The organism is Paenibacillus sp. sgz302191 (assembly GCF_057749925.1).
The window spans coordinates 1-57671 of the sequence record NZ_JBYLHY010000026.1 but is presented as its reverse complement, the minus strand read 5'-3'; the positions used below and the strand labels follow the sequence as shown (position 1 = coordinate 57671).

The following is a 57671-nucleotide window of genomic DNA, read 5'->3' as shown; positions in this document are numbered from 1 at the left end:
GTGCGGCCGGAGGCGGCACATCGTTCGGATATCCCACGGCAGCACGTGAAGCTTCGCTCTCCCCGCCGGCTTTTACACCTGTAATCACATAATAGTAATTCGTTTCGTTCTCAAGCCCCGTATCCGTATAAGCCGGAGAAGCGGTATTGGCGATAAAGCTGTAAGGACCTCCGGAAACCGTGCTCCGGTATACATTGTAAGAATCGACACCGGTAGCCGGATTCCATGTCAAAATCACTTTGTGGCTGGCTCCGCTCGCCGCAACGTTTTGCGGAATCGTCACGCTTTGCCGGTACACCTTAACATTGTCGATATACAAGCTTCCCTTGGAGGTGCCGGGCGTACGCGCCTGAATTTTGGCGATATCGGTCACAGGACTGGCAAAGGTCATATTGCCTTGAAAAACGTCATTGATGTACAATTCCGCCGAGTTGGTGCCTGCGTCGGCAACGAATTTCAATTTCATCCATGTACCTTTGACATACATCGAGGAGTAATCGCCCAATTTCAGCGTCAATGCCGTTTTGCCCGAGCTGTCGACCAGTTCCAATGGATAGGAATCCCCCATGAACACCGGTTCCATAAAATCGAGCTGAGCCGTAATCCCCTCTTTGACCGGAGCAAAAATTTTCACAAATCCGCCCCTGCTTGTGCTGTTGTCGTTAACCCACAGGACACGGGTGGAGTTCCCCGTTATGGTGCCTGAAACATTGCCGAACTTATTCGTCAACTGATCGTTGCTGATTACCGTGATGTTGTTGCCGGCAGACTCTGCGGTAAAGTTCGAATATCCGTCAGGCTTCTCTTGCAAAGGACTGCTTTCAAAATTGTCATCGATCAAGTAGGCGATCGGTTTCGCTGCCGCTTCTGCAGAGATAGCGCTTTCGCCAGCCTGATTGAGCGCCGTTACCACGTAATAATAACGGGTATCATTGGCCAATCCGGTGTCGGCAAACGTGGTGCCGGTCACATTGGCGACAGTGCTGTAAGGGCCACCTTTGGTCCCGCTCCGCTTCACATTGTAGGAAACAGCCCCGCCGGCCGCATTCCAGGCAAGATCAACCCTGGCATCGCCCGCGGCTGCCGTCAATCCCGCCGGTGCTGCGGGTACCTGTACCGAGGATTGAAGAGCGGCCTGCACCTCGTTCGAGCTTCCGCTCTCTCCGTAATCGCCCGCGGCGGTCACAACGTAATAGTAGGAAGTGTTGCTGACGACGCCGGTATCGTTATAACCGGTTCCATACACGGATGCAATTACGGAGTAAGACGAGCCTGAAACAATGCTTCGTTTTACGTTATAATAGGCAGCCCCGGTAACCGTGTTCCAGGCCAAATCCACCTTTGCGCTGCCGGCGGAAGCGGTCAGACTCGGCGCATCCAGAGCAGGCATCGGCAGAACCGCGGTCAATGAAGCGACCGCAGTAGAAGGGGCGAATATTGACGCCCCTGCCGTCGTATTCGGAGTAATGTAATCAAATGCCGCCGTCGCCGCTTTTCCGACGCCCAAGCCTATGTATGCATCGGTCATACCGGTTATCGTCTGCCCTTTGGTTTGGGTCCAATAAATCGTTTGACCGTCTTGCGACAATGATCCGTAGTCTACATAAATCGCAGAATTGCCGCCTGATACGGAACGGCGCATTTTAATAAATTGCGGAGCGGAAATGCCTGTGGCGCTGTCAATCGCATCCAGTCCATTGGCCGTTCTCGTCGTATTGATTGCTCCCGCATAGTTGGAAAGAATGCCTGACCCGTTGCTGGTGCCTGCATCGTCCGCCGATCTGTAATATGCGTAAAAATCGTAATACGGCGCTGTTTTGCTGGAATACAGCAGTGCCCCCATATAGCCCGGCTTTGTTGTCGCTTCTGTCGCCTTGCGGATGACGATGCCCGCGGAAGCGGATGTGCTGCTCGCGCTGAAAGCTTTTACCCTTGCCACTATGCTGAATTCACCGCTTACGGGCGTTTGCATATAGGCATACTGAAATTGCTCCCCATTGGAAGATGAGCCGACAATTCCATTGTTGGATGCCGGACTCGTTAGCGTAAATACGCCCAATCCGTTGCTTGCGCCGTACGTGCTTGTTCCGGCCTCAGACGGCCAGGATGCAGATGCAGCATTGATATCTTTATTCCCCCAACCGGTAGGGAATGTGGCTGCAGCCTTGACATTTTCGCTGCCCCCGAACGGTACAACCGACGCGATAAACATCATTATCGCCAAAAATCTGGCCAAACCGGTGGCTCGCATGCGTTTCTTGTTCATGTAAATTGTTTAACCTCCTTGTCTGTTTTGCTACAAAATGACTTCTCGCGCGTCGAAAAAGCGCTTTCATTTTCGAGTTCCATAATCCTCCTTTCAAGCTTGCCTGTAACCCCTAGTATAAAAACGGCGGGGCGTTACGTACATAATCCCTGGCTCTCCCGCCCCCGGTGAATTAGACATTTGGCGGAAAAGTGTTCCAATGATTATCATGATAATCCGCTGCTGCTACCGGGGGCCGGTGGGAAAACCTGCGAAAGTACAGGCTTTTCCCGCGGTCATGGTTCATTTTGGCGAAAAGCCTGCGAAAGTGCAGGAATTTTCGTTAAAAATGAACCCGAGCCCCTGTACGCGGCGAAAAGCCTGCACAATTGCAGGAATTCTCGCGTCCAGCGTATCAAGGGCGCAAATTCATGTATTTTTGCAGGTTTTTTTCGCATGTGGTCGACCGACCGCCGTCATGCAGCGAAACACCGTGCACTGGGAGCTGCGCGCGGTGGTGCAACTGGCCGCCGTCATGCAGCGAAACTCCGTGCGCTGGGAGCTGCGCACGGTGCGACCGCCAGGCAGATTGCGGCTATAGGCTCTGACGTGGGGGTTTTTCAATTGCTCGCGACCCGACCCGACCGAACCGGCCCGGCCTAGCTTGGCCTGCCAAGTGGCTTCACAGCCGCTCCCCCGTGCGGTTCTACAATCGCCCCTCCGGGAGAGGGGCAAGTCGTCGATCGCGCACAACACCGGCGGCCGATCAGACGTTTGTGCCGCCTACCCGCGAACAAAAAATCCCCCCGAACCGGCTATTGCACAGTTCGAAGGGATTGTCGTTGCGGGTATACCTTTTATGGCAGCGGTTCTACAGCAACATTCGCAATTGTTACAGCTTCCGTATACTTAGCTGTACTGTTCAGACGCAGGCGCATGTTGGCCGCACCCGTCACGCTCGGATTGATTTGCACGTTGACGATTTTTTCCGCATGCCCGTTGGCGTCGGCAGTCAACGAGAAAGCAGCGCTATAACCGTAAGAGGAAGGCCATGTGCCGCTGTCATTTTGCACTTTAGCCACTTGGGTGCCGGAGCTCGTATAAACACCGAGCGAGTAGCCGCTTGTCGTGGAGTTGGCTGTCAACCCGTTAACGACGATTTTGACAGGGAAAGATGCGCTGTTCGGCAGCGTTGCCTGGTGAACGAACGCGTACGGATCGTTGGACGAAGTCGTCGATACTCCGTAAGAGCCTGCTTTAAAAGTCGTCGGATCATACCATTTGTATCCGGCTGCAGGCGCTGCCCACGGTTCGGCTTGCGGTTCCGTCGTGTTGGCCGGCTGCTCCCAGGAATAAAGCGCCGTTGCCGTATCCAGCGTAAGACCGGGCACTTGCGTGAGGCTTGTGTAGCTTTCTTTTGTCGCCAGCCAGTTTACCATATTTACCAGCAGCGTGGAATCGTTTTGCTCCGAGAAGCCTGCATAAGTCGTTTTCGTACCGCCGGTTTCTTCTTTCAAGTATTTCGGCGTGGCGTCTTCCACAGGGGAGGAATCCCCGATGAAGCCGGCTTTGCCTGCGCTTACTTTGGAAACCGCGACATAAGGGCCTTCGGCCACCCCGCCGTTGTTATAAACGCCTTGATCCACTGCGTTTGCCCATTTGGTAGTCGTCGCAGGCAAGTAGACGATGCCTTTTGCTTTTGTCGGATCTGTAATTGCCAACGTAGATCCCGCGTGCATAGCGACCGTGGAAACGCCGCTCGTAATGCCGAATGCCTGGGAAGGAGCGACGATATTGTTCGCTGTAATGTCGCCGAGCGCGTTGTAGCGGAACCGGATGCCAAAATTCGCCGCCAGCCAGTCGGAGCTGGCAACGCCCTGCATCGCCGAGGAAGCGGCTTCTCCCGCGCTCATGCCAAGAGCCGGATTCGTCCAGGCTCCGCGGCGGTAGCCGTTGAACACTTCCGAAGCGTCCCAGCGGTTTTTATTCCGGTCGGCATTGTAATGATCGCTGATGAAGAAAATGCTGCCGCCGCCTTGCACATATTGCAGCATAGCGGTTTGTTCGGAAGTTTTGTACGGAATATTCGCTTCAGGAATGACGAAAACATCATAAGCCGATAAGTCCGAAAGTGTAATCGGGCTGGATTTGCGCAGTTCTTTTACATAGTAGCCGGCATTGCCCAGCGCATTGCCAAAATCCGAAAAGCCGCCGTCGATGACCCAGTCCGCCGCTCCTGCCGTCTGAGCGTGCGTGTTGTCGAACAGCACCTTTTTCCCGTTAGGTGTCGACGGGTTAATCGTTGGCGCCGGGTCTGACGGTCCCTCTGCAAACGCTTGCGGGATCGCTCCGGACAAAGATGCGACCAGTGCCGCGGTAATAGCAAGACCTTTCAAGCTCTTTGTTCCATTCAAGCTTTTCATAAATAATGAATTCCCTCCATCCATGGAATAAATAGCCAAGCTGGCCTATGTGTATCGTAGCACAGGATTCCGCCCAAAAATAGCCATTTGCAGTAAATTTACAAAAGCAACAAATTGTTGTGCAATCCGACAAAAAAAAGAACCGGCCCCCTATTTGCATAGGAAACCGGTTCTTCGTGATATGGCGATTAGCCCGTTACAACTTTAATAACGTTGCGGACGGAGTTCGCCGTTTTATCAAGGGCCGCTTTTTCGTCGGCAGTCAATTCGATCTCAAGCACTTTTTCGATGCCGTTTGCGCCAAGTACAGTCAGAACGCCCATGAACAGGTTGTCGTAGCCATACTCGCCTTCAAGCAGCGCGATTGTCGGAATGATGCGTTTTTTGTCTTTCAAAATCGCTTCCGTCATTTGTACGAGCGATGCCGCGGGAGCATAGTAAGCACTGCCGTTGCCGAGCAGGTTTACGATTTCGCCGCCGCCTGTGCGCGTACGTTGAACGATAGCTTCAATTCGATCGGCAGGAATCAGCTTCTCGATAGGAACGCCGCCGGCGTAAGTGTAGCGCACGAGCGGAACCATGTCGTCGCCGTGTCCGCCGATAACGACACCTTGAACGTCCTCAACCGAAACGTTCAGCTCCTGGGAGATGAACGTAAGGTAACGAGCCGTATCCAGAACGCCGGATTGACCGATAACGCGGTGTTTAGGGAAGCCAAGCGCTTGATAAGCTACATACGTCATCGCATCCACAGGGTTGCTGAGAATAATGACGATTGAATCGGGAGCTACTTGCTTAACGTTCTCACAAACGGATTTTACGATACCCGCGTTGGTGTTCACCAGGTCGTCGCGGCTCATGCCCGGTTTGCGGGCAATACCTGCCGTAATAATGACGATATCGGAGTTTGCCGCATCTTCATAGCTGGAAGTACCTGTAATTTGAGCGTCAAAGCCTTGAACAGGACCTGCTTCGAGCATGTCGAGCGCCTTGCCTTTAGTCGGATTCTCAAGCTGCGGGATGTCCAGCAGAACGATGTCGCCCAGCTCTTTTTGCGCAAGCATAAGCGCAGTTGTCGCACCTGTGAATCCGGCTCCTACAACGGTAATTTTATTACGACGGATTGCCATTTGAGGAATTCCTCCTTCAATTTTTAAAAAATAAATCCGGCGTCCGGGGCGGGAATTAGCCCATGTTTTTAATAATTTCGTTGGCGAATTCGGAACATTTGATTTCTTTCGCGCCTTCCATCAGACGAGCAAAGTCGTAAGTAACGGTTTTGTTGTTGATGGACGTTTCCATGCCTTTGTAGATCAGTTCAGCCGCTTCCAGCCAGCCAAGGTGCTCAAGCATCATAACGCCGGACAAAATAACGGAACCCGGATTTACAACGTCAAGACCTGCGTATTTAGGAGCCGTACCGTGAGTAGCTTCGAAAATGGCATGTCCGGTCAAATAGTTGATGTTGGCCCCGGGAGCGATACCGATACCGCCAACTTGCGCAGCAAGCGCGTCGGACAGGTAGTCGCCGTTCAGGTTCAGCGTAGCGATAACGTCAAAATCGGTAGGACGAGTCAGTACTTGCTGCAGAGCGATGTCGGCGATTGCGTCTTTTACGATGACTTTGCCGGCTGCTTCAGCGTCTTTTTGCGCTTTGTTAGCCGCTTCCGTGCCTTGCTCGGCTTTGATGCGGTCATATTGCGCCCACGTGAATGTTTTGTCGCCGAATTCGCGCTCAGCCAGCTCGTATCCCCAGTTCTTGAACGCGCCTTCGGTGAATTTCATGATGTTGCCTTTGTGCACAAGCGTAACGGTCTTGCGGCCGTGCTTGATCGCATACTCGATAGCGGCGCGGATCAAACGCTCGGAACCTTCGGACGATACAGGCTTGATGCCGATACCGGAAGTTTCAGGGAAACGGATTTTCTTAACGCCCATTTCTTCCTGCAAAAATTTAAGCACTTTTTTCACGGCTTCGGTACCGGATTCCCACTCGATGCCTGCATAAATATCTTCTGTATTTTCACGGAAAATAACCATATCGACAAGCTCAGGACGTTTAACCGGTGAAGGCACGCCGTCGAAGTAGCGAACCGGACGGGAGCATACGTACAGATCGAGCTCTTGGCGAAGCGCAACGTTCAGGGAACGGATACCGCCGCCAACCGGAGTCGTCAGAGGTCCTTTGATCGCAACGATGTACTCGCGGATCGCAGTCAGCGTATCGTTTGGCAGCCAGTTGTTGTATTTGTTAAAAGCTTTCTCTCCGGCAAACACTTCGTACCAGGCGATTTTTTTCTCGCCTTTGTAAGCTTTCTCTACGGCTGCGTCAAGAACGCGCTTGGAAGCCGACCAGATGTCAGGGCCCGTGCCGTCGCCTTCGATGAAAGGAATGATCGGATTGTTAGGCACTTGCAGAACACCATTCTCGATGGTGATTTTTTGACCTTCGGTTGGCAGTTCGTAAGATTCGAATTGTGGCATGGTATGTCCTCCTTAAAATTGTGAAAAATAAAATGTAAAACATGCCTTTGCCCTTAGACAGTCCAGGCTGCCGGGGGTCAGACACACAAAAGCGGCGGAAGTCGCGGCACTCCCCCCGGCAAAAAGCCGGACGGATGCCGAACAACCCGCATCTTTAACATGATAACATAAATTAGCGATTGCTGATCGGAATATATTTTTGGTTCACTGGGCCCGTGTACTCGGCGCGAGGGCGGATCAGGCGGTTGTTCTCGTACTGCTCCAGCATGTGAGCCGTCCATCCGGATGTTCTGCTGATCGCAAAAATCGGAGTGAACAAGTCGCGCGGTATTTCCAGCGACGTATACACAGATGCGGAATAGAAATCGACGTTAGGCTTCAAGCCTTTCAGCCCGGTTACAAGCTCTTCCGCTTTAATGGACATTTCGTACCATTTCATGTTGCCGGTAATTTTTCCGAGCTCATACGACATTTTTTGCAAGTGCTTCGCGCGAGGGTCGCCGTTTTTGTAAACGCGATGGCCAAAGCCCATAATTTTGTCTTTGCGCTCCAATTTGCCGTGAATGTAAGGCTCTACGTTTTCGACCGTGCCGATTTCTTCGAGCATGGCCATAACCGCTTCGTTCGCGCCGCCGTGAAGAGGGCCTTTCAGCGTGCCGATCGCGGAAGTGATGCCGGAGTAAATATCGGTCAAAGTTGCAACGGTAACGCGGGCCGCAAATGTAGACGCGTTAAGCTCATGGTCGGCATGCAGAACAAGCGCCTTGTCCAGTGCTTCGATAGCAACTTTATCCGGCTCTTTGCCTGTCATTTGATATAAGAAATTAGCGGCAATCGACGAATATCCTTTGGAAGCGAGAGGCTCCAGTCCTTGGCGGATGCGGGCAAAAGCCGCGATAATCGCAGGCACTTGGGCTTGCAGTTTGATCGCTTTTCGCACATTGGACTCCGTGCTCATATCGTTCGCTTCTTCATCGTAAAGCGCAAGACTGGAAACGGCCGTACGTAGCGCAGCCATGGAATTGACGTCTTTCGGATAGAGCTTCAGCTGATCGATCACCGCTTCCGGTACGCTGCTGTACGCGTTCAGATCGTTTTGCAGCTTTTCCAGCTCGGACTCTGTAGGCAGTTTGCCGAACCAAAGCAAATGTATGACTTCTTCAAAAGTCGCATTTTCTGCGAGGTCATCAATATCAATCCCGCGATAAGTTAAAACGCCGTCCACGATGGAGCTGATCGACGAGGTTGTGGCTACAATACCTTCCAAACCCTTGGTTGCAGTCATGGGAATCTCTCCTTAGCTACTTGATTTTTGCAAAAACTCACTTTTTCCTAACTTAATAATAAAGGATTTCACCCTGTAAGTGAACAAAAAAGGGCATAAAACTAAGTTATCACTATCATAAAGATTCTTTTTGGCGAAATTCGAGCGCTTACGGCACGATACAAGTTTTTGTTAATTCTCTCGAATTATACGGAACTTTGCGGAAAAAGTTTGTAGAGAACAGTTGAGCTTGATACAATGTAAAACAAAGCGGCAGCATGAGACGATTGAAAATCTGTCGGCCGAAGCTGACGAATTGTCGGCCATGCTCAGCGGTCTGTCACGCCCAAGGCGGCATATCCATTTGGCCTGTCGAAGAAAACCTGCAAGAAGACCTGCACGTCAGGCTTTAAGAAAACGTACATTGGAGAGAAGCATCTCTATAAATGCACAGAAAACCTGCATGTGGATCAAGTGCCGGGTTAGAGGAACCAGAGGGAACGCAGCCGCGCATCTCTGGCTACGATTGCGGCGGTGGAGTGGGCCACACTTCTCCTGCATCCGGTTGCGGCGCTGAGTAGCCACTCCTCCCCAGCTACGGTTGCGGTGCTGAATTTGCCCGCGTCTCTCTGGCTACGGTTGCGGAACTGAATTGGCCTTACTTCTCCTGCTCCGATTGCGGCGATGAAGTGGCCACTCCTCCCCAGCTACGATTGCGGCGGTGGAGTGGGCCACACTTCTCCTGCATCCGGTTGCGACGCAGAAGTGGGGGCAAGGCGGCCTGGCAGGGAGAAAACCTGCAAAAGTGCAGGTTTTCTCCTTAAAAATGGTTCATTTTAGCGAAAAGCCTGCAATTGTACAGGAATTTTCGATGAAAATGAACCCGAGCCCGTGTTCGCGGCCAAAAGCCTGCACAATTGCAGGAATTTGCCGTGGCCGGCGTTTCCATCCAGCAAAAACTGTATTTTTGCAGGTTTTTCGCGCAACTGGGCAGATCGTAACGACCGGCTCCGGCGTGTGGGGTTTCCGGGCTGCCTGTACTTTGGCCAGCCAAACCAATCCAAGCCGCGTAACGGCGGCAGCACCGTTTTGGACGGCATGCGAAACATGTTAGCTTCGTACGACCTTTGTTCTGAAAGATCTACTTTTGTTGAAGGAGCCAAGAAATGAGCAGCATCTCCTACATAGGCGTCATCGATATCGGATCGAACTCCATCCGGTTGGTTATTTACGAACGCAATTTATACGGCGCCTACCGCGTCGTCAGCGAGTATAAAGATTCCGCAAGACTAAGCCAGCGGATCGGTGCCGACGGCATTTTACATAGCGAAGACATTCTTTCCGTCGTTCCTATCCTCTCCCACTACGCAGCGCTCTGTCTCGCGCACGGCGTGCGGACGCTAAAAATCGTCGCCACGGCGGCGATCCGCAATGCGGCCAATTCCGCGGAAATTGTCCGGGTGCTCGAAGGCCGGACCGGCTTCAATATCGAGGTGCTGAGCGGAGAGGACGAGGCCCGTTACGGCTTTCTCGGCGTCGTGAATACGATCGATATCAGTGACGGATTCATTATCGATATCGGAGGCGGCAGCACCGAGGTCACGCTGTTCCGCGGCCGGGAACTCAAGCAAAGCTTCTCCTTCCCGTTCGGTTCGGTGAACACGACCCGCCAATTTATGAAGAACGGCGTCATCACCGAAAGCGAAAAGGCCGGGATTCGCCTTATGGTAAAGGAAGCTCTCGCCGCCCATCCATGGATCAAAAGCTCGCCGGGCTTGCCCATGATCGGGCTGGGCGGAACGATCCGCACACTCGGCAAAATGAGCCAGAAGCGGAGCAAATATTCTCTGCAGCTTGCCCACAACTATGAGCTGAAAACCGGGGAGCTCGATTTTTTCCTGGAATTCCTGTCCTCCCTGCCGCTTGAAAAGCGCAAAAAGGTGGAGGGACTTTCCAAAGACCGCGTGGACATTATCGTTCCGGGCCTCATCATTTTGGATACGATCTTTAGTGAAGCCGCGGCTTCGCATTGCATCGTCAGCGGCTCAGGCTTGCGGGACGGCATCTTTTACGAGCTGTGCACGCCCGGGAATGCGCTGGTCGACGATGTTCTGGAAGCTAGCGTCCAGAACATGCTGATGCTTCATCCGGGTGCGGCCGTCCAGCACGTCAAGCATGTCGACAAGCTCGCGCTTCGCTTATTCGACGAGCTTGCTTCCTTGCAGGGGCTGGATAAACAAAGCAGACGCTACCTTCATGCCGCCGCGCTGCTGTACCGGATCGGATCTAGCGTCAATTATTATCAATACGGCAAACATACGCAGTATATGATCGCACAGGCCCGCATCGACGGCTTCAGCCACCGGGAAATCGCGCTCTGCTCGCTGATCGCTTCCCATAAAACAAAAAGCCGGACCCACCAGCTTGCCCTTGCTTACAAAGACATTTTGGAGGAATCCGACGAATTGCTTGTTGCGAAGCTGGGAACGCTGCTGCAGCTTGCCATCGCGCTTGACCGCAGCGAAACGCAGCCGGTTCGGGAGCTCATCATCTCCATCATCGGCAAGACGCTTACGCTAAAACTTTTATGCGCGGACAATCCCGCCGCCGAACTGAGCGAGATCGCCGCTTTCGCCAAAGATTTTGAAAAAGTGTGGGGACTTGCGCTTAAGGCTCAAGCTGAAGCTTTTTCCACGACTTAATTTTCATCGCCTCGAACTGGCTCCGGTACGGAGTCAGTTCATTTTTTACCCGGGTGTACATGCCGTTGGTCATGAGCTCCCTTGCCTTGACATTATCGTTAAGACTAAGCCGTAAAATTTGGATCATCATTTTTTTCAACTGTTCGTCGAATACCGGACACATCAGCTCGATGCGCCGCGTCAAATTGCGGGTCATCCAATCCGCCGACGACAAGTACACGTCGACTTGTCCGCCGTTTTCGAAATAGTACATGCGCGAATGCTCCAGGTACCGGTCGACAATGCTGCGCACCGTAATGTTCTCACTTAGTCCCGGCACTCCCGGGCGAAGGCAGCAGACGCCGCGCACGATCAGATCGATCTTCACGCCGGCCTGCGACGCGGCATACAGTGCATCCACCATCTGCTGGTTGGACAAAGAGTTCATTTTGGCGATAATGTGCGCCGGCTTTCCGGCTCTGGCATGCCCGGCTTCCCGCTCGATCAGCTCAAACAGCTTATCCTTCAAATCCGTAGGAGCGACGGCAAAAGCCTGCCAATCGTGCGGCGCGGAATACCCCGTGATTTCATTGAACAATGCCGATGCGTCCTCGCCGATGACGCTGTGCGAGGTGAACAACCCTACGTCCGTATACAGCCTGGCCGTGCTGTCGTTGTAATTGCCCGTACCTACGTGGACGTATCTGCGCAGCGTGTTCTCTTCCTGTCTGACGACGAGCGTGATTTTGGCATGCGTCTTCAAGCCCACAAGACCGTAAACGACGTGGCAGCCCGATTTTTCGAGCTTTCTCGCCCAGGCAATGTTGCGCTCCTCGTCAAAACGAGCTTTCAGCTCGACGACGACGGTGATCTGCTTGCCCGACTCCGCGGCGATCGCAAGCGCCTGAATAATCGGCGAATTGCCGCTGACCCGGTAAAGCGTCATTTTGATCGCAAGCACATGCGGATCGTAAGCGGCATGCACGACAAAATCGGTCACCGCATCGAACGATTCGTAGGGATGATGCACGAGCACGTCCTGCTGCTTCAACAGCGTGAAAAAGTCGTTCGTATCCTCGAATTCCACCGGATATTTGGGAACGATGCGCGGGTAACGGAGATTATCGAATCCGTTCAAACTGCCCGCCAGCTTCATCAAATAAGTCAGGTCGATCGGACCGTCGATTTCAAAAATGTGCTCCGTGATTTCGAACTCGTCCTGAAGCTGGGAAAGTGCATAGGGATGCATCCCTTCCTGAATTTCCAGACGCACCGGAGAGCCCCATCTTCTGCGGCGCAGCTCCTTCTCGATCTCTTCGAGCAAATCCTCGGCGCCCTCTTCGTTCAAGGTAAGATCGGCATTGCGCGTCAGGCGAAACCCGTGCACGGCAATCGGCGTATAGCCGCTGAACAGCGACTGGATATGGTGCTCGATCAATTCCTCGAGAAGAATGAACTCCTGCTTCTTGCTGTTCGTTCTGGCAGGTACCGGGATGTATCGGGACAAATTGCTGGGCACCTGAACGATGGCAAAATACGGCTCATCGTCCGGATCGTCGCCCTCGCGGATCAGTACCACAGCCAAATAAAGAGACTGATTATGGACAAGCGGGAAAGGACGGCTCTGATCGACCGCCATCGGAGTCAATACCGGAAAAACAATATCGTGATAATACGCATCCATCGCTTTTTTCTGGCTGATGTTCAATTCTTCGTACTCGGTAAAAACGATTCCCTCTTTAATTAATTGCCGGATAACGTCCCGGTACGTTTTGTACTGCTCGCTGACCATTTTAGCGGTCCGTTTCATGATGCGCTTAATGAGCCCGGCGGGCGTGTAGCCCGTGAAATCTTTTTTGTTGTACCCGGCTTTCATCTGATCCTTGAGCCCGGCAACACGCACGCTCATGAATTCATCCAGATTGCTGGATACGATACTTAGAAACTTCGCTCTTTCCAGCAGCGGAGTGCTGGGGTCCTGAGCTTCTTCCAAAACTCGCCGGTTAAATTCGATCCAGCTCAAATCGCGGTTCAAATACATGGACGAAACTTCGCCGACTTCTTTGATTTCCCTCACCGCAGGCTCTCTTGCAATACTCATAAAACCTCCGTAAAAATTCCTAATTTTCGACATTCCTTATTTTATTGTACTATGCCCGGCATAGACCGACAATGCGGGGAAAGCGCTTTTCAATTATTAAGATTTTGTAAAGGTTTTTTTAACATTCGCCTTGCCCCCGGCGCTGCGGCTTTTTCGCTTTCTTTTAAGATCAGTGTTACAATACAAGTATTAGAGGCAAGGGGAGAAAATACCATGAATATCCTGAATCCGCGGTTGGTTCATCAAATTTTCAGGGGCATTTGGGTAGCTCTGATCGTTCTCCTGATCGGGTTGGCGATATATTATATTCCCCCGTTAATTTACCCGTTTATTTACGGCTGGATCATCGCCATGATGATGAACCCTTGTGTAAACTTTTTCCAGTTCAAACTCAGACTGCCTCGCTGGCTCGCCGTAACGATATCTATGCTGCTGTTTTTGGGAGCGATGATCGCTGCGGTTACGCTGCTGGTCGCGAACATCATCGTCGAGCTCGGCTCGCTGGCCGATACGCTGCAAAATCAAGTCAACCGCCTCGCCGCACAGTTCAATTTGTTTATTCATTCCACGGCGTTTCAGGAATTAATCGAAAAGGTCAACCGATTTTTTGAAAACAACCCGAAATACCAGGAAACCGTCAACAGCAATTTATCTTCGACCGCAGGTTCCCTCGCCAACGTCAGCAAGCTTGTTATCGGCTATGTGTTCGACACGCTGAAAAACTTTCTAACCTCACTGCCCAACATTGCAACGCTGACGATCATAGTTGTGCTCGCCACCTTTTTCATCAGCAAAGACTGGTATTTGCTGATCGGACGATATTCCGGCATCGTCTCCGACTCGATCGTCGCCACGTCCAAGCTCATCCGCAGCGACTTGCAAAAAGCGCTGTTCGGCTACGTAAGGGCGCAGTTGATTCTCGTTTCCCTGACGGCACTTGTCGTCATTATCGGCCTATTCATCCTGCAGGTCCCCTATGCGATTACGATCGGGCTGTTGACCGGCCTGGCCGATTTGATGCCGTATTTGGGCACCGGCGCCGTCATGGTTCCGTGGATTTTGTACGTGTTTTTCGCGCAGGGGGACATCTATCTGGGGATCGGACTGAGCGTGCTTTACGGAGTCATTCTGGTAGCCAGGCAAATTATGGAGCCCAAAGTGCTCGCTTCCAGCGTCGGGCTGGATCCTTTGGCGACATTGGTCGCAATGTTCGTCGGCTTGAAACTGTTCGGCTTCGTCGGCCTGATCGTCGGTCCGGTATCGCTCGTCGTTTTATCCGCCTTTTACCGCGCCCGAATTTTTCACGATATCGCTTCATACATAAAAAAAGGCTCGGCTTCCGAATAACGAATGCCGGGCCTTTCTTCCGTTTCTTTTATCTGCGGAAAAAAAATGTGAAACCGCCTCTGCCGATTTGCCTTTGAATGAGCGCCAGCAGAGCGACCTTGAACATGGGACGAGTCCATGGAAATACGAGCAGGAAACCGACAATGTCGGTTAAAAATCCCGGCGTAATCAGCAAAACTCCGCCGATGAACAGGCAAATCCCGTCCAGCAGCGACTGTGCGGGCAAATGCCCTCTCGACAGCTCGTAGCGGGCGTAATCCCATACTTTGCGGCCTTCGCGTCTTGTAATATACACCCCGATTATGCCGCTGAGCACAATCAGAGCGAACGTCGCCCAGCCGCCGATATACCGGCCCAAAGCAATCATCACGGAAATCTCCAGCGCCGGCACGATGATGAACACAGCAAGAAGCAGACGGTACATTCGCTCATCTCCTAACCGTAATGAAAATTTAACCGCTTTGCATTAAGCTTTCCCCGCAAGCAGCCGCCATATTTCCGGCGCTTCCTTATCTATACGCACCGGCTTCCATGAAGGATTCACCCAGACGTGGCGGGTGGCCCCGCTAACGAGCAAATCGCCGACAGGCACAAGCCCGGAATCCTGCTGTCCGGTGTCCCCCCGGCTCTCCTCGTCCCAGCGGCGGATTTCGTAGGCAAATTCCATGCGCACGCCGCTGTAGCTCGAGAGCCGCGTGTAGATACCTACCCGGTCGTCATACCGGGCAGGCTGTTTGAACTTCACTTCCGCCTCGACTAGCGGCAGCAGCAGCCCTTTGTCCTCGATGCTGCGGTAGGAAAGTCCGATCTCCCTGATCCATTCGGTTCGGCCGATTTCGAACCAGGTCAAATAATTCGCATGATAGACGACACCCATCTGATCCGTTTCGGCATAGCGGACCCGCTGCTCGTGGCGGTACCACCGGTCTTTGCTCATACTGCTTCCCTCCCTGGCGTTTACAAAAGAAGGCTGACCCTTCAGCAGCTAAAGCCGCTTGCGGGACAGCCTCTTGCTGTCTGAATCTGACTACAGAACTTTCGCTTGTCCGGAGTAGATAACGCCAACTTCCGGATAGATGGAAACTTCTGTTCCGTCTTTCATAATTTCCAGCGCACGTTCGACGCCGACGATGACCGGAATGCCAAGGCTGAGCGCGACAACCGCAGCATGGGACGTAATGCCGCCCACTTCGGTAATGAGTGCGGCTGCTTTTTGCACGGCAGGCATGTACTCTTTGTCCGTCGAAACCGTCACGAGCACGGCGCCGTCCGTCATTTTGGTATTCGCTTCTTCCGGAGTGCGGGCGGTTACGACACGGCCTGTCGCAATTTGCGTTCCGATCCCGGTACCTTTGGCAATCATCTCGCCTACTTGATGAACTTTGATCAGGTTTGTCGTTCCGGAGCGGCCTACAGGCACGCCTGCAGTAATGACAACGAGATCGCCGAGGCTGACGATTCCTGTTTTGATGCTGCTTTCAACAGCCAGGTTGAACAGCTCGTCCGTCGTTTTCGCTTCTACGCCTTGCACCGGGATGACTCCCCATATGAGGGACAGACGGCGGATCACTTGCTCGTTAGGCGTTACGGCAATAATCGGCGCTTTCGGGCGATATTTGGATACCATTCTCGCCGTATAGCCGCTTTCCGTTGCAGTCAGGATCGCTTTCGCGCCCAATTCCAGCGCCGAGTTGGCGACAGCCTGGCTGATCGCTTCCGTCACAGTCGTTTGCTGCGCTTGCGCTTGACGAAGGAAAATTTCTTTATATTCAAGAGCCGCTTCCGCGCGCTCTGCAATGCGGGCCATCGTCAGCACGGATTCTACCGGATATTTTCCCGCCGCCGTTTCCCCGGACAGCATGACCGCATCCGTTCCGTCGAACACCGCGTTCGCCACGTCGCTTGCTTCCGCGCGTGTCGGGCGGGGATTGCGCTGCATGGAATCGAGCATCATCGTAGCCGTGATGACAGGCTTGCCTACGATGTTACATTTTTTGATCATTTGCTTTTGAACGACAGGCACATCTTCAGCCGGAATTTCCACGCCAAGATCGCCGCGGGCTACCATCAGGCCGTCGGAAACTTCCAAAATTTCGTCCAGATTCTCGACGCCTTCCTGGTTCTCGATTTTACTGATGATTTGGATGTGAGTCGCATTGTGTCTTTCGAGCAGCTCGCGAATTTCCATCACGTCGCCGGCTTTGCGGACGAACGAAGCGGCAATAAAGTCTACGCCCTGCTCGATGCCGAAAACGATGTCGTTGGCATCTTTTTCCGTAATGCCGGGAAGGCTGATTTTCACGCCGGGCACGTTCACGCCTTTTTTGCTTTTAATCGTTCCGCCGTTGACGATTCGGCACTCGATTTCCGTACCGCGCACATCAACGACCGTCAGGCCGATCAGTCCGTCATCGATGAGGATCGTGGAGCCTACTTTTACGTCGCGGGGCAAGTTTTCATAAGTAACGGAAATGCGGTCCGCATCGCCCAAAATTTCCTCTGTCGTCAAAATGATGTGCTTGTCCTGAACAAGCTCAATCGGCTCTTCCTTCAATTTGCCCGTACGAATTTCCGGGCCTTTCGTGTCGAGCAAAATCGCAACCGTTTTACCTGTTTCCTGGCACGCCTTGCGAATGTTGCGGATACGGCCGCCGTGCTCCTCAAAGTCTCCGTGGGAGAAGTTAAGACGGGCAACGTTCATGCCCGCTTCCATCAGCTTTTTCAAATTTTCCAAAGATTCGCTGGCCGGTCCGATGGTACATACAATTTTCGTTTTACGCATGGTTTCCCTCCTGAGTGAATGTGAACCGCCCGATTTCTCTAAATTTGCGGTAACGGTCCTCGATAAGCTCCTGCTCCGACATGCCTAGCATGGGCTGAAGATGTTCCCAGACAGCGGATTTGATAAATTCGGCTTGCGCTGCCGGGTCCCTGTGAGCACCGCCCCTGGGCTCCGGGATGATGCCGTCGATCACGTTTTGTTCCATAATGTGGTCGGCGGTAATTTTCATCGCTTCGGCTGCATGCAGCGATTTCGAAGCGTCTTTATATAAGATGGAGGCTGCCCCTTCGGGACTGATCACCGAATAGATGGCATTTTCCAACATCAACACTTTGTTGCCCACTCCAAGCGCAAGCGCGCCGCCGCTGCCGCCTTCTCCGATAACGACGCAAACGATCGGCACGCGGAAAGAGGCCATTTCCAGCAAATTTCTGGCAATCGCTTCGCCTTGTCCGCGCTCTTCGGCCGCATTGCCGGGGAAAGCGCCTTTCGTATCGATAAACGTAACGATCGGACGCTTGAACTTGTTCGCCTGGCGCATCAGACGCAGCGCCTTGCGGAAGCCCTCCGGATGCGGGCACCCGAAGTTGCGGGCGATATTGTCTTTGGTATCCTTGCCTTTCTGGTGGCCGACGACGGTCACCGGAACGCCGTTCAGCTTGGCCAGGCCGCCGACGATCGCCAAATCGTCGCCGTACAGTCTGTCCCCGTGAAGCTCGATAAAATCCGTAAATATAGCCTGAATATAATCAATCGTCGTCGGTCTTTGCGGATGGCGGGCAAACTGCATTTTTTCCGCGGACGACATATTCGCGTACAGTTCTTCTTCCAATTGAACGTACCGCTCTTCCAGACGGCGGATTTCATCCGTAAAATCGATTTGTTTCTCGGTGCCGAACTGGCGAAGCTCCGCAATCTTGCTCTTAAGCTCCGAGAGCGGCTTTTCAAACGGCAACTCATTCGCCATCGCTTGCTTCCCCTTTCGTTCCATGCATGTCCAGCAGTTTGATAAGCGTAGGCCTCATATCTTTGCGGCTGACGACCTTATCGAGCTGCCCATGCTCCAGGTTGAATTCCGATGTCTGGAAGTTGTCGGGCAGCTTCTGCTTAATCGTTTGCTCGATGACTCGTCGTCCGGTAAACCCGAACGACGTGGCGGGCTCTGCGATAATAAAGTCGCCCAGCATGGCAAAGCTGGCGGACACGCCGCCAAAAGTCGGGTCGGTAATAACCGAGATGTACAGCCCGCCCTCTTCGCCCAGCTTGGCGAGCGCAGCGCTCGTTTTGGCCATTTGCATCAAGCTGAGGATGCTTTCCTGCATACGGGCTCCGCCGGAGGTCGAATAAATAATGAGCGGCCACTTCTTCTCCATCGCCGCTTCCACTGCCCGGGTAATTTTCTCGCCCACGACGGACCCCAGCGAGCCGCCCATAAAATCAAAGCTCATCACGGCAATGACAACGGGAAAGCCGCCGATCGTCCCTTCGCCCGTTACGATGGCGTCCTGCAAATTCGTCGCGTTTCTCGCTTTATCCAATTTTTCCATATAGTCAGGAAACTGTAAAGGATCCTCGGAAACCATGCCGTTGTCGTATTCGAGTATCCGGCCTTCGTCGAGCGTCATCTGGATGCGCTCCATCGCGTTTAACCGATAATGATAGCCGCAAGCCGTACATACCTTCAAGTTTTTTTCCAGCTCTTTGCTCGTCTGAATCGTACCGCACTGCGGACATTTATTCATTAAACCTTCGGGGATATCCCGTTTTGTTTTCTCGGAAGGAATCGTCGCATACTTTCGTTTTTGAAAAAGATCCTTTAGCACTGTTCCACCTCTACTTGGCTTTTATCGTAAATCCTTGACAAGCCACGTCAACTTGCAGCATCGCCTGTGAGTATGTCCGACGGAGTTGCTTTTGTGCATAATCAATGAATAATGACTGCATACACACCGCTCGCGCTGCATAAAATCCGTTATTTTGCATGCATCTACTTTCTCCTGAGTTATTCGGACAGACTCCTATCTATGTAAAATCGAGTTCAGCACTTCTTGCACTTCCTCCAGTTCTCCCTCGGGAACGAGAATTTCGAACTGATTTTTGGACAGGCTGATGCCGCGTACCTGAACGAGAAAGCCTTCCTCTGACAATCTCAACTTGATACGGTCTGCGATTTTCGCGGTAGGAGCTATGTAAATCACCGTCCACATGCAAAAAAAACCTCCTATAAATGCTCGAGTTTAAAAAGCGGGCTGCCAGACTTTTTAAACAATCTCTATGAGACATGCTAAAATAGTCAGCTTTCGGTTCCGAGAAGGTGACTATTTGGCTCCCTCTATTAAGCATAGGCATACATAATGGAATAATGATATCATAATTACTCTTTTTCCCGCAACAAAGCAGTTTTGCCAATAGGTGCCGGAATGCTCCCCTTGGAGTCTGTCCGATGTACCGCGTAGAAGGTAAATGCATGCAAAATGACAGTAATTATGCAGCGTGAGCGGCAGTAAATGCAGTCATTATTCAGTTTGGTATGCACAAAAGCAACTCCGTCGGACAGGCTCCTTGCCGCTAGTCCAGATCGAGTTTGGCGCCGTAGTTCGGCGCATTCTCGTTTTGATGGGCTATTCTGGCCGATGCCGCGGCCGCCAGTCCGCATATCAGATCGTCGAGAAAAACATGCACCGCCGCCTTGTTGTCGTTCAGCTTTTTGATAATCCCGATTTTTTCCTTATCCAAATAGCCGAAGCTCGTAAGCCCGATCATCCCGTATACGTGAACGATGCCAAGAGCCAGCGTTTCGTCTACGCCGTATAAAGGCTCGTCGGCTTCGAGAATCGACTGCAAGGGCTCGGGCAGCAGCTTCTTCTCGGCCAGCGAGTCGAGCGCAATGCCGGTAAACAGCGTATACTGCACCTCCCGCTTGTTCAGAACGGTCAGCACGCTTTCAGTGCAATCCTCCAGGGTCAGCCGGCTGTTATAAGGCTTTTGCAGCTTCAACACAATTTCGGCGATTTGTTCTATCGCAACGCCGCGCTTTTGCAGCAGCTGTATCATAAATTGTTCGGTCATAACATTCTCCCTCCGGTCCCGCAAATTGAACAGAAGCTTCGAAGCCGATTCCGCGTATGTTGGCCTGGGCTGTCACAAAAACGCCCAACAATATACACGAAAGCTTCGAAGCTTGGAAAAAGCCGGGTTCCTATTTATATGCGGAGGAAGGGACCATTATTTCACTCTGACGGAATCTTTGCCCATAATCGTCTCGATCATGCGGAACAGCTCCGGGGATGGCTTCACCCGGTACTGCTCGCTCAGTGCGAGAAGCCGACCGCCGCGTTCGTAGAACAGCGCTACGGCGAGCGGGCCCGTGTGCAGCTTCAGCAGCGTCTTCAACTGCAGCAGCTTGTCCGGCTGCTCGCAGTCAGCCGCGATCTTGACGTACACCCGCTGCTCCTTCGGTGCAGCGGTAGCGGCGCTGCCGCCCCCGGCCTGCCGCGGGGCGGCGTTCCCCCGCGCAGGCTGCGCCGCTGCGCGGTCGGCCGGGCGGCCCGGTCTGGCCGGGGCCGCCTTGCCTGCGGCAGCCGCGCGTGCGGGCTGCCGGCGAAGCCGCTGGACGGCCGCAGGGTCGTCCAGCGCGGCAAGCTGCTCCGCGAGCAGCTTGGGCGGGTCCTCGTCCTGCAGCTGCAGCTTCGCCCGGACGAGGACGAGCTGCCCTTTCTGGACGAGCGGAGCCGCCGTTTTCCAGGTCTCGGGGAACAAGACGACCTCGACCTTATCGATGCGATCCTCCAGCTCCATAAACGCCATCGGCTGGCCTTTCTTCGTGACGATCGTCTTGTTCGTCAAAATCATGCCCGCTACGACAACTTCGCTGTTGTCGGGCAGCTCATGCAGCTCGTGCAGCTTGTCCGCCTCAAGCTCCTCCAGCGTTCCGGCATACGCGTCGAGTGGATGGCCGGAAATGTACATGCCGAGCAGCTCGCGCTCGAACTCCAGCTGCCTGCTTCGCGGCATCGGCGGGATATCCGGCAGCTCGACCTCCCAGTTCGGCTCCTCCACGAAGCCGAACAGGTGCAGCTGCAGATCGTCCCGTTCTTTGCGCCATTTGGTCGCGGAAACGATCGTTTCGTCGAGAACCGCCAGCAGCTGCGCGCGATGGCCGCCGAGCGTGTCGAACGCGCCGCCTTGAATAAGCGATTCGATAACCCGCTTGTTGCAGACGCGAAGGTCGACACGCCGGCAAAAATCGAGCAGGCTCTCGAACGGCGACTGCTTCCGTTCGCTGAGAATCGCCTCGATCGCCTGGGTGCCGACGTTTTTGATGGCGGCGAGGCCGAAGCGGATCGCGCCCTGCCGGTCCGGCGTAAACACCGTGCCGCTGCCGTTCACATCCGGGGGAAGCACAGCCAGCTTCATCCGCCTGCAAGCATCGACATATTCCGCGACTTTGCGGTGATTGCCCATGACGGCCGTCAGCATTGAGGCCATAAAATGCATCGGATAATGAGCCCGCAAATACGCCGTCTGGAAAGCCAGAACCCCGTAAGCCGTCGCATGGGCGCGGGGAAAGCCGTAATCGGCGAAGCGGACGATCATGTCGTACACGCGGTTCGCATCCTCGGAGCTAAAGCCCTGCTCCGTGCTCCCGGCGACGAAATGCGCCCGCTGCTCGTCAAGCACCTCGCGTTTTTTCTTCGAAACCGCCCTGCGCAGCAAGTCCGCTTCGCCAAGGCTGAAGCCGGCCATCGAGGATGCGATTTGCATAATTTGCTCCTGGTAAACGATGATGCCGTAAGTATCGCTAAGAATCGGCTCCAGCGACGGATGCGGATATTCGACTTCCGTCCGCCCGTGCTTGCTGTCAATATATTTAGGAATAAATTCCATCGGACCCGGCCGGTACAGCGCCACGACGGAAATCATATCTTCGAATACAGAAGGCTTCAATTCCTTCAGCACGCGTCTGACGCCGGCGGACTCCATCTGAAAGACCCCGGTCGTCTCTCCTTTGCCGAGCATTTCATACGTAAACTCATCGTGATCCATGTCCAGCTTTGTCAAATCGATGCGCACACCTTCCAGCTCCTCGACCCAATTCAGCGTCCGCTCAATGATCGACAAAGTGCGCAAGCCGAGGAAGTCCATTTTCAACAGACCGATCGATTCCAGGTGCTCCATCGTATACTGGGTCAGAGCCGTCCCGCCCGTTCCCTCCTGCAGAGGGACATAGTCCGTTAACGGCTCTCTGGAGATGACGACGCCCGCCGCATGCGTAGACGCGTGTCTGGGCATACCTTCGACGCGCATCGCCATGTCCAGAAGCTCGGCGGTTTTCGGCTGCTTGGCGGCCAGCGCCTTGAGCTCCGGGCTTGTCTGAAGCGCCTCGGAGAGCGTCATGCCGAGCTGGTGCGGGATCATCTTGGCAGCGCGGTCCACCTCGCCGTAAGGCAGGTTCAGCACCCTGCCGACATCCCTGACCGCCGCTTTCGCAGCCATCGTGCCGAACGTAATAATTTGCGCCACATGCTCATGCCCGTATTTGGCGGCGACATAATCGATGACTTCGTCGCGCCGCTCGTCGCTGAAATCGATGTCGATATCCGGCATCGTGATCCGCTCCGGATTCAGGAACCGTTCGAACAACAGCTTGTACTGAAGCGGATCCACATTCGTAATCCCCAGCGCGTAAGCGACGAGGCTGCCTGCGGAGGAACCCCTTCCGGGCCCGGTCATGATGCCCTTCTCATGGGCAAAACGGATGAAATCCCAAACGATCAAAAAATAGTCGGAGAAGCCCATACTCTCGATGACGCCAAGTTCATAGACCAGCCGTTCCTTCGCCTGCCTGTTCAAAGCGGAATCCGGCGCATGCCAGTCCGGCTTGGCCCCGTAGCGCTTCTCCAGACCCTGCAGGCAAAGCTCCTTGACATAATCGCCGGCCGTCATGCCTTCCGGGATCGGGCGGAATTTGGGCAAAATCGAATGGCCGAACTCCAACTCAAGCTCGCACCGTTCAGCCACCCTTGCCGTGTTCTCTACCGCTTCGGGAACGTGCGCAAACAGGCTCGCCATTTGCTCGCCGCTTTTCAGATACATCTGGCTCGTTCCCATGCGCAAGCGGTCCGGATCTTCGACCGTCTTGCCCGTCCCGATGCAGATCAAAATATCCTGTACGACATGATCGGGCTCCCGCACGTAATGCACATCGTTCGTGGCGATAAGCGGAATGCCGGTTTCACGGCTCAGCTCAATCATGGACTGCATCACTTTCTTTTGCTCGACCATCCCGTGATCCTGAATTTCCAAAAAGAAGTCGTCTCCAAAAATGTGCCTGTATCTTTCCGCCGCCTGGCGGGCCTCCTCCTTGCGGTCGTGCAGCAAATGCTGGGATACTTCACTGCCGAGGCACGAGCTTAAACAAACGAGCCCCTCCGAATGCCGCGCAAGGTGTTCCAAATCGATCCGCGGTTTATAGTGAAAGCCCTGCAAATGGCCGATCGAGCAGAGCTTCATCAAATTTTGATAGCCTTTCATGTTCTTGGCCAGCAGAATCAAATGATAGATCGGTTGTTCCTGCCTCGTGCCCTTATCCCGGATCGAACCGGCCGTAAAATAAGCCTCGCAGCCGATAATCGGCTTGATCCCATGCTGCCTGCATGCCTTGTAAAAAGCGATGGCGCCGTACATGACGCCGTGGTCCGTTAAGGCCAGAGAGGTCATGCCAAGAGCCGCCGCCTGCTTGACAAGGTCTTCCATACGCGCAGCGCCGTCCAACAAGCTGTATTCACTATGCACATGCAGATGTACGAATGTACCCACTCTCTTCCCTCCCAACCGCTGCAATCCGGTTTCGCGGGCAATGTCCCGCGCAATATTTTATATCCATTTTATCATATTATGGCCATGCCTTCCCATACATTGGTACAAAGGAGCTTGTCAAGCCGGAAGGGAAGCGATAATGCATGTACAGCTTTTGGGCCAATATAATCGTATATTTTTGCATTTCATTCGGGGTCGTGTTCGGCGGCAGCATGCTGAGCGGAATTGCCGCCGTGCTGACGATGCAGTCCCCCACCGAAAAAATGATGACCATTTCGGAAAACATTAAAATCTGGGCGATGGTCGCAGCCGTCGGAGGCACAATCGACCCGATTCGCTATATTGAAAGCCATGTGGCCGAAGGGCACCTGAACCCCGCCATCAAGCAGATTGTCCTGATCGTAGTCGCCTTTGTGGGCGCGCAGATGGGCACTTCCCTGGTCCAGATGATCTGCAAAGGAGGCAACCAGTCTTGAGGGTTCCTCCGTTTGCCCGTTATCAGCGCCTGCTGGCGAGCTTCGGACTGCTGGTGGCCGGAGCTATTATCGGCAGCGCCGTGTACATGAGCATCCATCAGCATACGTACAGCCAGCTCTATGTGCAGATGCGCAAATACATGGAAGAGAACACGGAATTGAAGGGCGATATCGAAGACCTGATCAAAACCCGCAACAAGCAGGCGCTCATCAACGCCGTGCACGTCTATCTGGTGCAAAAAAGCCAGGACGAGCCGATCAGCGAAGATATTCAGCAGGAAATCGAAAGCGGCGTAAAAAACGAGCTCAAACTTGTAATCGGGCAAAAAACCGCCTATGTGCGCGATGTCAGACCACTCTATGAAAAGCTCATCACGCAAAAAATTTACGTGCTGCACGATAAAAAGTATGCGGTTGAAGTCAAATCCATCGTCTTGATTCAAACCGAGCTCAGCATCTGGATAACGGCCGAAGAAAAACGCACATGAAAGATGATGCGGGCCGTCCGGGCGGAGTCTCGGATCTCGCCGGCGGAACCGGATTGCAATTTCCGGCGAAAATCGCTACAGTAAAAGGAAAAATCACCCGCATAAAGGACGGTTTCGGCTCATGCTTTGGATTCAAACTGTATCATTCGCGCTCATTGTCGCCACACTCGTCAGTTCGGTCTATTTCAGCATCCGCTCTCGGCGCGCTACCGACGCTCGCCAGAGAGGCTTGTATGCGGCCCGCATGAACATCTCGATGGGGCTCATGCTGGCTGTCATTGCCGTCACGCAGCTGTTCTTCTTCCAGGATTCGTCGCTGCGCCGCATATTCGGCACGGTCTGCCTGCTGCTCGGCCTGTTCAATCTGTTTGCCGGCATTCGCAACCACGGGCATTTCGACCGGTTGAACCGCTAGGATTTTGCCCGGCGGAGCTGCTTTGGCGTCTGGGAACCCGGCGGGCGGAGTTCACCCGCCAGACGCCTAGGAGTCACTTTTGTGCATACCGGGTGAATCATGACTGCATATATACCTTCTACGCGGTTCACCCGCCTAGATCACCTGCGCCGTCAGCATCGCCTTGGAGACGAGAGCGCCGGCATGGTAAATCTCGACATCGATTTTGCCGAATTTGCGGCTCACCTCGATAATGGTGGGCCGTATTTCTATTTTGCTGTCAATCTGCACAGGCTTCAAAAAGTAAGTGGACATATTGTCCATAACGAGATCGCCTTTTTTATGCTCCTGCACGATCCGGTAAGCGGCCTGCGTCATCAAAGTGGTCAGCACACCTTCCGAAACCGTTCCGAGATGATTCGTCATCTGCGGGGTGATGATCCCGTGAAATTGGAGCGAGCCTGCCTCATCCCTTACCTCTTCCAGCCCCGACCAAATCAATTCCTCGAACGTTTCGCCGTTCTGCGGCTGCTTCTGAATGTACTGCATCGCTTTCAGCACGTCGCTGCGGTTCAGAACGCCCAAAATTTTGCGGTTCGCATCCACGACGGGCAGCAGCTCGATGCCTTCCCAAACCATCATATGGGCGGCGGAGGCGACCGACGTATGCGGTGTAACCGTTAGCGGGCTGCGCGTCATCAGCTTGTCCACGGTCTGTATCGGGCCTGCGCCGACCATATCCTTGGAAGTCACGACGCCGATAATCCGGTTCCACTCGTCGACGACGGGAAACCGGCTGTGCCCGGTTTCTTCGGAAAGGCGCTGCCAATCCTTGAGCATACTGTTCGCTTTCAAAGCGAACACCGCTGCGCCGGAAGCCAGCATGTCCTCGACGAGCATGATCTTTTTCTTGATCAGGCGGTCATAGATCGCCCTGTTGATCATCGAAGCGACCGTAAACGTATCGTAGGTGCTTGAAATAATCGGCAGCTCCAATTCGTCGGCCAGCGCCTTAACTTCCGCGCTCGTGTCGAAGCCGCCCGTAATGAGCACGCCCGCGCCCTGCTCCAACGCGCATATGTGCGCGCCGTTGCGGTTGCCGACGATCAGCAGGCTGCCCGCCTCGATATAGCGCATCATGGCGTCCTGCTCCATCGCGCCGATGACGAATTTGTGCAGCGTCTTATGCAGCCCCCTGGAACCGCCGAGCACCTGGCCGTCAACCATATTGACCACCTCGGCGAACGTCAGCTTGTCAATGTTCTGCCGCAGCTTTTTCTCCACGCGCACCGTGCCGATCCGTTCTTTTGTGCTCACGAGCCCCTGGTTCTCCGCTTCCTTGATGGCGCGGTATGCCGTGCCTTCGCTGACCTCCATGTTTTTGGCGATTTTCCGCACGGAAATGCGGGTGCCGAGATTGAGGCTTTCGATATGCCTTAAAATTTGTTCATGCTTGGTCAATGTATCTGCAATATGTGTATCCATCTGTTACACCTCATTTATTCAATACTGTAGCAATCTGTATCATTATTATAGTAGTTCTACACATAGAGAACAATGAGTGAATTTATTTTACCACACATATGTTCGCATTGGAAGACGCACTCGGACATTGTTCCGCTGCATCGTCCTCAGTGTGGGTAAGAATCGGGCAGACTGACGCCTTGGCCCGGCCGCCAAAGTGGCGAAATCGTTCAATATACGCCCGTAAACGGCGTGAAATCTGAAAGACTCTCATGACGCCGTGGACGTCACCTACAGAATGAAATTAACCGGACCTGCTGCAGCAGTTTCCGGCTTTATAAGCGTAACCGTTGGAAAATCTGCACATTATTTATTTTCGTATAAAGTGAATGCTGTGGAGAAAACGTACATTGGAGAGGCGCATCTTCATTAACTCACAGGAAGCTTGCAAAGTGACGGGTTACCGCACTTCCCCACCCAACCCCTCGCCTCTCCAGCACAGGTTGCGGAGTTGAAGTGGAGGGACAAGGCGGCTTGGCAAGAGAAAAACCTGCGATTATCAGGCTGCCCAAGCAAGTCGCGACACTCTGTGAGGGCTAGGAGTCTGTCCGATGAACCACGTAGAAGGTATATACAAAATGACAGTAATTATATAGCGTGAGCGGCAATATATGCAGCCATGATTCACCCGATATGCACAAAAGTAACTCCGTCGGACAGACTCCTAGTGAAACGAGTATGGCTTTTGGGGGACAACCGCTTTTTCTGGGCACGTGCCTCTATCGGTGTAGGTCGTGGAGCCGCACGACTGGGTAGAAATCAGCTTGCTAGGGAAAAAACCTGCGAAAGTGCAGGCTTTTCTTCCGAAATTAGCTTGTTTTGGCGAAAAGCCTGCAAAAGTGCAGGAATTTTCGCTGAAAGTGAATATGAGCCTATGTGTTTGGTGAAAAGCCTGCACTTTTGCAGGAATTGTTCGTGGACAGCTGATCAAGGACGCAAATTCATGTATTTTTGCAGGTTTTCTTTGTACAGGCGAGCAGATTATGGTCATCTCCTCGAACGTGGAGGTTTTTCAAAGCCTGGAAGATGCAGGTTTCTTCCGTAAACACGGTTCATTTTGGCGAAAAGCCTGCTATTGTGCAGGAATATTTCGTTGGCAGCGCATCCATTGAGCAAAAACTGTACTTTTGCAGGTTTTCTTCGCAACCGGCTCCGGCGTGCGGGTTTCTCCACAGTCTGAAACGTGCAGGCATTCCGCGCGCAAATCGCCGCCAACGACGCGACACGACGCGTTCGCCCTGGGCACGCTGCGGCAGCCCAAACAAAGAAAAAAAGGAAACCCCCCAGCACTGCGGGCATTTCCCTTTTACGCTCGTGATGATCACTTGCGGATTTGCAAAATTTTTCTCCGGCCCTGCAGCGCTTGCTCCAACTGCCATCTCTTCATCTTCTTGATCCGATTCAGTTCCCTGCGCTTCTCTTCGTCAACGCCGAGAAGCTGGTGCAGATGCGCCGCTACGACCAGCAGCGCCATGCAAATCCATATGATGCTGAAAATGCCCTGCAATGACAAGATTTCCGTCAATTCCAACCGGGGAACTGAATAAAACAGCATCCCCAGCGCCGCGCTCATGTAAATGACATTTTTTAACCCTTTCACGTGGCTGCACTCCTTTCGCTCCGACAGAACTCGTTATTCCTGCTGCATAGTTCCATTGTATGAGACAAGTTCCTCGTTTATGAGAACAATCTCATGCCGTAGCTAAGGATCATTCGATTTCGAAGCCTTGCGAGCTCAGAAAAGCTTTCATATGCTTGCGCGGGCGGAGCGCTTTGATGGCCATCTCCTTGGACCATACCGTGTCCGTTTTGCCGCCGGTGCGCTCCGCCATGTACGCGCGGATCGCCTCGTCGTAAGCGTCGATGGCGGCGGGGTAGCGCTCTTCCGTATACCGGTTCTCGTGGTATACGGCTTCGAGCGGGAGCCGCGGGCGCAGCAGCGGCTCTTGGTCCGGCATGCCGATGCACATGCCGAAAACCGGGTACACCAGCTGCGGCAGCTGCAGCAGCTGGGACACTTCGGCGGGCTGGTTGCGCAGCCCGCCGATGTAGACGACGCCGAGGCCGAGCGACTCGGCGGCGATGGCTGCATTTTGCGCAGCCAATGCAGCATCGACCGTGGCAACGAGGAAGTTTTCCGCGTTGCCGGTGACGGGCGCGTCCGTATGGCGGCGGACCGCCTGCTCGAAGCGGTGCAGATCCGCGCACCACACGAGAAACAGCGGGCACTCGCTAACATAAGCCTGGTTGCCCGCCAGCTCGGCAAGCTGCCGCTTCAGCCCGGCGTCCGTAACGCCGATGACGCTGTAAGCCTGCATGTTGCTCGAAGTCGAAGCGGCCTGGGCCGCGGCGAGAATCGCGCTTAGCTGCTCGGGTGTGACCGGAGCATCCGTAAATTTGCGGATAGAGCGGTGCTTTTGCAAAAGAGAGATCGTTTCGTTCATGGATCATGCCTTCCTTTCTGGTTCAAATCCTCCCCGGAAAACTTATACTTTCTATAATATCAAAAAAGAGGGGGTTAATTGCAGCCCCCTCTTAATCTTTATTACTTGTCGATCAGTTTCGTAACTTTAAGCAGTCTTTCGAGCAAAGCGGCAGTTTCCGCGCGCGTCAGCTCCGCTTTCGGTTTCAGCAGCTGATTGTCCCTTCCTTGCAGGATGCCGGCCTTGATCAGTTGAGCTGCCGACTCCCGGGCATATCCGGAGATTTTGTCCGAGTCGCCGTAAGGAGCCAGAATCTGATTGATTTCCGATTCGCTCAGCGCTTTTTGCGGCTGGACCAGATGAAGCGAGCGGGCGATCATGGCAATGCCTTGCTCTCTCGTGATCAGCGCGCTGCCGTGGAACGCACCGTCTTCAAAACCTTCAATAATGCCAAATTCGCTGGCAATCGTTACGGCATCGTGGTACCAATTCGACCTTGCAACATCGCTATACGGAGCGTTAGCTACTCCTTGGCGCATTAAGCCAAGTCCGCTTGCCACAATCGTAGCAAATTCCGAACGCTCGATACTGCGGTCCGGGGAGAAGGTATTGTTGCCTGTACCTTCAAGCTGCAGTCTGGCTGCAATATTGTTGATACTCTCCTTAGCCCAGTGGTTCTTCACATCATCGAAATTTTGCGGATTCCAGATGACCGAGTAGCTGCCCTGGCTGCGCAGGTCGTTGATCAGTGCAAAGTAACGGTTGTTGATTTTTGTTACAACTGTCGGCACATGGAATACCGTGCCATCCGGGTTGACAACAACACCCGTCGTAATTTTGTTCGGATCAATACCTTCAGGCAATGCGATATAGCGTGGCGCATAGCTCGTCAGTTGATCCGGTTTGACGGATTGGCCTTGGTACGTGAAGCTGAGCGACAGATCGACCGGATTGACAAGCAGGTCGTAGCCGCCTTTGGCCGCGTGATCTTTTGCCGCAGCTTTCAATGCGTCAGACGAGCTCTTGATGTTAATATCGACGGCAATATCGCCAAGCGGGGCGCCGCTCCATTGTTTTGTGACCGAACTCAAATCCAGTTGTTTGCTTGGAATCGGATAAATGGCAAGCAGGTTCTCGATGTTCAGCGTCGAGCCGGTATCGGACAACTGCTTCAAGGTTGCCGCAGTCAAACCTGTAACCTTGATGCTGCCGTCGCCTGGCACAATTACATTCAATTTCTGTCCGTTGCCTTTGGAGAGATAATCCGATAATTTATCTTTGTCAATCGCAACGGTCGTAACGTTGTCTGCCGTAGTGCTTGTAGCGAAGCTGCTGTCCGTACCGTTCACGGTTGTTTTCACACCCGATGCCGGAGTCGGATCTACGGTCGTTCCGCCAGAGCCAGAGCCAGAGCCAGTGCCACTGCCGGAACCGGAGCCTGAGTCGGAACCAGAACCAGAACTATCATTACGTATTACCGTCACGGTATACGTTTGCGTCGTGCCGTCCTGCGCCGTCACAACCACCTTGATCGTATTGCTGCCCACGCTCAGCGGCAGCGAATCGGATGCTGCGCCGCTTGTCAACGTAATCGGACCTTTTACCAAAACGTTTGCGCTGTTGTATACGCTCGCCGTCACCGTTGCATAAACAGAATCATATACTGTCGCCGTCACTGTTGTTTCGTACACGCTGTACGCTACGCTCGACGACGTATAGTTTGTCGTGCCTGCTGCAAACGCTGGGCTTAACGTGCCGCTCGACAGCGTCAAGTTTTTCAAGTCCGCGTTACTGGACATTGTACGAATCTTTATTCCCGCACTGATAGGGGACGCATTCTGAGTCGCTGTCGCTTTCACCCGGGTTACGAACGTATAGTCGGTATTCGGCGTCAATCCGCTGAACGTCGGGCTATCTTGCCAGGTCACGCCGCCGTCTTTACTGTATTCTTGACCGGTGACTGCCTGCAAAGTAATGCTTGTTGCAGTTTTGCTTACTTCTACCGGCGCTGTCGGAGCCGAAATTACCATATCTTTTGTAGCAGTGATGACACTAATGACACCGGAATTATACTCGACAATAACTCCTGGATCTTTATATGTGCTACTACCGTGTATATTAAGTACGGGTAAATAACCTAATGTAGTATTACTGCTGTTTAGCACAAGTGTAATATGGTCATAGGATCCATTAGGCACAATATTACTCGATGAGTCAAGACCTGTTGGCTGACCGTTTGATACATACCTTGTCTCGCTATAACTGGAAGTGTTCCAATTAGGTGCTGTAGTTTTAGTAGCGCCTATAAAGCTTATAAAGTACCAGCTTCCTTGCCAGAAACTCTTAAATTCTTTAAACATACTGGCAATCGCTAACATTTCTCCAGGATTATTTGCTGATGGCTCTACAAGATGTCCGTTATTGTTCGTTGCAATATTCACAGCATCGTAAAAAGTCATGGTACTCTGTCTTGCCACATATACAAAATAACGTCCGTTGTAGGTGCGCACAGATGTTTTTCCATCGGCCAATGGTGCCCCTGGCGTTACATTGACTGTGACACTTTGGGTTTGCCCTGAAACTTGAGTAAATGTCATATTTCGAATCACAGATTGAATGTCTTCATAAGTAGCAGCGCCTGAAAAATTGAACACTCTATTTGTAGGTGTAGATATGTCAGTACTAACGTTGATAATTTTTATACCATTAGTCATCTCGGTAATACTGCCTGGCACAGTCCCAACAGCAATTGAGCCATTATTTACCGCCACAGTAAAGTATCCGCCGTGTGTATCAACGACACCTGTGTCTGTAATTGTAGCACTTGGCAGCTGATAGGTTGTTTCGGTTACGCTAACAGGATTACCAAGATCAAGTGTTGGTGTTGCCTTTGCATTTGCTTCTAACGGATGAAAAGGGATCATCGTCAATACCATAACGATTGCCATTAGAAAAGATAACATTCTTCGATTTTTTAATTTCATCTTCCGTTCATACCTGCTTACGAAAGCATATAGAAATTCCATATTTGCAGATTTCTTTCTGTTAAGCAGGTTTCCTCCCTTCCACTTAACAAATTTGTAAACCACTTCTAACTCAAGCGCCTCTGCTCTCATTTGAGTTATCTTGCTTCTTACGTCGGCAATCCGGTATGAATGTTGTACTCAGCATGCAGTAAAACGATCGTTCTTAATCTATTCCGCTCTTATATCCGTTCACCACCTGTCCGAATAGGGAGCCAAAGTCACCTCGCTCCTCCTATTTCGATAAAAACCATATTATTTCGACAGATTCGATCGTAGCATAAGGAACTATACAGAATCTTTACAAGCAGGACCTTATCCATGTAAAAAAAAGGAGTGCCTCTGCCGATGCAGTGTACACTCCCTTTTTATTCATTTTATGTTCAGTGCTTTTCTTCCCTTGCGGTATAGGACAGTGATCACCCAGGGGATGGCGATAATAAGCACGAACACAATCAAATTATACAAATTGTACAGGACGATGGATCCCGGCGTGTGAACCTTGTATTTCCAGGCCGACAAAAGCGCGGGATGCATCAGGTAGACGCCGAACGATACGGCTCCGAGCGAAGTCAGGAAGGCCGCCAGACGCGCCGCCGCCTTTTGCATGCGCTGCGCGATCCAGATGAAGCTGACGCCGATTCCTATGCTGTACAGCACCCAGGACGCTTCAAACCACGTATTTTCGATGGCTGCTCCTTTTTGCGCCGCGACAAACAGCATCGCGTAACCGACGCCGCTAAGCAGTGAAAGAGGAAGCACCCAGCCGATATTCCGGTCCAGCCACGCCCGGAAAGCCCCGTAATGAATCCCGATGGCTCCGCCTACCAGGAAAAAGCCGAAATAGGTGATACAAAGCTCAGGCTTATGGCTGATCGTTCCGAACCAGTGATTGTACACATATACTCCGGCCTGGATCAGCAGTCCCCACAGCGCCAGCGTTTTTCGGAACCAGGCGAACTTTCGGGCTGCCCACACGAGCAGCGGGAACAGGACGTAAAACTGCACGATAATTATCATGAAGTAAAGATGGTAGCCCGAATCCGCCCACTTCAGCTGCTCCAAAAATACTTTCAAATCCACCTTGACCGGATGCCCGGGCGTCCACAGCCACGGATTATATATGTAATAAAAAAACGACCATAAAATATACGGGAGAAGAACCTGGCGCACCCTTTTCCAATAAAAAAGAGCCGCCTGCTTTCCGCTCCAATTGTCGATATAAATGTAAAACAGCACGATGCCGCTGATGAAAATAAAAACCGGAACGGCAAAATAGCTGATTTTGTTCAAAAATAAGCCCAACAGTTGGGTGCTGCTTCCCATTAGAGCCGGATCCACCGTACTGTCTGAAGTGACATGGATCAGGACGACAGCGATAATCGCCAGTGCCCTTACGATATCAAGCTCGGTAATTTTTGCTTTTGCCATGTGTCGTTTAAGCCTCGTTTCCTTCTGATTCCCTTTCTACTATAGAGAGTTTCGGAAAACTTGGCAACTTCCCCCGGAATGCCCCTTCTTTCAGGGAGGACCGAGCTCAAATCAGACCAACAAAAAACCGCCCGCCGCCGCGGCAAGCACGACGATCCATGGAGGCGTTTTCCAATAAACGAGCGCTCCGAACAGCAAAACCGTCATGCAAAAATCACCGGTCGAATGCACGGCACTGGTCCAGACCGGATCGTACAAGGCCGCGAGCAAAATGCCTACGACCGCCGCATTCACGCCGAGCAGCGCCTGCTTGACGGAGGCATAATCGCGAATCCGGTTCCAGAACGGCAGCGCTCCTGTGACAAGAAGAAATGCCGGGAGAAAAATAGCGGCGGTTGCAACGGCTGCACCGAGCCAGCCTTTGGCGGCGAAGCCGATGTAAGCCGCAAAAGTAAACAGCGGGCCCGGCACCGCTTGCGCAGCTGCATATCCGGCGATGAACCGCTCATGATCCAGCCATCCGGCCGGCACCGCTTCCCGCTCAAGCAGAGGCAGCACTACGTGCCCGCCGCCGAACACGAGCGAGCCCGAGCGGTACATGCTTTCCGCAAGCGCGAGCCAGTCCGAAGCGTAAAGCATGCGGGCCAGCGGGAGGAGGAGGAATATACCGGCAAAAAGAATCAGAAACCCGGCCGTTTTGGCGCTTGGCCGCGGGTTAACCGCAGCTGCTGTTTCGGCAGCGGGGCCTGACTTAAACAAAAGGAGCCCGCTCACGCCGCCGGCCGCAATGATCGCGATCTGGCTCCACGGCGAGCTCCAGAGCAGAGCTATAACCGCCGCTCCGATGGCCATCGTCGCCCGGCTTTTGTCCGGCGCGAGCGATTTGCCCATCCCCCACACGGCTTGGGCGACGATCGCGACGGCCGCAAGCTTGAGGCCGTGTATCCACGCCGCTCCTTCAAGATTGAATTTGCCGTATGCATAGGCAAAAAGCGCCATAAACAGCGCCGACGGCAAAGTGAAGCCGATCCAGGCGGCGACTGCGCCTGCGAGACCACCGCGCAGCCAGCCGACGCCGATGCCGACCTGACTGCTTGCAGGCCCGGGGAGAAACTGGCACAGCGCAACGAGATCGGCGTATTCATGCTCGTCGAGCCACTTGCGCTTGCGGACGTATTCTTCGCGAAAGTAGCCCAAATGCGCAATGGGCCCGCCGAATGAAGTCAAACCCAACTTGAGGGCAGTCAGCCCTATTTCCCAAACATCATGCAGCCGCAATTTCGGCACCGTCCCTGCTAATCCATATTTTGAAATATCCATATTGTATCACCCGGGACGAAAGGCTGTCTTTTACATATTCTTCACATAGACGACTTGAATGCGGCCCTTGCGGGGCTTAATAGCAATGCGCACGATCGTCAGAATGACAAGCGCTGCGGCAGTAGCGATGTACATGACTTTAACGAGCGGCTGCGAGCTGTCGGTGCCGAGGAAAAGGCCGTGAATCAGCGCGAGAACAAAAATCGGGTACGACAGCAAATGAAATGCAAGCCATATTTTTCTTTTCAGCTTATTCCGCAAATCCGTCGTGAACATGACCACCAGCAGCCCGTACATCGCCAGCGTGCCCAATGCATTCAAAACGGTCGAATGGGCCGAGGCGAACGGAATGAGAATTTCATGCCAATCAAAAGGCATATACGTATCGATGATCAACAGCAGGCCGTGGAGCAGCGCCAGTACGGTGCCTGTTTGATTGGCGGCGGTATGCCACTTCAGAAGCCGGGCTTTGCGCTCTTTCCATTTAGGAAACCCGCAGGCGATTCCAAGCGCCATGCCGATGAACAAAGTAAAGTAAGACAATAGGCCGAATACGCGGATCAACGTCCAGATCGGCAATTGAACAAGGAAATGAATCAATGCTTTCCTCCCCTTTCTTAGGGTACATGATGGATAAAATCCGTTTGTAAATGAAACCAGCGCCCGTGTACGCCAGGGGAGGCCGGTTTCATATGATGAAGCTGCCCTTCTTTGGTATAAAGCAGCGCTTCCAGTCCGTTCGTTTTGCGCCGGAACAGGGGAAGGCCGGCTTCCACTCCCGCAATGCACAGCACCTTGGCCCAAATCTCGCACTCCACCAAATCTTTTCCCACTACCGTAGATTGAACAACGGAGCTTGTGCCGGGAACCATGGTGCGGGGATCGATCAAATGATGCATCCGCCCCCGGTTCGTCGACCAGCTTCTGCGCAAGGAGCTGGATGTCGCGACGGCTCCAGAGTCCAGCTGCAGCAGCACTTCCTGCGTACCTCCGAACGGATGGGCAACGGCGACGACCCACGGATCGCGCTCCGAAGCTTGCCCCCATACTTCCAAATCGCCGCCTGCGTTAATCAGCCCTCTCTTCACATTCCACTCTTGGCGAAGCCAGGCTACCAACTGCTTGACGGACCAACCTTTGACGATGCCGCCCAGATCGATGCGCTGGCCGGGTCCGATTTGAACCGACTGCATGACCGCATTCAAATCGATTGCCGGCTGCGTAGTACTGCCAGGGACTCCGGGTTCAAGACAACGCGTACTCGCCCCCATCGTTTCAAAAGAGTTCGCATACCCGGCTTGGTGAATGGCATCTTTGACGAATATGCTGAAAATGCCCTCGGTCTGTTCCCGGTAATGCTCCGCAAGCTGCAACACTTCCATCATATGGGGTGACGCCATGCAGCGGCTGCCGGCCAATGCGTTGATGCGGGACAGCTCGCTCTTCGGCAAAAAACGGCTGAAGCGCTTTTCCGAGCTGTTGAACCAGGCTTTTACATAATCGGCAAGTACATGGCTGTCGTCTTCGGCATTGATCCCCAGCAGCACCTGGATATCCGTATTCATGGAGCGAAAATTGATAGGCTGGAGCATACGGCTCCTCCCCCTTCCTTGCGCGATGCCGCTCAAGAAGCCTGCGTCCTTGTGTGCGGCTGAATTTGCCCGGACTCGGATCCTGCCGACCCGGTTGACCCGGATCCTGTGCCGCTGTTGTCGCCGCTGCGGCCAAAGTTTGAATTGCCGCCGAACGAGCGGCCGCCGCCGCGCCGTCTGTCCTTCTGGCGGAATTGTTGATTGTCCCCGCCGTTCAATGAGCTGCCGCTGTCCGACAGCAAGGGCGTCTTCGTTGAAGCCGGGGCGGATGCGGCCGCCGCCTGCTGCTGGGCGGATTTGAATTCGGGGCTTGCTTTTACTTCCTGAAACAGGAAAAAACAGAGAAGCACGACGACCGCGCCTATTTGCCATTTCAGCCATTTGGATGCTCTTCTCATAATAAAAGACCCGCAAATGCATGCGCCTTATTTTTCATAGCCATTCATTCCTTTGTCTAGGTAGTGTTTTTGTTTTACGAGACTAATTATGCATGACAAATCTTAGGCAATCCTTAGTGCCCACTGAATGTTTGCTGAAGCCAAAAAACCGCCGCCAAGGTTGTTCACCCTGACAGCGGTTTTTAGTTAAAACTGCATGCATAAGTAGCTGAGCGTTCCGAGATCGTAGCTGCGATGTATGACTTGGGGCTGGCCGCTGCCACTGCCCATCGCGATAAACAATGGAACAAAATGCTCCGCCCGCGGCACAGCGGTGCGCGCATGCGGCGCCAATGCTTCGTATTGAAACAGAGATTTCAAATCGCCCGCCTCGATGGTTCGAATCAACCAATCGTCGAACTCCACCGCCCAAGGCTCAGGCGTTTTTTGCCCCCATTTAATGATCCGCAAATTGTGAACCGTTACGCCGCTGCCGATGACCAGTATATCCTCTTCGCCAAATCCGCGCAGCGCTTCTCCGATTTGGAATTGATGTTCCGGGGAAAGGTAAGGGTTGACCGAAACTTGCACGACCGGAACATCGGCCTCCGGATACATCCGCAGCAAAAGCGTCCAGGAACCGTGATCCAGCCCTCTGACCGTATCCTTGCGCACCGCGATGCCCTGTTTGGTCAATCTTTCTTCGAGCAGGGCGGCGACGGCCGACGATCCTTTGGCCGGATACGTTTGCTCGTACAGCTCGTCGGGGAATCCGCCGAAGTCGTAAATCGTTTCGTACACGTCATCGTGTGAGGAAATCGTTACTGTTTCTTTTTCCCAGTGAGCCGTAAAAATAACGATCGCTTTAGGCTTGTACTTTTTGCCTAGATCGACGAGAAAATCGGTATAAGGCGTTTGCTCGATAGCAAGCATCGGTGAACCGTGCGCCAAAAATAAAGCTGGCATCATAAGAATCACTCCTTGTGATTTCGAAATCAACTTATATTATGTAAGTTACTATATATTAATCTTCGTTGAGTGTCAAGCGAAAAAGAAGCCTCCCTCTCCAGTTGGCCCGCAGGCAACCGCTGCTGCGCCTCTGTAGCAGAGCAAATCCGACAGCTTGCTTACTCGGCGGCTTATCGTTAAGCCCGCCGCGGCCTCGCCTCCTAGCTGCTGCAGAGGAACATCTTTTGCGGGGTAAACTCACTGCTAGCGATGTTTTGTAGTGCTGAAGGTAGGCGGGGGGAGCGATCGGGGTGGGCATCAGGGTACTTTCGCATGACTTATCTACTTATCGGGGAGTGACTTTGGCGGTTCTTCGATTCGTAGTGATGGAGGCGGTTCTCTGGTGCTGCTTCCATACTCCTAACGTCGTTTCACAACGTTTGGGGTCTGCTGAGGAGCGGTCAGGAAAGCGTGGGAGCTTACGAGGTAGCCGGAGGCGTACTTTCAAGCGGCTCTCCCGCAAAAAAACTGCAAAAGCACAGCCTTTTGCTCCCCCTTTTGCTTGTCCGCGAATTATTCCTGCAATAGTGCAGTTTTTTGTCCCCTGAACCCGGGTTCGGGCCTGTTTGGGCCGGGAATTCCTGCACTATTGCAGGCTTTTCTCCGAAACGGGCCGTTCTTATCGAAAAAGCCTGCACTTTCGCAGGTTTTTCGGCTACAAGGCCGTTTCGTCAACGGCCGCAGGTGGCTTTTGGACCCATCCCCCAACGAAAAGGCCGTACTCCTCATGAAGGAGCACGGCCTCGCGTCAATACCGATCGGCGCTAGATTTTGGCTATCGCAGCATGGACGGCTTCTTTGGAGAATCGTTCGCCGATCAATACGATGATAGCGGTTCTACCGCATCATCGCTTCCAACGGCTCGGCAATGATCCGCTGCACGTCCTCCAGCACGACCGACAACCGGCGCTCCGCATCGAACAGGCGGCCGATGGCCGGGTTGAGCGCCAATACCTCGTAAAGCTTCTGCATTTGGTCCATTTCCTCTTGGTCCGGCATTTCACCAGCCATCATTTTTTGTTGAAACTCGTTTTGCCGGCTGCGGAAATTGTCGAGCATCGTTTTGCTGGACGGATCGGCGTCGATTTTGCCCCGTATTTCTATCATTTCCTTATACTCGCTGCATTCCCTGATCGCTTTGGCCAGTTCGTAAGCCTTGTCATGCACATTCATCTGATAATTCCTCCTCGCTTTAAAATGTACTCCAGTTGGGCTTATCCCGGCCGCTTTCAGGGCTTAACCCTAAGCACCAAGGGGTATATGTCCTCATATGATGGAGTAGTTTACTTTGCTTGAGCAATGCCATTTTTGATGCTGGAAGGAGTGTTCGCTGTTGACCAGGACGAAAATCGGGATATCTATTCAAAGCACCAGCATCTACTTGGATGATCGGACCGTTGTTCTAAGTGAAAATATTGTTAAAAGATGGAAAATTCCAACCCAACAGCCGATAACGCTGCGATTCGGCTCTGCCAAACAAGAGGTGAAAGTCGTCTCGGCGGCGATTTCGAACGGCTTGCGGGTCGGCACCGCTCTTGCTTCCAAGCTGGGGCTGCATAGCGGAGCTCAGCTCTGTCTCCATTATAAACAGGGCAGCGGCACATTGTCGATTGGTCCTTTGATCGGCGTTATGATCAGCCGTGTCCACGCCGGTTCGACGGACCGCCCCTTTGGAACGATCACCGCCTTTTGCAAGGAAATGACCGAGGCCTGCGAAAAATTCGGCGCGCTGGTATGCTTTTTCCCGCCCAAGGAGATGCACGGAGGCACCGGTTCGGTAGCCGGCTATTCGTATGCCAACGGTAAGTGGAGCAAAAAGACGTTTCCGATACCGAATGTCATTTATAATCGGCTGACTTCTCGCAGATATGAAAACCTGGCCAATGTCCAGCAGTTTATGAACGATGCCAGGTCCCGCTACGGCGCGCACATTTTTAATGAGAAATATTTGAACAAAACCGAAGTTTTCCAGGCTCTGCACAAAGACAATTCCTTGCACACGTATTTGCCCGAATCGCATTCGCTCAAAAATTACCAAATGCTGAGGACGATGTCAGGCCGTCATCCCGTGCTGTTTTTAAAGCCGATCACCGGGAGTCTCGGCAAAGGCATTATCCGGATCAGCCGGGAACTCGGCGATGCGTATACGTGCCATTTTACAAACTTGAACGGGGTTCGCAAGCAATCTTTCCCTTCGATCTCCAGCGTTTTTCGGGCGCTGTCGGGCAAGCTGAAAACCCAGCGCTACCAGATTCAGCAAGGGCTTGAACTTATCACCGCCGATAACAGGCCGGTCGATTTTCGCGCGCTTGTGCAAAAAGGGCCGAAAGGGGTATGGTCCATTACCTCCATTGTCGGCCGCATCGCGGGCAACCAGCATTTCGTCTCCAATCTGGCGCGGGGCGGAACTTTGAGCACCGTCAAAGGAGCGCTCGCCAAATCTTCCCTGAACCCGCAGGCAAAAACTTCCGCATTCGGCCGGCTGCGCAAAGCTTCGCTGGATATCGCCAAAGGCATCGAGGCGCAGATTCCGAATCATTTTGGCGAGTTGGGGGTTGATCTTGCCGTCGATAAAACCGGGAAAGTATGGCTGCTGGAGGTAAACTCGAAGCCGTCCAAGGACGATAACACGCAGCTGTCCGCAGAGCGCAAAATAAGACCGTCCGTGAAACAGGTCGTGCAGTATGCCCTTTATTTGGCGAAGTTCTGAGGTGAAGTCATGCAAACAGCCGCACATCCCCTGCTGGGGATTATGGTAGCGGAGCAAATGCGCCCGCTTCCTTTTGCCAATGCAGCGCTTTATGAAAAGTTGACCGCGATCGGGAAGCATGAAGGCATTCAAGTATTCGTATTCTCGCCGAACCGGATCGACTGGCATCGGAGAACCGCTGCAGGGTATAAGTACGTTTGCGAGAGCAAAGAATGGGTCGCGGATTCGTTTCCGCTGTCCTTCCTGATTTATGACCGCTGCTTTTTCGGCAGCAAGGAGAGCTATCAGCAGTACCGGATGCATGTGAGCAAGCTGCGCGGGCTGCCCGGCATCCGCTTTCTCGGCTATGGACTGGGAAGCAAGTGGGAAGTTCAGCGCATGATGCAGCATCACGCGGAGCTGCGGCCCTTCCTGCCCCGCACCTTCAGGCTCGCCGGCGAAAAGAAGCTGCGGCAATGGCTTTTGGAGGGCGATGAGGTGTTCCTGAAACCTCAAGGAGGCAGTCAAGGAAAAGGCGCGCTGCACCTACGCAGAACGCCTGGCCCGGGCGGCAGCGACGCCTATTCGGTTAATGGCCGCGACGCCCGCAACGCGCCGGTTCATGGGCGCTTCGAGCGGTGGGAGGATTGCGCAGCGTGGCTGCACAATCAGATCGGCGGAAGGCCTTATCTGATGCAGCAGTATTTATCGCTGCACAATGCGGAAGGCTCCGCCTACGACGTTCGCTCGTTCGTGCAAAAAAACGGCAAAGGCTTGTGGGAAACGGTCGGGATGGCGGCGCGCGTCGGCAAGCCGGGGAGCGTGACGTCGAACCTGCATGGCGGCGGAACGGCCGAAGACGTCCACTCTTTTCTCGCCCGCGAGTTCGGGGAGGCGAAAGCCGCCGAACTGACCGGCATGCTAACCAGGCTGTCCCGCCTGATTCCGCCCGCTCTGGAAGCGGCTCACGGCCGCCTTGCCGAGCTGGGCATCGATTTTGGCATCGATACGCAAGGCCGCATTTGGATTCTGGAAGTAAATTCCAAGCCAGGGCGGACGATTTTCACCCTTTTGGCAAACGAGAAAGCCCGTTTCAAGTCCCTGGCCAATCCGATCCGCTATGCGCGCTATCTGCTGAACACGCATCCGCGAGCCAAAGAAATCAGCAGTCCGGCATTGCTTCATACAAGCACAAGAAGTCGGGCTGTGCCGGGCTTTGCAACAAGTTTAGGAGGGTAACCTAATGAGTTTGACTACGTGCACACTCCACGCCATACGAAGACCGGACCGATCGCTCTACTTATCAAGCGAACTCGTCAAAGCTTTGCGGTTAACCGGCGTCAAGACGATTACCGTAAAGTCGGGCAGCAAATCGGCGGTGCTGCCGGTTCGCCTGATCAAGAAGCCCGGTCAGCATTTATATATTCCGCTGTCCTTGATCGGCAGCCTTCGCATCCCGAGAATAGGCAGCGTCATGGCGTCCAGCAGCAACAACGAAATCCGGCTCGGCCCCGTAATCGGTATATTAACGAATATTACCGGCAGCAAATCCGCCCCTTTCGGCACCAAGACCGGGTTTATCAAGCAAATCATCAATACCGGCGTCAACAGATCGTTTCATTTCGCGTTCAGCCCGTCCGACGTCAACTGGACTCAGGAGACAGTATCGGGCATCGTTCCCAATGACAGCGGAGGCTGGGCCCGCAAAACGTTCCCGCTTCCCGATGTCATCTACAATCGCTTATCCAGCCGCAAAGCCGAAAAAACCGCGGGAATTCAGGGATTCAAAGAGCGTTTCGTGCGCAGGGGCATTCCGCTGTTTAACTGGAGCTTCTTTGACAAATGGGATGTATACAAAATGCTGGACGGCGACGACGCCTTCAAGTTCGTTCCGGAATCGCACATCAATCCTTCCCCCGAGCAAATTAAAGAAATGTTGGATAAACATAAATTCATTTATTTGAAGCCGACCGGCGGCAGTCTTGGCATCGGAATTTACCGCGTCACGTATAACTCGAACCGGGGCTATTTCGTGCGCTACAGAAAAAACGGCAAAAACGTGCTCATCCGCTACTCCAAATTCGAAGGCTTGATGCGGATGCTCGGCACCGGCCGCGGACGACTGACGAACTACGTGGCGCAGCAGGGCATCCGCCTGATCGAAATCGACGGCTGCCCGATCGACTTCCGCTTTCATATGACGAAGAACGGCAGCAACAATTGGGTTGTAGCGGCTATCGGCGCCAAGAAAGCCGGCAAAGGCAGCGTCACTACGCACATCCGCAACGGCGGACAACTGATGACGATCGAGCAGGTGCTCCGGCAAATATACGGACACCGCGCCGATCAGGTGCTCACAAACGCCAAGGAAACGGCCGTCAAGCTCGCCGAAGCTATCGAGAAAAACTACAATCACCTGCTCGGCGAACTCGGATTCGATATCGGCATCGATCAAAACGAAAAAATTTGGATGTTCGAAGCGAACGCCAAGCCGGGCAGATCGATTTTCAAACACCCTTCGTTAAAGGATGGAGATAAAGCGTCGCTGTCCTATATTTTCGATCACTGTCTGTATCTGAGCCGGTTTCGCTCAAGGAGGGATATTTAATGGGATATATCCTTCAGGAGCGAGGCCAGAAGCCTACGCTGGCCATTTTGACAGTGAAAGATAGCGGACGCATATTTCGGGGGAATCTGGGCAACTTTGTGGACATTATCCGCACCGGCAGCGAGCTCGGCATGGATGTGTACGTCGTAACGACCGGCGACTTTACACTCTCGGGCGGCCAAATGAAAGGATACCGGTACGATTTCGCCAAAAAAAAATGGAGCAGAGGATCCGTCCCCTCTCCGCGCGTTATTTACAACCGGATTCCTTACCGCAAAATGGAGCTGCAGCCGGAAGTACAGCAAATCATTCAAACGTGCATGCGCAGCAACCAGACTTCCTTGTTCAACCCGTCGTTCTTCAACAAGCTGACTCTGTTCGAATGGTTGAAAAAATCGAAGGCAAGCCGGCCCTACATCCCCGAAACGCACCAGTTGACCGGCGCAGACGACCTGGAACGACTGCTGAAACAACATCCCGTCGTATACTTGAAACCGGCCAAAGGCAAAGCCGGCAGAGGAATTATGCGGCTGGATAGAATCACCGGCAAAAACAAGGAGACCGAATACCGGCTCAGCAGGCAGGAAAACAAAGAAATGCAGTACTCGATGCACAGCTCCATCGACGAGCTCTGGCAAATGGTGAACCGGATTCGCGGTTCCAAAGAATATATCGCGCAGCAGGGCATTCCTCTGAGCCGATATAAACAGCGGGCTTTCGATCTGCGCACGCTGATTCAGAAAACCGCCAAAGGCTCGTGGAGCGTTACCGGAATCGGCGCCCGCGTAGCCGGCAAAGCGAGCATCACGACCCACGTGCCGCGCGGAGGCTCGATCGACGACCCACGGAAGCTGCTTACCCAAACCTTCGGATCGAAAGAAGCGGATCAGATTCTCAAGCGGACCAAGCGGGCCGCCGTCACGCTTTCCAGACAAATAGAAAGAGCCTCCGGCAATCAGCTGGGGGAAATGTCGATGGATCTCGGAATCGATACGACCGGCCGGATCTGGTTTTTCGAAGCCAACTCCAAACCGATGAAATTCGATGAACCGGAAATTCGCCGCAAATCGCTTGAGCGCATTATCCGCTACAGTCAGTACCTGACGAATCGAGGAGGAAGAAGGTGAAGCGCCTTGGCTCCGAAACGACTGGGCGTACTCGCTGTTTATGATCACAATACCGGGTTTGAGGAGTTTGCTTATTTCCGAAAGCTGAGCCGGGAAGGAAAGAAGCTGGGGCTGCAAATCGAAGTGTTCAGGCCGGATGACGTGGAAAACGGAAACCAGGTTCGCGTGTTGGTTTATGATGACGCCCAGGGGAAATGGGTTCGCCGGAGAACTTCGTTTCCTCCGATCGTATACGACAGATGCCGTTCTCAAGGGGCGGAATTTTATAATATGCTGCAGGCATTTCGCAAAAAACATGCGAATGTCATTTATTTAAGCAGGCCGCTGGTCAATAAATGGTCAATGCATAAAACGCTCAGCGAGGATGAAACCATTCGCAAATATTTGCCCGCTACCGTTCGATTCAGCAGCCCCAAGGATCTTATGGGCTTTTTGAAAAAGCATAAGCAGATTTACGTCAAACCGAAGAACGGCACGGGCGGGAGAGGCATACTGCGGATCGAGCAGGTCGCCAAAGACCTTTATCTGATGCAGGGACGCAATCAGCAGCGCGCCATTTTGTCCCCGTTCCGGTCCCCGGAAAAACAGCTTTTGATCAAGCTTCAGACGATGAATTTAGGCCCGGATTACGTCGTACAGCAGGGCATTCCGCTGACGCTGAAAAACGGCCGCGTGCATGACTACCGGCTCCTGATCCAAAAGAACCGCAATGGCGAGTGGGAAGTAACCGGCTGCGCCGGACGCATAGGGCCCCACCGCAGCATAACGTCCAATCTCCACGGAGGCGGCAGCGCAGTAACGCTGGACAGCTTGCTCGTGCAGCGTTTTGCGGCCGACGGCAAAATCGCCGAGATCAAAAGCGAGCTTTACGGCTTCGCTCACAAGCTGGCCGCCTACCTGGAGAACAGATTCGGCAAACTGTGCGAGTTGGGGCTGGACATGGCCATCGATGCTAAAGGGAATATTTGGCTGATCGAAGTCAACCCGAAGCCTTCGCGCGAAATATTTCTCCGCACCGGCCAAACCTCCACCTATCATGCATCCTTAGTGCGCCCTCTGGAGTACGCGTTGTGGGTGCTGCGGCAGAAGAAGAGCAAGGCCTAAAACGACAAGGAAGCCGGCGCCGTGACGGCATTCCGGCTTGCCATAACCTCCGGGATCATGCTTCCAGGAGGTTTTGCGGCGTTTTGCCGGACAATGCGTCAAGGATTGCTTGTGCCGTAACGAGGCTTACTTTGCGATACGTTTCATAAGTTTCGGCTGCCGTGTGCGGCGTTGTAATCATATTGTCCAGTTGAAACAGCGGATTGTCCTTGGCCGCCGGCTCCTGCTGATAAACATCGATGGCCGCTCCGGCAATGACGGATGTGCGCAGCGCTTCGTGAAGCGCTTCTTCGTCGACCAAAGCTCCTCTCGCCGTATTGACGAAGACCGCGCTGCGCTTCATCATGGCGAATTGGTCGCGGCTCATCATCTTGAACGTCTCTTTCAGGCTCGGCATGTGCATGCTGACGACGTCGCTTTGGCGGAGCACTTCCTCGCAGCCGGCAAAAGTTACGTGCAGCTCCTCCGCCTTCGCTGTATTCGGATATTTATCATAAGCGATAAGACGAACGTCAAAACCTTGCAATTTGCGGGCGACCATCTGGGCGATGTTGCCGAATCCGAGCAGACCGACCGTTTTTCCGGCAATTTCACTGCCTACAAAGCGGTCCCAATAGCCTTGTCTTGCCGATTGATGAAGCGCCGGCACATTGCGGATTAGAGCGAGGATGAGTCCGACCGTCAATTCGGCGACCGCGTTGGCGTTGCCCCCGGGCACGTTGGTTACTTGAACGCCGTACTCCCGCGCCTTCGCCAGATCGATATTGTCGACGCCTACGCCAAAGCGGGAAATGACCTTCAGCTTCGGCGCGATCCGAAACACATCTTCATTCCACGTATCGACACCCGCCACCACGCCGTCGATGTCCCCGACAAGCGGCTTCAGTTCCTCGAACGTATGCGGCCGGCCCAGCCGGTTCTCGATCACTTCGCACCCGTTGTCCAGCAGCAGCTGTTTCGCTTCCGCGCACAAAACCGAATAGTTCGTAGCGGTTACCAATATTTTATATTTTTGTTCCATTTCAGCCAAATCCTCCCTCATCGACTTGAACGATTCTACTTGCTTTCCGCAAGCTTCAAGCGAAATTCCTGCGGCGTAAGCGAGTAATATTTTTTAAACACTTTTATAAAATAGTTCGGATTCTGGTAGCCGAGCTGCAGGGCGATCTCGTAGTTTTTGAGCGAGCTGTTCGTCAGCATGACGGCGGCTTTCTCCATCTTCAGGCGAAACACGTAATCGCTGAGATTTTCGCCGGTTTCCAGCTTGTAAATCCGCGATACGTGCACCGGATGCATGAACATCGTGTCCGCGATCGCCTGCAGCGACACGTCCTCGACCAGATGCTTCTGCACGAAGCTCTGAATTTTTTTGACCACCGTTTCGCGGCTGCTTTTCGTTTCGTTGTCCATAAAGCTTTGCAGCAGCTCAAGAGCCTGGTACGCCCATTTCCGCAGGGCGGCCATCGAACGGCTAGGCCCGAGACCGGAAATATCGGAAAGCGCGCTTCCGATCATCTCTTCCAGCTTGCGGCCGCTCTTGTGGGCGAAAGAACTGAAAGCCGCATACACGCCGAAAAAAACTTCAGTCAAATATTCGGGCGAATCGGCGTTTTTGGCGTTCAGCTCACCGAACACGTTGTCCAGCTTTTCCCGGATCTGCCTCCAGTCGCCCGATTCGAGCAAATGAACGAGCAGCGGGGGCTCATGCAGCGTTTGCAGCGAATGAACCGATGAAGGCCATGTTTCTTCGGTCACCGTAATAAACAGCCCGCTGCTTCCGCCCAGCTGTTTGCGCAAAGCCGACAGCATGCCCTGATACCTGGCATGAATGTCGCCGGGAAATGTCCCCCAGCCGCTCACCAGAACGGACGCAACGCCTTTCAAGTAGTGCTTGATGCTGATTTGCAGCTGCGACGCCAGCAGTTGAAACTGCGCGGCCGCATCCTCCAGGCCGCATTCCGCGCTTGCCGGCTCTCCGGCCTTCCCGCGGGCGCAGTTGACGAGAAACACGAGGTAGCCGTGCACATCTTTGCACTGCCATATTTGAAACGCGCCTTCGAAAATTTCCTCCGCCATATTGCCGACCGCATATTCAATGAGCGACAGGCTGAACGCGTCCATCTCGGCAAAATTATCTTCAAGGCGCACCAGCATAAAAGCGAAGGGGTCCTCCGGGCTTACGGGAATGTCCAGCATCTCCAGCTCTTCTTGCAAACGTTCCGGAGAAAACCGTCTTCCTTGCAGCAAGTCGCCCAGCAATTCCCCCCGGATCCGGGGCAGGTGCTCGCGAAAAGCTTTCGCGGCGCGCTGGTAAGTCAGGTTCTCCTCCCTCTCGGTACGGAGCAGGCTGACGACGCCCTGTACTTTGCTCAAAATATCTTCATCGCTGATCGGTTTGAGCAAATAATCGACCGTTTTGTGCTGTATCGCCTGCTGGGCGTAATGAAATTCGGCGTAGCCCGAAAGCAGGATGCATTTCGTTTTTTTCCAGCTGCGCTGAACCTGTTCAAGCAGCTCCAGGCCGCTCATACCCGGCATCCGAATGTCGGAGATCAAAATATCGACGGAATTCGTTTTCAAAATTTCCAGCGCCTCATAGCCGGAATACGCCTTGAACACGGCCGTTATGCCGATCTCCTGCCAAGGCAGCGTATCCGCCAAGCTGTCCACCACGCTCGCCTCGTCGTCCACAACCAACAAATGAAACATGCTTACCGCCTCCTGCCGCTACTGCTTATCGTTGTCCTCCCAGATCAGCTCGACCCGCAGTCCGCCGCGCGGCGACCGGGACAAGCGCAGGCCGGACTTGCCTTTGTACAGATGGACCAGCCGCTGATGAACGTTCCATATGCCGCATCCCATCTCGTCGTCCATTTGCAGCGACAGCTTTCTGTGCAGCGCATCTATCGCCTGCTGCGACAAGCCCCCTCCGTTATCGTCCACGACGATGCGGTATTTGCCGTCCGAGCAGTCTCCGCTAATCTCGATAAGCCCGTATTCCAGGCTGTTTTCAAGACCGTGGATAACCGCATTTTCCACGACGGGCTGAATGAGCAGCCGCGGAATTTCCAGCTCAAGCATCGCTTCCGGAATGTCGATTGCGTAATCGAAGCGCTGAATGCGCAAATTTTGAATCGTCAAATAATTGGTCACAAGCTGGATTTCTTCCCGAATGGTCGTCATATTGTTCTCCAGCCTGATCGTATAGCGGTAATATTCGCCCAGGCTCAGCGCCATCGCAACGACGGCTTCTTTTTGTCCCAAATTCGCCATATTCTTGATGTAAAACAAACAATTATACAAAAAATGGGGATTGATCTGGGATTGCAGCTGCTTGAGCGTAGCTTCCCGGGACCGCAGCTTCTCCGCATACACGGTTTCAATCAATTCCTGAATCTGCTCGGCCATTTCGTTGAAACTGGCGAACAAAAAATCGAATTCGTTGTTCGGCTGCTGCTGCAGCCGGGTGGAATATTGGCCGCTTTTGATCCGCTTCACGCCGCGCAGCAGCAGTTGGATCGGTCTCTGCACGTTGCGGTACAGCAGCAAAGTCGCCAGAATGCTCAGGCCCAGCAGCAGGGCGATCGATACGTAGAACAAGTTCCGGCTCGTTGTAATCGGCGTTAAAATATGTTCGAGCGGCACGTAATCGACCAAATACCAGTCCAAACTGTCCGAGCGGACATAGTTGACGATAAACTTTTTCTTATCGAGCGTTACGGTTTCGTGCCCGGCGTTAGGGAGGGATTGTCCGTTCAAATAAGCGACCAGTCCGCTTACGACGTTGTGGTCTGCGCTGTAATTGATGATCGGCTCGCTGCCCCGGCTGTACAAAAACGGTTCTCCGGCTCCGCCCTGCTTCAGCTGCTTGAGCATATTTTTTATATTGTCGTCCGTAAAACGCACTTCGATGAGCAGATCCGGAATGTCGGCATTGCGGATTACCGAAAAATAGGACTGATTCGTCCCCATAAGGACCGCATCGTGATGCGACCATTTGCGAAGTTGGGCGTTTTGCAAGTAATTCTCGTCGTATGCGACGGAATAATCCGTAGAAATGACTTCCTTCGTATCCCGCAAATGCAGCACGATCTGGTTGTTCCAGCCGCTTGTCAAAATTTGCAGATTCAGCATTTCCAGAATCCGGGTTTGCTTCTGGAGCCGTTCGAGCGGCTGCATCGTTTGCCGGTTGGCGAGAAATTCCTTGACGCCCGAATCTCTGCTGACGACAACCGAGAACTTGGTCAACTGCTCGACGGCCGATTCCATCTGGGAAATAAAGAAAGAGAGCCGGTTGCGGTTCTCGTTCTCGATATTTTCCCTGACTACATTCACGCTCACCTGGTGCGAGTAGGCGTACAAAATAATAATGGGCGCGAGCAGCAAGCACACAAGCAAAAGCACTTTGCCGAACGTATTAACTTTACGAATGATCGCCATAACTCCGGATCTCCTCTGCTGCACAATGTTGTATATGGTTCATCATACCGCTTGCGGAGCCCGGAAGTATACCGATATCGTTTGCCGTCTTATCCTTTGACCGCGCCCGCGGCCAAACCGCTGACGATATAGCGTTGAGCGACCAGCGCGATGATGAGCACCGGAAGCGTGATGATGCAAGCTGCGGCCATCAGCCCTCCCCAGTTCACATCGGAATAGGAAATAAAGTTGAATACGGCGACAGGCAGCGTCTTCGTCTTTTCTCCGGCAAGAATAAGCGAAAACATAAAATTGTTCCATGAGAAAATGATCGACATCAAGGAAGAAGTAATAATGCCCGCTCCGGAAACCGGAAGCACGATGTTCAGAAACACTTTGACTTTGCTGCAGCCGTCGATCATCGCCGCCTCTTCGATCTCAAGCGGAAGCGCCTCGAAGAAAGAAATCATGATCCAGGCGATAAACGGCATGCCGACGAGCATGTGGCTCAAAATAAGCGCCAAATACGTATCGATCAACTTCACCTGCGTGAACAAAATGAACCACGGAATCAAAAAGGTGATGGCCGGAATAATTCTCGCCACCAGCAGCAGCAGTCCGAGTCCCTGCAGCCGGTAGCGCGCTATCGCGTATGCCGCCGGAAGGCCCAGCAGCAGCGAGCCGAGCGTCGAGCCGACAGCGACGATCAGGCTGTTGACGATATATTTGATAAAATTGTACTGCTCGAACACGGCCGAGTAATTTTTCACGGTCGGCTTGAAAATGAACGTTTGCGCGGGCGACATAATTTGCGCCTGCGTCTTGAACGACGCCAGAATCATCCAAATAAACGGCGTCAAAAACACCAACACGATCAGCCATGCCGCTATCGTAACGCCAAGTTTCGGCTTTGTTTGCTCCACCGCTTACTGCACCCCCAATCGTTTGCGCATCCAGATGAAAATCAAGGTCAGGCCGAGGACGATCGAGAAAAATATGACGAGCAGCGAGGACGCCATGCCGAGCTTGAAGTACTGGAAGCCCTGGACGTACGAATAAATGTTCAGCGTTTCCGAGGCGTTCCCGGGCCCCCCCTGCGTCGTTGCATAAATAATGTCGAACGTCTTGAGCACATCGATCAGCCTGAGCATGACAGCCACCATGATGGTTGGGCGCAGCAAGGGCAAAGTAATGAAAAGCAGCTTCTGCAGGGACGAAGCGCCGTCGACATCCGCTGCTTCGTAAGGCTCGTGCGGCAGCGTCGACAGTCCCGCCATGACGATCAAGCTGATCATCGGCGTCCACTGCCAAATGTCGATGATCGACAAGGACGGAATAACCTGCCTCGCGCTGCCCAGCCAGTCCACGGCAGGTAAGCCAAAAAGCCGCAGGACGGCGTTGGCGCCGCCGATGGACGGCTCGTAAATGAGCAGCCATACGAGTCCCATTGCTACGGGAGTCGCTACCATCGGCAGCAGGAACAACGTTTTCGCCAAATTTTTGCCTCTGAACTCTTTGTACAAGACGAGCGCGATGGCCGTGCCCAGCACAGTTTCAACCGCCAGCGACAAGCCTGTGAAATAAAAGGTCGACCCGACAGCGCTCCAAAACCTCTGCTCCGACAACAAATGCTTATAATTGTCCAAGCCCACCCACGTAGAAGGATTGGCGGCCGACATACTCCAGTCGTAGAAGCTGATCCGAAACGTGTAAAAAATCGGAAACGCCATCATGATCAGCACGAACAATACCGCAGGCAAAGTGAATGCCCATTTGATATTTTTATCCAGCCAACCTGTACGCATACTCTCCACTCTCTCCTTAACGGTTTATCTGTCTACTTCGTCTTTTCTTTGTCGATCAGATCCTGAAAATCTTTGTTCGCTTTATCGGCGGAAGCTTTGATATCCTCGTTCATCAAGCCTTTGACCACGATATCTCCGATAATATCCCGCGCCTGACCGACATTGATGATCGTAGGACGGTCGTGACCGACGGCTACTTTAAGCGAATCCTGGATGACGCTAATGAATTCTTTCGGGAATCCGGTATTGCCGTTCGGATCGTTCCAGATGGAATCGCGCGCGCCCGGTACCCCTTTTTGCTGCGCTTTGAGCATAATGTCCTTGCTCGTCGCCCATTGCATGAAAGCCCATGCCGCATCTTTGTTCGCGGTCGACGCATTCATCATCATCGCCCACGCCGTATTATTGTACGGTTTGGAGCCTGCAGCTCCCGCCGGGAACTGAGCAAATCCGATTTGATCGACTATCGTCGATTTTTCCTTATCGATGACGCTCGGCAAAATCGAGCTGGTATCCGTAAAGAACGCCGCTTTTCCTTGAGAGAAAACGCCCTGCGCCTGCGGCCAACCCATGTTGAGCACTCCCGGAGGACCGTAGTTTTTGAGCAGGTTGACATAGCGGGTAATGCCTTTGAGCGCTTCGGGCGTATTGACCGTCGCCTTGTCTCCGCTTTGGAAATCGGCGCCTTCGGAATACAGGAACGACGAAAGCTGCGTTACTAACGGCCCCTTCTGTCCCCTTGCTACGAAACCGTACACGCCGTTATTCGGGTCGTGCAGCTTTTTGACCGCCACTTCCAGCTCGTCGAGCGTTTTGGGCACCGACAGACCGGCTTTTTGCAGCAGATCTTTGCGGTAATACAAAACCTGCTGTTCGGTAACCATCGGCAGCGCTACCAATTTGCCGTCCGCCGTCGTGGCGTCCAGAGCCGCTTTCGTGAAATCTTCGAACTGATAGCTCGGGTCCTTCTTAACGTATTCATCGAGCGGCTTCATCCAACCGTTGCGGTTGAACAGCTTCACTTCCTCGGCGGGGCGAACCATCGCCACATCCGGCTCCGCACTTCCGGCCGTCATTTGAACGGTCAGCTTTTGGCTGAGCTGTTCATTGGCAAAGCTCTGGATTTCGACCTTCATGCCGGTCTTCGCTTCAAACTCGGGCAGCTGCGCTTTGATGATATCCGTCGTGCCGGTGTTTCCCATATAGGCCGTAATTCTTTTGCCTGCGAACGGTTTCGCGTTCGTGTCGGAAGGGCTTACCGCCGCTCCTCCTTTATCGCCCGCATTCGTGCCGCCGCAGCCCGCCAGCAAGCCTCCTGTGATGATTGCGCTTACAGTCAATGCCGTCAAGCTTTTCAATTTACGTTCCATGTACCTGGTAGCCTCCCTTGTTCTTGTCGCAAACATTCTGGTTCCAAAAAGCGCGAAACACGAAACCGCATTCCGGTAGGCTCGGCCTCACTCTACATCACGGTCGCATACAGTCGAAAGCCCTCGAAAAATATTTGTCTTATTAACCTGCCTACAAGTTAAATTTTAATACCCGTCCTGTGTCCAGACTATGAAAATTATTTAACATCACTACTACAAAATTAACAGGTTTCCACGCAAAAACAGGCCAATCCCTCGAAATGGAAATTCATTCCTGGGGATGACCTTTTCGGATAAAAAAATTGCCGACCCGAACCTCCGCGGTTCGAATCGGTCTTCATGCTGGCTTAGCCTGCTGTCCCTACCCTGTTCACGCCGGCTTCCGCGACATGGGGATCAAAGGTAATCGTTGCGCTAAAAGTGGTATTGGATATGACGAAATCCCCGGTTATCCCGCCCCCGCCGCCGGCAAACGATTTGCTCGCGGTCGTCGGAGAAACAATAGCGGTGTCCCCGTTAATCAAGGTTCCTTCGTTCCGGTTAATGTTCAGCACTCCTAAAAAAGAAGGCATTCCCTATCAGCACCTTATTCTCAATATGATAATAGTGTATGCCGCCGTGCCTAATTCGTGCGGTCGTAAATTTTATTTCGCGGTTTATCCCCGCTCTACAAATAGCTCAGCAGATCCGCAAAGCTTTGAATCCGGATATGCGCCCCGTCCAGCTCGCCTTTTTCGCGGAATCCGGCATAATCGCACGCCGCTACGGTCAGCCCGTTGCCCAGTCCCGCTTCCACATCCGAGGAACGGTCGCCTACCATCCAGGCCGACTTGACGCCATGCGTCTGCAGCAGCAGCTTGACCAAATCGACTTTCGACTTCGTCTTGTACTGCCCCGCGCTGTAAAGGCCTTCGAACAAATCCCCGATGCCTTTGGCGTGCACGACGCCTTTTACATACCCTTCCAGTCCGTTGCTGGCAACGAACAAGCGAATGCCGCGGTCGCGAAGCTGCTGCAGCGTTTCGGCGACGCCTTCATACAAGAGCCCTTCCCCCCGCTTCAGGCCCTCCATCTGGTAATGAAGCAGCAGTTCGTCGGCTTGCCGCCGCGCTTCTGCGGACGCTTCCGGCATGACGCGCTGCCAAATATGCTCCAGCAGCATGCCGAGCGCTCCAAGGATCAGCTCCTCCGGCGGCGTTTCGCCTTCATAAAGCCCTTGCTTTCTCAGTTCGTCAAAAGTGGCGTGATAAGCCGGAAGCAGCAGCGTTTCCGTTTGAAACAGCGTTCCGTCAAGGTCAAACAGCATAGCTTCGGGTTGTTTCTCTTTATTCATCGTTTCAACTCCCTCTCCTGCGATCGGCAAAAAATCTTCATAAGTACAGGCTATCCTCTTCAATAAGGATGTCAAAGATATCCAAACAAGTCAATGAGCATAATTGGAAAAATGCATATTGCCGATCATTCGCAATTCAGTTATGATTGAATTGAAAATTATTTGAATACAAAATGAATTTTTCAATCAAAATGAAGTCAAAATCATAAAATTTTTTAGGAAACGAGGCATCGGGTCATGAACATTCATATTTTTCAAAACCAGCAGGAGCTGAATGAAGCCGGAGCCGGCATCATCGCCAGTCTCGTACAAATGCAGCCCAGAGCCGTCCTCGGTCTGGCGACCGGCGGGACCCCTGTCGGCATCTATGAAGAACTGGTCAAAGCTTATCAAAAAGGACGGGTCAGCTTTAAAGGCGTGACCGCTTTTAATCTCGACGAATATGTCGGGCTGCCGGCGGACCACCCGGAAAGCTACCGCACTTACATGAATCGGCATTTGTACGATCATATCGACCTTCCTCCGGAGCAAGCCCACATCCCGAACGGTAATGCGCCGGACCCGGAGGCGGAATGCGTCCGGTATAACGAAGAGCTGGAGAAAGCGAAGCAGATCGATCTGCAAATTCTCGGGCTTGGCCACAACGGCCATATCGGCTTTAACGAGCCGGATCATTCGCTGATCAGCGGCACGCACCTGGTTGAGCTGAAGCCCGAGACGCGCGAAGCGAACGCCCGCTTTTTTCATTCTTTGGAAGAAGTGCCTACCCACGCGTTGACGATGGGGGTCGGCACCATTTTGAAAGCCAAAACCGTGCTGCTCATCGTGCGCGGCGCGGATAAAGCGGACATCGTCCGCCGTGCCCTGACCGGTCCGATTACGACGGAAATACCGGCCACTCTGCTGCAGACGCATCCGCACCTGGTCGTCCTGCTCGATGCGGAAGCCGGGAGGTATATGCAATGAGCGAACTGGTCATTACGAATGCGAACATCGTGACTGAAGAAGGCGTAATCGAGCGCGGCACCGTTTGTGTAAGCGACGGACTTATCGCTGCCGTCCATGAACATAACGGCGGTTCTGCGGCAGCGCCGGCTCCCGGCGGGGAGCGGATCGATGCGGCGGGAAGCTGGCTGCTTCCCGGATTTATCGACGTTCACGTACACGGCGGTTATGGTGCGGATTTTATGGATTCGGATCCCGAGACGCTGGATACGATCACCCGTTTTCACGCGGCCCACGGCACGACTTCCATGCTAGCTACGACGATGACGGCGCCGCATGCGGCCATCGAACGCGTGCTGAGCGAAGTCAGCAGCTACATGAGCGCTCCGATGCCTTACGCCCAACTGCTCGGCGTGCATCTGGAAGGGCCGTTCATCTCGCCCAAATGGCCGGGCGCGCAAAACCCGAGCCACATCGCGCTGCCGCAGCGCGAGTGGCTCGAAGACTGGCACGAGCGCTACCCGGGGCTCGTGCGGCAGTTGACCCTCGCCCCCGAACGCGAGGGGGCGCTCGTGATGATCGCGTGGCTGCGCGATCACGGCATCGTGGCCGCATGCGGACACACCGACGCGAGCTATGCCGACGTCCAGTCGGCCGTTCGCGAGGGGCTCTCGCATGCGGTCCACACCTTCAACGCGATGACGGGACTCCATCATCGCGAACCCGGCACCGTCGGTGCGGTGCTCACCGACGCGCGCATCAGCGGCGAAGTGATCGCCGATGGGCACCATGTGCATCCGGCAGCGATTCGCCTGCTGACGATGGTCAAGCAGCCGCACGGCCTGCTGCTGATCACGGACGCGATGTCCGCCGCCGGGCTCGGCGACGGCCAGTACGAGCTCGGCGGGCAAGCCGTGACCGTGCAGGCGGGCGTGGCCCGGCTGACGGAAGGCGGCAGCCTCGCCGGCAGCACGCTGACGATGATCGACGCGCTGCGCTACATGGTGCGCGAGGTCGGCGTCAGCGTCCCGGAAGCGAGCCGCTACGCGAGCGGCAACCCGGCGCGGCTGCTGCGCCAGGACGACCGGCTCGGCTCGATCGCGCCGGGCAAGCAGGCTGACCTGCTCCTGGTCAGCCCCGAGCTCGAGCTGCAGCGCGTCTGGGTGCAGGGCCGGGAAGCTTAGCGCGCCACTCCCCGGCTCGGCGCGCCCTTAGGGCTTAGCACGCCGCCTCCGGTTCAGTCCGCCCTCTTTGACACAGCACGCCCACTCTTCGGCAGCTTAATGAAGTTGTCGGAGGAGGGCGTCTTTGTCGTTACGTGGATATGGCGTCGTCCCTACTTACTTCCCCGCCCCGCTAACGCCCCACCGACCAACCTCCCACGCAAAAAAACTGCAAAAATACATCTTTTTGCGCCTTGACGCACCTGCCTCGATAAATTCCTGCAAATCTGCAGGCTTTTCCGCCCAAACCCCAGCTCAGCCCCTTAACGGTCGAAAATTCCTGCATTATCGCAGGCTTTTCCCAAAAACAAGCCATTTTCACAGAAAAAACCTGCACTTTTGCAGGAATTCAAGCTGCAGGCCAATTATCTACTTTTCAGACAGCGGAAACCACCGTTTCAGCTAAGTCAGCTACATACTGCATACGCCTTTACGTCTTCTCAAAACACGGAAAACTCTCCCGCTAACACCCCACCGACCAACCTCCCATGCAAAAAACCTGCAAAAATAGTTACTACTTAGGTACTGAAGCAGAATTTTCTCTCAAAATAAAAAGGTATTTGGTTTCATACGCCGAAAAGGTAAGATAACCCAAAACGGAGAGAGGAGTGTCCCCTATGCATATGTCTGCTGAACAAGTCCATTCCATTTGCAAGGGCGACCCCGACATTATCGCTGCCTTCAACGCCTTGTTGCAGGTGATCGATGAACAGGCAAAGATCATTGAACGTCAAGCGAAGCGTATTGAAGAACTGGAACATCGTGTTCAGGATCTCGAACGTCAGCTCGGTCAAAATAGCAATAACAGCAGCAAGCCGCCTTCCAGCGACGGGTTTCGGAAAGTCA

The 57671-nt window shown here is 53.5% G+C and carries 44 protein-coding genes and 1 pseudogene; 13 read left to right on the top strand and 32 right to left on the bottom strand.

Going from position 1 to position 57671, the window contains the following annotated elements:
• Positions 1 to 3102: 3102 nt before the first annotated feature.
• The 4 genes from AC3G2T_RS28765 to citZ all read right to left on the bottom strand — a co-directional run bounded on the left by AC3G2T_RS28765 (position 3103) and on the right by citZ (position 8437).
• Positions 3103 to 4668: a DNA-binding protein gene (locus tag AC3G2T_RS28765; RefSeq protein ID WP_488437717.1), complete on the bottom strand. Its 1566-nt coding sequence runs from the start codon at positions 4666 to 4668 to the stop codon at positions 3103 to 3105.
• 188 nt (positions 4669 to 4856) lie between these two features.
• Positions 4857 to 5798 carry a malate dehydrogenase gene (gene mdh / locus AC3G2T_RS28760; protein WP_488437716.1) on the bottom strand — a complete coding sequence of 314 codons (942 nt, stop codon included), beginning with the start codon at positions 5796 to 5798 and terminating at the stop codon, positions 4857 to 4859.
• Between the two features lie 55 nt (positions 5799 to 5853).
• A complete protein-coding gene (icd, locus tag AC3G2T_RS28755) occupies positions 5854 to 7152 on the bottom strand; it encodes an NADP-dependent isocitrate dehydrogenase (RefSeq protein ID WP_488437715.1) in 1299 nt (432 codons plus the stop codon).
• A gap of 172 nt (positions 7153 to 7324) precedes the next feature.
• Entirely contained in the window at positions 7325 to 8437 is a 1113-nt protein-coding gene (gene citZ, locus AC3G2T_RS28750) for a citrate synthase (RefSeq protein ID WP_488437714.1), read from the bottom strand.
• A 1145-nt stretch (positions 8438 to 9582) separates the two neighbouring features.
• Here citZ and AC3G2T_RS28745 point away from each other — a divergent pair.
• The gene (locus AC3G2T_RS28745) at positions 9583 to 11118 is read left to right on the top strand and encodes a Ppx/GppA phosphatase family protein (RefSeq protein WP_488437713.1); all 1536 of its coding nucleotides are present in this window, start codon (positions 9583 to 9585) and stop codon (positions 11116 to 11118) included.
• Here AC3G2T_RS28745 and AC3G2T_RS28740 read toward each other — a convergent pair.
• On the bottom strand, positions 11084 to 13198 hold the full coding sequence (locus tag AC3G2T_RS28740) for an RNA degradosome polyphosphate kinase (protein ID WP_474679711.1): 2115 nt from the start codon (positions 13196 to 13198) through the stop codon (positions 11084 to 11086). The two genes, AC3G2T_RS28745 and AC3G2T_RS28740, sit on opposite strands and share 35 nt — an antisense overlap.
• A 213-nt stretch (positions 13199 to 13411) precedes the next feature.
• On the opposite strand from AC3G2T_RS28740, the gene ytvI reads away from it, so the two are divergent.
• Complete coding sequence (gene ytvI, locus AC3G2T_RS28735) at positions 13412 to 14545, top strand: sporulation integral membrane protein YtvI (protein WP_474679712.1); 1134 nt, start codon at positions 13412 to 13414, stop codon at positions 14543 to 14545.
• Between the two features lie 28 nt (positions 14546 to 14573).
• Here the strand turns inward: ytvI and AC3G2T_RS28730 are convergent, their stop codons facing one another.
• The 8 genes from AC3G2T_RS28730 to AC3G2T_RS28695 all read right to left on the bottom strand — a co-directional run bounded on the left by AC3G2T_RS28730 (position 14574) and on the right by AC3G2T_RS28695 (position 24146).
• Entirely contained in the window at positions 14574 to 14969 is a 396-nt protein-coding gene (locus tag AC3G2T_RS28730; RefSeq protein ID WP_474679713.1) for an FxsA family protein, read from the bottom strand.
• A gap of 42 nt (positions 14970 to 15011) precedes the next feature.
• Positions 15012 to 15482 (bottom strand): acyl-CoA thioesterase, encoded by a 471-nt coding sequence (locus AC3G2T_RS28725; RefSeq protein WP_488437712.1) that lies wholly within the window; start codon positions 15480 to 15482, stop codon positions 15012 to 15014.
• Between the two features lie 90 nt (positions 15483 to 15572).
• Entirely contained in the window at positions 15573 to 17327 is a 1755-nt protein-coding gene (pyk, locus tag AC3G2T_RS28720; RefSeq protein WP_488437711.1) for a pyruvate kinase, read from the bottom strand.
• Positions 17320 to 18294 carry an acetyl-CoA carboxylase carboxyltransferase subunit alpha gene (locus tag AC3G2T_RS28715; protein ID WP_474679716.1) on the bottom strand — a complete coding sequence of 325 codons (975 nt, stop codon included), beginning with the start codon at positions 18292 to 18294 and terminating at the stop codon, positions 17320 to 17322. Before AC3G2T_RS28715 ends, pyk begins: the two co-directional genes overlap by 8 nt.
• Positions 18284 to 19150, bottom strand: coding sequence for an acetyl-CoA carboxylase, carboxyltransferase subunit beta (gene accD / locus AC3G2T_RS28710; RefSeq protein ID WP_474679717.1), 867 nt, complete (start codon positions 19148 to 19150; stop codon positions 18284 to 18286). Before accD ends, AC3G2T_RS28715 begins: the two co-directional genes overlap by 11 nt.
• Before the next feature lie 195 nt (positions 19151 to 19345).
• Positions 19346 to 19534, bottom strand: coding sequence for a glutamate decarboxylase (locus tag AC3G2T_RS28705; protein WP_474679718.1), 189 nt, complete (start codon positions 19532 to 19534; stop codon positions 19346 to 19348).
• Positions 19535 to 19895: 361 nt separating this feature from the next.
• Complete coding sequence (locus tag AC3G2T_RS28700) at positions 19896 to 20396, bottom strand: phosphatidylglycerophosphatase A family protein (RefSeq protein ID WP_474679719.1); 501 nt, start codon at positions 20394 to 20396, stop codon at positions 19896 to 19898.
• Between the two features lie 156 nt (positions 20397 to 20552).
• Positions 20553 to 24146 carry a DNA polymerase III subunit alpha gene (locus AC3G2T_RS28695; protein WP_488437710.1) on the bottom strand — a complete coding sequence of 1198 codons (3594 nt, stop codon included), beginning with the start codon at positions 24144 to 24146 and terminating at the stop codon, positions 20553 to 20555.
• Positions 24147 to 24289: 143 nt separating this feature from the next.
• Between AC3G2T_RS28695 and AC3G2T_RS28690 the strand changes: the two genes are divergently transcribed.
• From AC3G2T_RS28690 to AC3G2T_RS28680, 3 genes are all read left to right on the top strand, one after another.
• Complete coding sequence (locus AC3G2T_RS28690; RefSeq protein ID WP_474679721.1) at positions 24290 to 24622, top strand: YtrH family sporulation protein; 333 nt, start codon at positions 24290 to 24292, stop codon at positions 24620 to 24622.
• Positions 24619 to 25110 (top strand): sporulation membrane protein YtrI, encoded by a 492-nt coding sequence (locus AC3G2T_RS28685; RefSeq protein WP_474679722.1) that lies wholly within the window; start codon positions 24619 to 24621, stop codon positions 25108 to 25110. The genes AC3G2T_RS28690 and AC3G2T_RS28685 overlap by 4 nt, the downstream gene beginning before the upstream one ends.
• Before the next feature lie 121 nt (positions 25111 to 25231).
• Entirely contained in the window at positions 25232 to 25525 is a 294-nt protein-coding gene (locus AC3G2T_RS28680) for a YtpI family protein (protein ID WP_474679723.1), read from the top strand.
• A 135-nt stretch (positions 25526 to 25660) separates the two neighbouring features.
• Here the strand turns inward: AC3G2T_RS28680 and AC3G2T_RS28675 are convergent, their stop codons facing one another.
• The 11 genes from AC3G2T_RS28675 to AC3G2T_RS28625 all read right to left on the bottom strand — a co-directional run bounded on the left by AC3G2T_RS28675 (position 25661) and on the right by AC3G2T_RS28625 (position 39375).
• The gene (locus AC3G2T_RS28675; protein ID WP_488437709.1) at positions 25661 to 26989 is read right to left on the bottom strand and encodes a DRTGG domain-containing protein; all 1329 of its coding nucleotides are present in this window, start codon (positions 26987 to 26989) and stop codon (positions 25661 to 25663) included.
• Positions 26990 to 28349: 1360 nt separating this feature from the next.
• Positions 28350 to 28628, bottom strand: coding sequence for a hypothetical protein (locus tag AC3G2T_RS28670; RefSeq protein WP_488437708.1), 279 nt, complete (start codon positions 28626 to 28628; stop codon positions 28350 to 28352).
• 109 nt (positions 28629 to 28737) lie between these two features.
• Positions 28738 to 29472, bottom strand: coding sequence for an oxygen-insensitive NADPH nitroreductase (gene nfsA, locus AC3G2T_RS28665; RefSeq protein ID WP_488437707.1), 735 nt, complete (start codon positions 29470 to 29472; stop codon positions 28738 to 28740).
• Between the two features lie 101 nt (positions 29473 to 29573).
• Positions 29574 to 31481, bottom strand: a complete 1908-nt coding sequence (locus AC3G2T_RS28660) for an S-layer homology domain-containing protein (RefSeq protein ID WP_488437706.1) — start codon at positions 31479 to 31481, stop codon at positions 29574 to 29576.
• 1365 nt (positions 31482 to 32846) lie between these two features.
• Entirely contained in the window at positions 32847 to 33905 is a 1059-nt protein-coding gene (locus AC3G2T_RS28655; RefSeq protein WP_488437705.1) for an acyltransferase, read from the bottom strand.
• A gap of 111 nt (positions 33906 to 34016) precedes the next feature.
• Positions 34017 to 35225, bottom strand: coding sequence for a chromate transporter (locus AC3G2T_RS28650; RefSeq protein ID WP_488437704.1), 1209 nt, complete (start codon positions 35223 to 35225; stop codon positions 34017 to 34019).
• Positions 35226 to 35255: 30 nt separating this feature from the next.
• On the bottom strand, positions 35256 to 35825 hold the full coding sequence (locus AC3G2T_RS28645) for a ferric reductase-like transmembrane domain-containing protein (protein ID WP_488437703.1): 570 nt from the start codon (positions 35823 to 35825) through the stop codon (positions 35256 to 35258).
• Between the two features lie 17 nt (positions 35826 to 35842).
• On the bottom strand, positions 35843 to 36817 hold the full coding sequence (locus tag AC3G2T_RS28640) for an FAD:protein FMN transferase (protein WP_488437702.1): 975 nt from the start codon (positions 36815 to 36817) through the stop codon (positions 35843 to 35845).
• A gap of 32 nt (positions 36818 to 36849) precedes the next feature.
• Positions 36850 to 37215 (bottom strand): hypothetical protein, encoded by a 366-nt coding sequence (locus tag AC3G2T_RS28635; RefSeq protein WP_488437701.1) that lies wholly within the window; start codon positions 37213 to 37215, stop codon positions 36850 to 36852.
• Positions 37216 to 37401: 186 nt separating this feature from the next.
• A complete protein-coding gene (locus AC3G2T_RS28630) occupies positions 37402 to 38163 on the bottom strand; it encodes a DODA-type extradiol aromatic ring-opening family dioxygenase (RefSeq protein WP_488437700.1) in 762 nt (253 codons plus the stop codon).
• An 876-nt stretch (positions 38164 to 39039) separates the two neighbouring features.
• Complete coding sequence (locus AC3G2T_RS28625; RefSeq protein ID WP_474679735.1) at positions 39040 to 39375, bottom strand: YlbF/YmcA family competence regulator; 336 nt, start codon at positions 39373 to 39375, stop codon at positions 39040 to 39042.
• A gap of 160 nt (positions 39376 to 39535) precedes the next feature.
• Here AC3G2T_RS28625 and AC3G2T_RS28620 point away from each other — a divergent pair, with 160 nt between their 5' ends.
• The 5 genes from AC3G2T_RS28620 to AC3G2T_RS28600 are packed head-to-tail and all read left to right on the top strand — an operon-like array spanning position 39536 to position 45730.
• Positions 39536 to 40912: a YheC/YheD family endospore coat-associated protein gene (locus AC3G2T_RS28620; protein ID WP_474679736.1), complete on the top strand. Its 1377-nt coding sequence runs from the start codon at positions 39536 to 39538 to the stop codon at positions 40910 to 40912.
• A gap of 9 nt (positions 40913 to 40921) precedes the next feature.
• On the top strand, positions 40922 to 42130 hold the full coding sequence (locus tag AC3G2T_RS28615) for a YheC/YheD family endospore coat-associated protein (protein ID WP_488437699.1): 1209 nt from the start codon (positions 40922 to 40924) through the stop codon (positions 42128 to 42130).
• A 4-nt stretch (positions 42131 to 42134) separates the two neighbouring features.
• A complete protein-coding gene (locus tag AC3G2T_RS28610) occupies positions 42135 to 43499 on the top strand; it encodes a YheC/YheD family endospore coat-associated protein (RefSeq protein WP_488437698.1) in 1365 nt (454 codons plus the stop codon).
• On the top strand, positions 43499 to 44626 hold the full coding sequence (locus AC3G2T_RS28605; RefSeq protein ID WP_488437697.1) for a YheC/YheD family endospore coat-associated protein: 1128 nt from the start codon (positions 43499 to 43501) through the stop codon (positions 44624 to 44626). Before AC3G2T_RS28610 ends, AC3G2T_RS28605 begins: the two co-directional genes overlap by 1 nt.
• Before the next feature lie 6 nt (positions 44627 to 44632).
• Complete coding sequence (locus AC3G2T_RS28600; RefSeq protein WP_474679740.1) at positions 44633 to 45730, top strand: YheC/YheD family endospore coat-associated protein; 1098 nt, start codon at positions 44633 to 44635, stop codon at positions 45728 to 45730.
• 55 nt (positions 45731 to 45785) lie between these two features.
• Here the strand turns inward: AC3G2T_RS28600 and AC3G2T_RS28595 are convergent, their stop codons facing one another.
• The 8 genes from AC3G2T_RS28595 to AC3G2T_RS28560 all read right to left on the bottom strand — a co-directional run bounded on the left by AC3G2T_RS28595 (position 45786) and on the right by AC3G2T_RS28560 (position 54657).
• Positions 45786 to 46751, bottom strand: coding sequence for a phosphoglycerate dehydrogenase (locus AC3G2T_RS28595; protein WP_474679741.1), 966 nt, complete (start codon positions 46749 to 46751; stop codon positions 45786 to 45788).
• 35 nt (positions 46752 to 46786) lie between these two features.
• On the bottom strand, positions 46787 to 48439 hold the full coding sequence (locus AC3G2T_RS28590) for a response regulator (RefSeq protein WP_488437696.1): 1653 nt from the start codon (positions 48437 to 48439) through the stop codon (positions 46787 to 46789).
• Positions 48440 to 48457: 18 nt separating this feature from the next.
• Complete coding sequence (locus AC3G2T_RS28585) at positions 48458 to 50170, bottom strand: sensor histidine kinase (RefSeq protein ID WP_488437695.1); 1713 nt, start codon at positions 50168 to 50170, stop codon at positions 48458 to 48460.
• Between the two features lie 89 nt (positions 50171 to 50259).
• Positions 50260 to 51072 (bottom strand): carbohydrate ABC transporter permease, encoded by an 813-nt coding sequence (locus AC3G2T_RS28580; protein ID WP_488437694.1) that lies wholly within the window; start codon positions 51070 to 51072, stop codon positions 50260 to 50262.
• A gap of 3 nt (positions 51073 to 51075) precedes the next feature.
• The gene (locus tag AC3G2T_RS28575) at positions 51076 to 51954 is read right to left on the bottom strand and encodes a carbohydrate ABC transporter permease (RefSeq protein WP_474679745.1); all 879 of its coding nucleotides are present in this window, start codon (positions 51952 to 51954) and stop codon (positions 51076 to 51078) included.
• A 32-nt stretch (positions 51955 to 51986) separates the two neighbouring features.
• Positions 51987 to 53324: an ABC transporter substrate-binding protein gene (locus AC3G2T_RS28570; protein ID WP_488437693.1), complete on the bottom strand. Its 1338-nt coding sequence runs from the start codon at positions 53322 to 53324 to the stop codon at positions 51987 to 51989.
• Positions 53325 to 53671: 347 nt separating this feature from the next.
• The gene (locus tag AC3G2T_RS28565) at positions 53672 to 53896 is read right to left on the bottom strand and encodes a spore germination protein (RefSeq protein WP_474679747.1); all 225 of its coding nucleotides are present in this window, start codon (positions 53894 to 53896) and stop codon (positions 53672 to 53674) included.
• Positions 53897 to 53991: 95 nt separating this feature from the next.
• Positions 53992 to 54657, bottom strand: a complete 666-nt coding sequence (locus AC3G2T_RS28560; RefSeq protein WP_488437692.1) for an HAD family hydrolase — start codon at positions 54655 to 54657, stop codon at positions 53992 to 53994.
• Between the two features lie 237 nt (positions 54658 to 54894).
• Here AC3G2T_RS28560 and nagB point away from each other — a divergent pair, with 237 nt between their 5' ends.
• The 3 genes and pseudogenes from nagB to AC3G2T_RS28545 all read left to right on the top strand — a co-directional run.
• Positions 54895 to 55623 (top strand): glucosamine-6-phosphate deaminase, encoded by a 729-nt coding sequence (nagB, locus tag AC3G2T_RS28555; RefSeq protein ID WP_488437691.1) that lies wholly within the window; start codon positions 54895 to 54897, stop codon positions 55621 to 55623.
• Complete coding sequence (gene nagA, locus AC3G2T_RS28550) at positions 55620 to 56786, top strand: N-acetylglucosamine-6-phosphate deacetylase (protein ID WP_488437690.1); 1167 nt, start codon at positions 55620 to 55622, stop codon at positions 56784 to 56786. Before nagB ends, nagA begins: the two co-directional genes overlap by 4 nt.
• A 755-nt stretch (positions 56787 to 57541) precedes the next feature.
• Positions 57542 to 57671, top strand: a pseudogene (locus AC3G2T_RS28545) (DUF6444 domain-containing protein); the annotation flags it as partial.

Bases quoted from the DNA above. Each gene is read 5' to 3' on its own strand.
- AC3G2T_RS28765 (WP_488437717.1), bottom strand. From the start codon at position 4,668: ATGAAAAGCTTGAATGGAACAAAGAGCTTGAAAGGTCTTGCTATTACC.
- mdh (WP_488437716.1), bottom strand. From the start codon at position 5,798: ATGGCAATCCGTCGTAATAAAATTACCGTTGTAGGAGCCGGATTCACA.
- icd (WP_488437715.1), bottom strand. From the start codon at position 7,152: ATGCCACAATTCGAATCTTACGAACTGCCAACCGAAGGTCAAAAAATC.
- citZ (WP_488437714.1), bottom strand. From the start codon at position 8,437: ATGACTGCAACCAAGGGTTTGGAAGGTATTGTAGCCACAACCTCGTCG.
- AC3G2T_RS28745 (WP_488437713.1), top strand. From the start codon at position 9,583: ATGAGCAGCATCTCCTACATAGGCGTCATCGATATCGGATCGAACTCC.
- AC3G2T_RS28740 (WP_474679711.1), bottom strand. From the start codon at position 13,198: ATGAGTATTGCAAGAGAGCCTGCGGTGAGGGAAATCAAAGAAGTCGGC.
- ytvI (WP_474679712.1), top strand. From the start codon at position 13,412: ATGAATATCCTGAATCCGCGGTTGGTTCATCAAATTTTCAGGGGCATT.
- AC3G2T_RS28730 (WP_474679713.1), bottom strand. From the start codon at position 14,969: ATGTACCGTCTGCTTCTTGCTGTGTTCATCATCGTGCCGGCGCTGGAG.
- AC3G2T_RS28725 (WP_488437712.1), bottom strand. From the start codon at position 15,482: ATGAGCAAAGACCGGTGGTACCGCCACGAGCAGCGGGTCCGCTATGCC.
- pyk (WP_488437711.1), bottom strand. From the start codon at position 17,327: ATGCGTAAAACGAAAATTGTATGTACCATCGGACCGGCCAGCGAATCT.
- AC3G2T_RS28715 (WP_474679716.1), bottom strand. From the start codon at position 18,294: ATGGCGAATGAGTTGCCGTTTGAAAAGCCGCTCTCGGAGCTTAAGAGC.
- AC3G2T_RS28705 (WP_474679718.1), bottom strand. From the start codon at position 19,534: ATGTGGACGGTGATTTACATAGCTCCTACCGCGAAAATCGCAGACCGT.
- AC3G2T_RS28700 (WP_474679719.1), bottom strand. From the start codon at position 20,396: ATGACCGAACAATTTATGATACAGCTGCTGCAAAAGCGCGGCGTTGCG.
- AC3G2T_RS28690 (WP_474679721.1), top strand. From the start codon at position 24,290: ATGTACAGCTTTTGGGCCAATATAATCGTATATTTTTGCATTTCATTC.
- AC3G2T_RS28680 (WP_474679723.1), top strand. From the start codon at position 25,232: ATGCTTTGGATTCAAACTGTATCATTCGCGCTCATTGTCGCCACACTC.
- AC3G2T_RS28675 (WP_488437709.1), bottom strand. From the start codon at position 26,989: ATGGATACACATATTGCAGATACATTGACCAAGCATGAACAAATTTTA.
- nfsA (WP_488437707.1), bottom strand. From the start codon at position 29,472: ATGAACGAAACGATCTCTCTTTTGCAAAAGCACCGCTCTATCCGCAAA.
- AC3G2T_RS28660 (WP_488437706.1), bottom strand. From the start codon at position 31,481: ATGGTAATTTCGGCTCCGACAGCGCCGGTAGAAGTAAGCAAAACTGCA.
- AC3G2T_RS28655 (WP_488437705.1), bottom strand. From the start codon at position 33,905: ATGGCAAAAGCAAAAATTACCGAGCTTGATATCGTAAGGGCACTGGCG.
- AC3G2T_RS28650 (WP_488437704.1), bottom strand. From the start codon at position 35,225: ATGGATATTTCAAAATATGGATTAGCAGGGACGGTGCCGAAATTGCGG.
- AC3G2T_RS28640 (WP_488437702.1), bottom strand. From the start codon at position 36,817: ATGCTCCAGCCTATCAATTTTCGCTCCATGAATACGGATATCCAGGTG.
- AC3G2T_RS28635 (WP_488437701.1), bottom strand. From the start codon at position 37,215: ATGAGAAGAGCATCCAAATGGCTGAAATGGCAAATAGGCGCGGTCGTC.
- AC3G2T_RS28630 (WP_488437700.1), bottom strand. From the start codon at position 38,163: ATGATGCCAGCTTTATTTTTGGCGCACGGTTCACCGATGCTTGCTATC.
- AC3G2T_RS28625 (WP_474679735.1), bottom strand. From the start codon at position 39,375: ATGAATGTGCATGACAAGGCTTACGAACTGGCCAAAGCGATCAGGGAA.
- AC3G2T_RS28615 (WP_488437699.1), top strand. From the start codon at position 40,922: ATGCAAACAGCCGCACATCCCCTGCTGGGGATTATGGTAGCGGAGCAA.
- AC3G2T_RS28610 (WP_488437698.1), top strand. From the start codon at position 42,135: ATGAGTTTGACTACGTGCACACTCCACGCCATACGAAGACCGGACCGA.
- AC3G2T_RS28605 (WP_488437697.1), top strand. From the start codon at position 43,499: ATGGGATATATCCTTCAGGAGCGAGGCCAGAAGCCTACGCTGGCCATT.
- AC3G2T_RS28595 (WP_474679741.1), bottom strand. From the start codon at position 46,751: ATGGAACAAAAATATAAAATATTGGTAACCGCTACGAACTATTCGGTT.
- AC3G2T_RS28590 (WP_488437696.1), bottom strand. From the start codon at position 48,439: ATGTTTCATTTGTTGGTTGTGGACGACGAGGCGAGCGTGGTGGACAGC.
- AC3G2T_RS28585 (WP_488437695.1), bottom strand. From the start codon at position 50,170: ATGGCGATCATTCGTAAAGTTAATACGTTCGGCAAAGTGCTTTTGCTT.
- AC3G2T_RS28575 (WP_474679745.1), bottom strand. From the start codon at position 51,954: ATGCGTACAGGTTGGCTGGATAAAAATATCAAATGGGCATTCACTTTG.
- AC3G2T_RS28570 (WP_488437693.1), bottom strand. From the start codon at position 53,324: ATGGAACGTAAATTGAAAAGCTTGACGGCATTGACTGTAAGCGCAATC.
- AC3G2T_RS28565 (WP_474679747.1), bottom strand. From the start codon at position 53,896: ATGCCTTCTTTTTTAGGAGTGCTGAACATTAACCGGAACGAAGGAACC.
- AC3G2T_RS28560 (WP_488437692.1), bottom strand. From the start codon at position 54,657: ATGAATAAAGAGAAACAACCCGAAGCTATGCTGTTTGACCTTGACGGA.
- nagB (WP_488437691.1), top strand. From the start codon at position 54,895: ATGAACATTCATATTTTTCAAAACCAGCAGGAGCTGAATGAAGCCGGA.
- nagA (WP_488437690.1), top strand. From the start codon at position 55,620: ATGAGCGAACTGGTCATTACGAATGCGAACATCGTGACTGAAGAAGGC.